The organism is Nostoc sp. ChiQUE01b (genome assembly GCF_034531255.1).
GTDB lineage: Bacteria > Cyanobacteriota > Cyanobacteriia > Cyanobacteriales > Nostocaceae > Nostoc.
In genome coordinates, this window is record NZ_JAVRBM010000054.1 from 1 (window position 1) to 57,671 (window position 57,671).

Sequence of the window (57,671 nt, forward strand, 5' to 3'; positions counted from 1 at the left end):
ACATTGGTACTACCAATTTGCGATCGCCCTGTGCCAGTTGCGTAAGTCCTGTTTAGGAGGAATTTGTTGGGTCAATACGCCAATTAGCATGATTTGTAAAATTTTAGCAGGATTTAATATAGAAAAAATACGGTGCGATTGCTAAGTTATAGCTACTGAGGTATCAGAAAAAGAAATACAAGTGCCCTCAGTTAGCTGCGTTCCTAATTACAAAAGTGGAGATTAAATTTGCTACTAAATTTGGTCACGCTATGGTTCAAATCACAGCTACGGTTAAAAGCATTTGTGGGGTTATGCCAAGTGATGAAAACAAGGCATAACCATGAAAAAAGCCTCCTAAATTAGAGGCTTAGAGGTGTATCTGTGGGGTAGGCTTAAGGTTGATATAAGTAAAGTGCTGATTGAATTTTGAGACAGTCGTTATTAGTATAAATACTGCTATAGGATTAAAAGTTTTATTATGTTCCTTTTGTTATTGCTTCCCTTGATTCCCTTGATTCCCCTAGTTGTCTTGAGTTATAAATTTTACCAAATCCGCCAAAAAACAAAAGAGAATATTCAAGAAATAGAAGAACTAAAAGAAAAGCAAAAACAAACACAAAAAGCACAAGAAGCACAAGAAGCACAAAAAAAATTAGATGAACTGAAACAAAAAGATGAAAAAAATAAAAAGGAAAGTGACTCCACTTCATTTGCAGTGAAAACTGCAGCGATAACAGCTGGATTGGGTGCAATTAGTAGTATAATATCTGGTACAATAGTGAATGTTGTTGGATATAACATATCTCATCCTGTAGCTGAAAAGGAAAATGCAATTTCATGTCCTAACGAACCATTGAAAGGCGTTGTAGCAGGTAGCGAAAATCGTAAACATAAACATGTAATTGCTGATACAAAATGGGGATATTGGAAACCTGAAAAAGGATACACATGGAAGACCAACAATAATCAATGTGATCTTGAAGTAGAAAAAGAGTAATAATAACTGTAACCTTCAAGTAGTAAAATAGTATCCTTATAGTCTTCATTTGGCTATGCATTAGTCACATCTTTGTTAGGGACTTCCAACAAATAAATAAAGTATAAAGCCCCTGAACCGGCTGTAAATACAGATATTCATCAAATGATCAGCTACGCCAACACAACAAAATGCAAGCAAGCCTTTTTGATATACCCCAAAGACTTGATACAGCCACTAGATATTAAAAGCGATCAAATCCGAGTCCGCAGCCTTACTTTTTCCCTAGATGATAATCTTGATCGCGCGGGTTAAACCTTCTTAAAAAACCTTTTTCTTTTCTCCTAATCCCCTCAGAATTCACACTGATAATTAGTAAAGGGGATAGATGACATTCGCTTGCTGCGAAGCACCCATCCCCGAATAGCTGCCCAGATCATGAACCTGGAATCTATAGTCCGGTATCTAATAATCCCAGTATCGGCCGCGATATATTGATTGTCACTGGGATAGATACTGATTTACGAAATACCTACGAAAAGATTGTTACACAATTACTCTTATTCACCCTTACTTCCGCCTCCCATCGCTAACAGCGCCGTTCCATAAGCTGCTTCTGTGTACACTGACGCTACTACAGGAACCTGCAAATGACGCGCCCTAATCGCAGTCCAAATATCATTGGCCGCGCCACCGCCAGCAGTATAAACACGACTCAATTTATCTGCGCCTATTTGCTGTAATAATTCATACCCTCGTGCTTCTATGCGGGCAATGCTTTCTAACAACCCATGCAAAAATTCCACTGGGTTATCTGGGCGTGGTGACAATCGTGGCGGTAGATTGGGATTATTAATCGGAAAGCGATCGCCTACTTTCAACAATGGATAATAATCTAATTCGCTAGCTTTTGATGCATCAATTTCCCGGCTAAGGCTTTCTAACTCAGCGTTCGTAAAAAATTGCTGTAGTACTGCACCCCCAGTATTAGAAGCACCCCCAGTCAGCCACAAATTACCCAAGCGATGGCTGTAAATCCCGTATTGTGCATCTTCTTGACGGGTATGACTTAATAACTTTAGTACCAATGTTGAACCAAGGGAAGTCACGGCATCACCAGGTAATTTTGCCCCACTGGCAATAAAAGCGGCAATACTATCAGTTGTACCAGCACATACCAAACAATCACGCCGGAAATGAAACTTATCCGCAATTTCAGGGCGCAATTCGGCAATTGGAGTACCAGGAGTTAAAACTTTGGGTAACTGAATCGGTATTTGCAAATTTTCTAACCATTCTGGGTATTTCAACTCTTCTACGTCATAACCCAGCTTTAAAGCATTATGGTAATCGCTAATACCCAACTGTCCATGTAGGAGAAACGCCAGCCAATCTGCTTGATGCAGGAAATATCTAGCTTCACTAAAAGAGGGTAATTGCCTCATCCACAAAAGTTTGGCCAGGCTGGAGGTGGCACTCAACACGGTATGATTGGGGGGTGCGATACTCTTCAAATGCTCTAGCACCAATGATCCCCGCGCATCGTTATACAGCAATGGTGCATCTGTTGGATTGCCAACAGCATCGACCAGCAAGACGGTGGAAGAAGTACCATTAATTGCGATCGCTTTAATTTCTCGCCGTAAGTGGTCAGGTATTTGTTCCACCAACGCAAACAAAGCCTCCTGCCAAATTTTTGGTGTAACGGCATCTGATGAGTCATGGAAAGGATATCGCACCTCTGCCTGAATACAAGAGGCTTCCTCGTCAATCACCACACCGCGTCCGCCAGATGTGCCGAAGTCGATGCCCAGATATAAATTCATAATTTTTATAAATTTTTTTAATGGAGAATAAATAAGAACTACTGACTAATAACTGCTTTTGTTGCATCTTGTAACAAGATATTCCACAATTCTGGCAAAACAAGGAAAAGTAGTAAACGAACTGTTCAAAATCTATTCAGGTTAGGAGGTTTTCAGCCATGCCTATCTTAGATACTCTGTACATTGCTCAGGTGTCTACTCTCTCAGATGCTCAAGTCTACATCGCTCTAGTTGTAGCCTTGATCCCAGGAGTTCTAGCTTGGCGATTAGCCACAGAACTTTACAAATAACGTTCCGATGTGACACAGTTAAAAAGCTAATAATCCTGGCAGTACGGGGTGCAATTTCCAAAAACTTGTGGTTTTATGCCATAAGTAGCTAGAAATCTTGCACTTACGTAAGCCAGGTTATTTTTTAACTGGTACAACACTTGTAGCTATTTCAAAAAAATGAAGTAATATGACAGCTAAATCAAACATTCAGGAGTGCTTCCCTTCACTAAGCGAGGTTATCTTTTAGCATCATGAACGCGATTCAACCCTCCAGACCACCGTTACAACCTATACAAAAACGTCGAGCCATTTCTCGACCAAAACGGCATCTTCGTCAACGTTCTTACCAGATGATGGCACTGGAAAGCACAGCCAAAATAGCGGTGAATCTTGTGATTACAGCCGTTGCAGCATCTGCTTTAACACAACTCTTGCCTTATCATTGGTTACAGCAAGAAAAATTGCGAGAAATGAGTACTGAAGTCAAGCTGATGGAAGGACATGTCAATGGTTTACAGGCAGAATTTAGCCGTAACTTTGATCCGCAAGAAGCTAAAATTATTAGACAACGACAAGGATACCGATTCGATCCCAGCCAGCGTCAGATCGTGTTGATGAATCGAGATCGCCGAGAAGATGAGCAAACAGACTCATCACCCTAAGAAAAATGGCGAATTTGGGATTATTGAGGTTTATTGTGATTCAGTTACGTATAAACTGGGTGTTAATTTATATTATTGTTAACAAGTAATGAGCTAATTTTTGAATAGCTATGTAGTTATCATCTATTAGTCATTAGCGATACAGGGTCGCTTCTCTACGAGACGCTGCACGAACGCTCCAATTAAAAATTCAAAATGAAGAATTTACTAAGAATTACCAATTAGGACGCTGATTGAGATAGTAGCTCGTCTAGCCGATTTTCGAGTTGTAAACGCAAGCGACAACTAGTAATATCCTTATTGTTGTCAAGAGAGGGCAGTTTAGTAAGGGCACGACGATAATCAGCGATCGCACAATTCCAATCACCCCAAAGATGGTAAGTCCTGCCGCGTTCAGCCCAGATATGACCTTCTAGTTGACCGAAAAGTAGTGCTACCTCAAAATTATCAATTGCCTCCTCATATTGCCCCAAATCACGCCAGGTAATGCCTCGGTTAATCCACGCCCGGATATGGCGAGGATTGAAATCAATCGCTCGATCGTAATCAGCAAGTGCTGTTGTTAATTCTCCACAAGCAGCGTAGTAATTTGCTCGGTTATTATAAGCACTAGCTAAATAGGGATTAAGCTTGAGGGCGGTGTTATAGTCAGAAAGCGCTTTTTGCCTTTCACCACTTTGGAAATAAATTAACCCTCGGTTGTTGTAATCAACGGCATTATGGGGATGGCGGCAGATTAATTGGGTTAAAAGTGCGATCGCCTCAGTATAATCTCCTAATTGAGCCAACTTTAAAGCACAAGAGCGTAAATAGCGATCGCCTAAAACAGATTCGCCACCGTCATTTTTTCTCTGTGCTTGAGCTTTATGTGTAATATTTGAAACAATTTTATCTTTGTTACTTTGCTGATCACCGTCAGCTAAGAATGAGTGAATATTCATTTTATATACATTAAATCTCTGCTTTGTGGAATCAAATTCTAGTTTTTGTCCGCTAGTGGTTTTACCACTATGTTTATTTTTAAAGTATTTAGGGTTACATAAAAGCAATCTCAAGAGAGAACTTAACCTAGCCGCATAAGAGAAATCTACGCCCTAAATAAACAATTGATCCTCAAACCTAATCATGAATACTTCATCCCCAGGGTGAATTCCAGAAATAGCAGATGTCAATCTCAAAGACTAGCACCGCAAGGTGGAAGTCAAAAATCAAAAATCAAAAATCAAAAGTATTATGTAATAAGCTCTTTAGGGATTTTAAATGGTTGCTCTATTTCCACCGTGGCGTACTAGTCAAGTAGTAAGAGCGACAAATTGGTAGAATGCCAACAAGCCGTTCATTCAAGAGGGGAGCAGGGGAGGCAGGGGGAGATGAGGGGTGACAAAGAAGAATTATTAAACAAGTTTCTTTCTTCCTTGTCTCTTTCCAATGCCCAATGCCCAATGCCCAATGCCCCATGCCCATTTTAAATTTTGAGAAATTTTCCGATGACAACCGCAATTTTCTATCCCAATGCCCCTGATTTAGCAACCGATGATTACATTGTGATCGGCTTGGCAACCTGCTTCGTCAAAGAAGATGGAGAAGTTTATCAAATCGAAGTTATAGAACCGATTCCCTCAGCGGCTTTGGAAGCGCTTTTAAAGGGCATTCCTACCTCCTATAAGCTGGCTCAAGCCACAACTTTAGGATCTGTGCTGGATGGCGATTCACAACTGCTGCCAGATGGCTTTCCAGAGTCTGCTCAGTTTGGAGAGGAATTTGTGCCACGGGTATTTGCAGCAGCTCGTACCTACAAGCGTCGTGAATCTGCAAAATCTCTGATTCCATTAGGTACAAACTACACTGAATTTAAATATTCCATTGAGCGCAAGCGAGTGTTAAACGCCGCTAGAGTTGTCACCAAAGAAGACAACGTTAAACAGCATTCTCACACTCACAAAGTTCTTTAAGTAATTATGCTAAAACTTTACGGTGGCGCTCGTAGTCGAGCGTCAATTGTCCACTGGTATTTAGAGGAATTAGGAATTCCCTACGAATTCGTCAAGCTTGATATGCAATCGGGTGAACATCTCCAGCCTGCATATTTGGCAATTAACCCATTTGGTAAAGTGCCAGCAATTGTTGATGGGGATTTTCAGCTTTGGGAATCTGGGGCAATTTTGCTGTATCTTGCCGATAAGTACAGTAAAACTCCACTTTCACTCCAAGAACGTGCTGTATTTTCCCAGTGGGTGGTGTTTGCCAATGCTACCCTTGGCCCAGGGATTTTTGGAGAAGAAAATCGGGAGCGGGAAATGCCCCGCTTGTTGACTCCGTTAAATGAAATTTTCAGTAGGCAACCTTTTTTACATGGTAATGAGTTCACTGTTGCTGATGTGGCAGTGGGGTCTATTCTGAATTATGTTCCCATGATACTGAAGCTAGACCTCAGCCCCTATCCAGCGGTGTTGAACTATATGAAGCAGTTATCTGAGCGTCCGGCATTTCAAAGAAGTATTGGCGGACGGGCTTAAGATAATTCGTAATGACGCTCGATGACTCGCTACCGCTTCGCTAACGTAATTCGTAATTGAATTTTTAACTACGAATTACGAATCTTTTAACGATAATTTATAAATTGCAAAGCAACTGGGTAGTCTTCTTGTTTTAGCCGCTGCATGACAACTTGCAAGTCATCTTTAGATTTGGCAGAAACCCGCACAGCATCCCCTTGAATTGAGGCTTGTACCTTTTTGAATTCGTCGCGAATCAATTTGGAAATTTGTTTGGCGATTTCCTGACTGATGCCTTTTTTGAGTTTGATTTCTTGACGCACACGATTACCACTGGCTGATTCAACTTTGCCAAAATCAAAGATTTTCTGGGAGAGGTTACGCTTGGCGGCTTTTTCTCGCAGAATGGTGTGTACAGAGTCTAAGGTAAACTCGCTGTCAGTATTAACGTTAATGCTTTCTTCGACTAACTCGACAGTAGTTTCAGTGTCTTTGAGGTCATAACGACCTTTGATGTCTCGTACAACTTGATCGACAGCGTTAACCAACTCTTGTCGGTCAAAGTCGCTCACAACGTCAAAGGAAAAAGTAGAAGCCATAAAACATTTTAGATTTTAGATTTTGGATTTTGGATTGGGTGTTGGATATCTGGATATTGGGAAAACTTTCCCCAGTCCCCAGCGATACACTGAAGCTCTGTCGTTGGGACAGCCTAAGAAGAGAAGTGTCCCCAGTCCCCATTACCCCTTATCCCCAGAGGGGGCCCCACCATCGCCAATTAACTAGTCGCTTGGATGATGCTCAAGAAAAAGAGAGTAGCAGAGCCAAGGATGCCAATGGCAAACATGAGCGAGCCTCTTTCAGAGGAGCTACGCTAACGCAAAAGGAGTATATTCAAAATTTGACGCTCCCCGCATTCCGCTACGCTTCATACGAGGATTCTTGCTTCACTGAGCAACCTTGCCTAGACTTGTTACCAAATCTGGGTAGAGGGTCATCTCTCCACAAGCGTTAAAAGTTTCCGTCCGCCCGACGGTACTTAAATCGTAATTAGTTTGTTTCAAGGCTTTTTTTAACACATTCAAAGCGGCATTATGATCTCTATCCAAAATACACCCACACTTACAAATATGAGTACAGACAGAGAGAGATTTTTTCACAAGTTCACCGCAAGACGAGCAATTTTGACTAGTGAATTTTGGTTCTACTGGTACAACAACTCTCGAATATATCTTGCCAAAATACTCTAACCATTGTGTGAACAATGACCATGAAACATCACTAATTGATTTCGCAAGCTTACTATTTTTAACCAGATTCCTCACTTGTAGTTTTTCGTAAGCCACAAGGTCGTTAGACCTTACTACGCATAACGCTTGTTTAATCGCATTATCTTTACGCTGACGTGACACTTTCAAGTGCTTTCTACCAAGACGGTTTATAGCTTTCTTGCGATTATTAGATCCCTTCTTTTTACGACTAACTGTTTTTTGAAGGCGTTTTAAAGCCTTCTCAGATTTTCGTAAATATCTAGAATTTTCTACTGTGTTTCCTTGTGAATCAGTATAAAAATGATTTAGTCCTACATCTAAACCTATAGTTTTACCTGTAGGCTGAGTATCTACATTACGTCCGGCATCTACACAAAATTGGACGTAATAGCCATCTGAACGCTTAACTATTCTGACTCGCTTGATTTGCTTGATTTGGTAAAAATGTAAATCCCAAGTTCCGATTAACTTCAGTTGACCAATATTACATTTATCTGTGAATTTAATGCGTTTCCGGTCATCTGAAAGTTTCCAACCGCTTAGTTTATATTCCACTGAGCGATTACTCTTCTGAAACTTTGGATACCCTTTTAACCCTTGAATTTTAGCTTTGCCCTTTGGGTTCGCCAGTCCAACGCCAGTCGCTCCTGGGGGATACCCCGATGACCGCGCTGGCTCCTCTTTGTTGAAACAACAAGACCGGGCTGGCTCACAGTCATCAAAAAATTTTTTGATAGCGAAAGCAGTTCTTTCTGCTGCTGCTTGTCTTGCTGAAGAATTTAATTTATTAGCAAAGTCAAACTCTTTAGCTACGTGTGCAGTATGTTTATTCAAATCGTAAGGTTTAACATTTTTATTGTCCATCCAAAACCGCAAACACTTGTTACGAATGAATTTAGTAATTCGTAACGCTTCATCTATCTGTTGATATTGTCGAAGAGTGCCTTTAGCTTTGAACTCAAAAACAATCATTGTTTTTACCTTATCGACCTGGAAGTATCATACAGTATTTTAGGGAGTAACACAATCCCTAAAATTATTAAATACTCAACTACCCCTCTTACTGTTCTTGTAACGCACATCCGACTTTCAAGGGATGTCCTCTCCATTACTGCCGACAGGGTTCCCATGAAAAATTTTTAGAAGAAAAATTTTTCATGGATTCCTGAATCCCTAAGTTCCACTAAGTTTCACTTGGGGTCTTCCCGGCAAAAAAGAGATAAAAAATCGAGTACAAAAAAATTATCATTACTTATTAGTTATTGTTTATTAGTCATCAGTCATCGGTCATTAGTCAAATACAAAGGACAAATGACAAATGACAAATGACTAATCAAAGTAGAAAAGCGTCACCACTTTTCTTTGTTCTTCTGCATCCTGACAAGTTTGTAATAGGGTGCGACTATCGTGAAACGCAAAGCAGATTAGTTGCTGGCAACGAGAGACAATCTCCTTGTTGCACAAGTAACTAGCTTCTGCCAGAGACAGATTATCATTACTGGGATTTTCGACTAGATGCATTACCTGTTCTAGTTGCTGGCGCGATTCTAAAGGCTGGCGTTCCAGGCTTTGGGGTAGAATCACTGTCAACAAATTTGCATCAGCTCGGGTTGCTCCCTTGATAGCAGCTGAATTTGTACCTGTAGCACCAGAAGTGATGATGCGATTACCCGATAAAACTAGGGCATAAGTCATCATTTCAATAAGATTCTGATGCGTAATCGGGACGTGACGAGAACCCAGCAAGGCAATTCTTTTAGAACCCGTCTGCTGGATTGTCGCCAGTTCTTGGGCTAATGTATCGAGGTTAATAAGGTCTGTTGATTGGCTCAAAGATGGAGATAATCAGACTAAACGACCCAGATATTTTACCAAACAGCGTGTAGATACGAGGAAAACTTAAGTTAGACATTGCGACTAATTTTCAATTCTTTGGTTCAGTAACTCCATTATTTGGGAACACCAGGCTAGCCAATGTGTTTCATAACTAATGCCATTTAGAAGAGTTAAGTACTGAAATTTGCCTGATTCTGGTAGTTCTTGCAGATTCTGAAAGTAACGCTGTTCTAAGTTATGGTACGTAGACAATTTTTTTTGATGGGCTTTTTGGTGATGTTCTAGCTCTGCCAAAATAATTTGCTTAGGAATAACATGACCAGCAAAAATTTTAACTAGTAAATCATCTTTAATCGGTGTGGGTTCACAAGGTTGAGTAATCCACTCTTTGAGATGCTGTTCTCCCAAATCTGTAACGCTGTAGAGCCTTTTATCTGGCCGTCCGGTTTGAAGAATCGACTCGGAACTGATCCATCCTTGATCTTCGAGCTTTGACAACTCCCGATAAATCTGCTGGTGACTTGCTGACCAGAAAAAGCCTACAGAGCTATCGAATCGTTTTGCTAAATCATACCCACTACAGGATGCGTCAACCAGAGCCGCTAATATTGCGTGCGCTAATGCCATAATTTTTAATTCACTACTTGACTTATGCAATTAATTGCATAAAATATTAATATGCAATTAGTTGCATATTAACTTAACCAACAAGGAGTGATAAATGCCTCAAGTAATACCGGGACGATTTACAGCCGAGATTAATGAACCCTTTGTTGTGTTTCTGATTGGGATGCGAATTAATAAATTATTCGCTTTTTCCAAATGGATTCCTATAGCTATGGCAATGTCGCCCATGCTACGAAGCCTGAATCAGAATCCCGAAAAAGGATTTTTAGGAGGAGAAAGATTTATCTACCCGCGAGGGGTAGGACTGATTCAGTATTGGCGATCGTTCGAGGATTTGGAGCGTTTTGCTAGAAATCCAGCCGATGCACATTTAAAAGCTTGGCAAAGGTTTAATCAAGCCATTGGTGCTGATGGCAGTGTCGGCATTTGGCACGAAACCTATTTAATTGAACCGGGAAGATATGAGGCGATTTATGGAAATATGCCTGTCTTTGGATTAGCTGCTGCAACTAAGCATGTCCCAGCTATGGGGCGGAAGGAAACAGCACGCCGTCGCCTGGGAGGTGACGGCGAACCAGCTGTACCATCACCAGCAATACAGCCTCCTAACTGATAACTGAGCATAGATGCTCTTAATTGTCAAGGTTGATGAATCTAAGATAATGCCGCAGCCGGAGTTAAACCTAGTTTAGATAACAGGCGGTCAATGTCAAAATGCTTAGACATCAGCTGGCGAATGAACTGAACCTTAATCGGCTCATGGAGGCGGACTTGCCCGAAAGTGCGATCAACAATTTCTACAGTGGTGAGGGTGTCTAAGTCAACAGATAAAATGGGGATTTCTAGTTCTTCAGCGCGACTGAGAATGAACGGTGGGGGTGGTAGTTGCCCAGTGAGAATTAAACATTGGGTAGAAGTTTCCAAAGCCGCTTGCTGAATTTCCACCCGATCGCCTCCTGTCACCACTGCCATATTCCGGCGTTTGCGGAAGTATTTTACAGCTGAATTGACATTCATCGCTCCAATTGCCAGACTTTCTACTAACAAATCCATCCGATCGTTGCGGCAGAGAACATCAGCCTTTAACTGCTTGACTAGTTCGCCAACACTGACGCTGCGGAGCAAATCGCTATTCGGCAGCATTGCTAGCACTGGAATCCCCTGCTGTTCCAAAAATGGGCGCAAAAGAGTATCAACTGTTTCTAGTTGAGTGACAGGAATATCATTGATGACAACTCCAATCAAGCGATCGCCCACACGCCCTTTAACAGCCAATAGCGCCTCAACCGAAAGCAACGATTTATAGCGGGCTACTAACAGCACACCAGCATCCAATACTTCAGCCATTTGCAGTAAAGACAAGTCAAACAAACTGCCTTCAGACAAATTACCAGGCCCCTCCAGTAACACCAAATCTCCTTGAGACTTATGTAAATATTGCTGTATTAGGGACTGCTGATAATTGGTTTTGTCTTCCCCCTGCAAGCGCTTTTGCACATTTGGTTCATCCAAAGCCAGCATTGTAGGTGCAACGCGGTTTTCCGGCAAATTGAGGCTAAGAGCGATAAACTGGACATCTTCCTCAATTACGGTTCCACTAGACGAATTGAAAGACGTACCGAGTGGTTTACCGTAGGTAATATCCAGACCTTTTTGCTGTAGCTGATCAGACAAACCCAGAACAGTTGCAGATTTACCGCTGTAATTCTCGGTCGATCCAATCAGCAAATATTTAGGGAATTTTGGCACACATGCACTCCTAATTTCAAAAGTCAGAAGAACCCAGCTAGGTGTTTCCTAATTCTAGTTCCTTCTGGCAAAAGCCTCTCGCTCTCACAAATTAAGCTTTCCCAGAATTACCTTCTGATTGAACAAGCAGGCCAGAGATGAGAGTGTATTGCATACAAACGAGCGTAGGCGTAGCCCGTCGTAGACATCGCTATATGGAGACTAAGACTTAAGTTTCAGGCTCATAGCCTAAGTCTGTTCAAACTGATAGATATCTTGTAGCATTCTCGATTAGCACGATCGCCCACCCAAAAATCAATTTCTCTTTCTTGTAGCTCAATTTTACTAAGCATGGAATCATATCATGTCCGGTTAAAGACTTATCATTAAGAAGGCAGGGGGTAGGGGGAGAAAAAATTTTCAGATTTTTGCACAGATGCAAGAATCATAACTAATCAGCCGGACATGATATCAAACCCTTGTTCAATCTTTTTTAGAAGACTTGAGCTATTAGCCTCAGAATTCATTCTAAGGCGGTTGTTGGGACTGGTGCAAGAATCAGTTCAAACGGACTCAATTGAGTGAGTTTGAGCGTTTTTATTGACTTATCTTACACTGCGATCTATGTTGTCTGTATTTTTATCGTAAAATTGCGTTTCTAGATATAAATTTTAAGTAAATATAAACTTGTCAATATAATCTTGAGTAATTTTTTAATTTATGACTAATCTTGTTGACTTATATTATTTTAATATGGCACTATAAGCACACAACTATCCCAACTTAAACATTTATAAACTTGACAGGTTATAAATAAAATTTAGCGAGTTTAAAGGATTGTATTATTCGCACAGTTGAAATCTGCTGATGGTACTTCATTACTAAGACGTGCTGGAGTAGAAGTATTTTTGAAATCCGATATTTCCGTTTGAAGCAATGCTCTGAAATCTTTTTGTTTGAGATGGCAAGATTGTTTTGATTTATGGGTTTTATAAAGATTGAAATTAAGCAGATTTTTTGTAAATGAATTTTAATTAAAAAAAAGGTAAAAATGAAAAAAAGTATTATGGAAATTAATTCTGTAAAAAATCAATTTATAATTAATCTTTACCAAGAACTTCAAGATAGTTTAGTTCAAGGTTGGGAAAATTTTAATACAAGTGAAAACATCAAGATATTTAGCAGTTTTTTTGAATTTATTTTCAGAGCTGGATTTGACGAAAGCCAGTATAGGAAAATAATACCTAACCCTGCCTATGACAATGCTGCTAGATTGATTGGCAAGCCTTTTTTGGAAGCTGCCAGAAAATTTGAAATTCATTTCGATGAAATTTTTCCTGGAAGCTTTTCTGAATCACAAGAAGCAGAAAAGGAAGGTTTTGAAGTTCGTATATTTAAGCTAAAAGCTTTTTATCGAAATAAACCTTTATGCCTATTTTTACTCAAGTTTCCTCATTATCATGAAAAGTTTGGCTTTCCAATCTCACCAGAATTAGAAATTTTAGAGTTGTATTGATTGCAGGGCAGACCTAGCGTCAAGGAAGATAAGTAGGTAGGTGGGAAAATTTATCGTTGAGATAAGGCAGGAGGCAGGAGGCAGGAGGGAAGAGAGTTTTAGCCTAGTTAATTTTTCTTCACATATTTTGGTTTTATTATGCCGACTTACTTAACAAAGGGATAGGAAGATGATTTACCTTGTCTTCTCTTCCTCTTGTCCTATAATTCTGAATTTGAGGCAGCTAAAAAGCTGCGATCGCAGATGAAAAGCCTTCATAACTTACCTCAAAAGCCCAACACCTGTATTGATTTTTCAAGTACTTCTTTGGGGCGAAATGGTTTAGTTAGATATAAGTCAGCACCAACTTCAATTCCTTTTTGTTTATCAAATTCCTGTCCCTTCGCTGTCAATATCACAATGTAGATATCAGTCATTTGTAGGTCGTGTTTAACAATGTGGCAGACTTGCAGACCATTCATTTTCGGCATCATCACATCAAGAAAAACTAGATTTGGTTTTTCAGTTTTAATAGTTTCGAGAGCTTCTTCTCCATTTCTCGCAGTTAGAAGTTCAACACCCTCATCTTCTAATACTTCTAAGGCTTGTTCCATCAAAATCAAGATATTGGGTTCATCGTCAACAATTAGAATTTTCTGGGTCATAGGGATTGGGGATTGGGGATTGGAAATTGGGGACTGGGGATTAGGGATTGGGGACTTGTACTGAGCGAACGCGAGTGCGTCTCCAAGAGTTGCCGTTGACACAGCCTCTCCAAGAGTTGTATTGGGGATTGGAAATTAGATTATATAGTAAGGTTCCACTAATTTTTTCCAGTCCCCAGTCCCCAATCCCTAGCAATTACTGTTCAGACAGCATAATAAAAAATACATTTTCCAACTCCTTCTCAAAGCGTAGAGTTTTCACTAAATCGGCTTCTTGAGAGAAGATAGAATCGATGATGATCATGTCAGGTTTGGCTGACAGGGCTTTATAAATGCATTCTTGCGGATCGGAAGCTTCAATCACACTGTATCCCTGAGTTTGCAGTACATCTGATAGGGTTTTTAAGGCTGATGCATTTTTATCTACAACCAATACCTTTTTACTAGAAGTACCTTGGTAAAGCAGTGAGCCAATTTCATTGAGGAGTTTTTCTGTGTCAATGGGCTTGGTGAGATAGCGATCAATACCAATGTGGTAGCCCCGTTCTTTGTTTTCAATAATCGACAGAATGATAATTGGAATGTCTGCGGTCTGAGGATCGTTTTTGAGAACGGCTGCCACATCGAAGCCGTTGATTTGGGGCATCATCACGTCCAAGAGAATCAAATCGGGACGGGCTGTTTTGATTTGATGAATCGCATCCATGCCATCCTTTCCTTCCCGAACGTTGTAGCCTTCGTTTTCCAGTTGTTGGCGGAGCAGTTCCCGAATGTTAGCGTCATCATCTACAACCAAAATGGTTTTACGGTTTTGGTTCAATACAGCGTTTTTGGTGATGACGTGTTCTTTGAGTTGTTTGACTAGCGTATCCAAATTCAGATTAGCAGTGGTTTTCTGATCGCTGGCGTAGGTAGGAATAATGAACGAGAACACGCTGCCTTTACCTGGTTCACTCTCAACCCAGATTCTACCGCCGTGATGCTCAACGATTTGTTTACAGATGGGCAGTCCTAACCCAGTGCCTTTGGGTTTGTCGGTGAGGGTGTCGCCAACTTGGCGGAATTTCTCGAATACTTTCGGCTGGTCTTCAGGTGCAATCCCAATGCCTGTGTCGATAACGCTGATGCAAACACCGTCGTTTCCTGGTTTGACGCGGCAGGTGACACAACCAGATTCAGTAAACTTAACAGCATTGGAAATCAGGTTGATTAAAACTTGCAGCAAACGGTTGCGATCGCCTACTATTTGAGGCAATTCAGGTTCAATCTCGCTGACTAATTGCAAACCATTGCTTTCAAATAACCCGGCGGTAGAATTGGTTGCCCAATCCAGTAATTCGCTGGGATCAATCGGCTGCATCTGCCATTCCACCTTACCTGCTTCCATCTTGGCGATGTCTAGGACATCGTTAATCAAAGACGTAAGCCGTTCTGCTTCCGACACAATAATGTTGAGATTGTCAGCCACCCGCTTAATCGTTTTCTGAAGCTTGCGGTCTTCGGTAGAAATCATTGGGAACACATCGGTTTCCAGCTTTTCTTGAATGATGGACGCAAAACCGAGAACAGAAGTTAATGGCGTCCGCAGCTCATGAGAAACTGTTGAGATGAAATCAGTCTTCATTTGGTCGATTTCCTTTTCTGCCGTCACATCCCGAATCAGCAGTGCCGAACCGAAGCAGGTAGAGGGTTCTGAGTCTGCCGTCTTTTTGAAAATGGCGGTTGCTACTGCTTGACCAATGCGTTCTTTGGTCAGTGCAACTTCGGCAGAGAACACCTCACCAGGATGGGACTGAGTTCGTGCAACCAGGTCTGCTAAACCAGATATCGGCAATTCTCGGTAGTGACCGTTGAGGGCGCTAGCTGTCAATCCATACATGGCTAAAAAGGCAGGATTGAAGTGGGTGATTTGTCCGGCGGTGTCTGCCACTAACAAACCATCTGCTAAGTTATCTAAAATGGCATTTAATCCCTGTGCTTCTGCTAGGGTATTTTGCAGGGCAGCCGTCCGCTCTTCAACTCTGGCTTCCAGTTCTTGATTCAGTTGCCTAAGAGCAATTTCTGCTTGTTTGCGGGCAGTGATATCAGTATTGATTTCCAGCACAGCGCAAGGTTGACCAGAGATGTCCCGTTGCAACGTCCATCGACTTTGGACGGTAATCAGTTTGCCTTCATGGGTGAGATGTTCCACTTCTCCTTCCCAATTGCCTTGCTCTAATAACTCTGCGACAATTTCTTGTTTTGGTTTTGGAAAGATTTTTTTGATAAATGCGTGAATGTATTGGCCTTTTACTTCTTCACGCGTCCAACCGTAGAGCCTTTCGGCACCCTGATTCCAGTGAGAGATTTTGTCGCTCATATCGCGGACGATGATGGCATCGCTGGAATGATTCAACATATCCATCAGACGCTGATTTTCGGCTTCTGCCAGCTTGCGATCGTGAATATCAGTGCAGGTGCCAATCCATTCTCGAACGCTACCGTCTGCTTCTAGGATGGGGATGCCACAGACAAAAAAGTGGCGGTATGTGCCATCTTTGCCACGCAGCTGATATTCGGTTTGAAAGAGACTCTGATTCGCCACAGCAGCACTCCAGGCTTGGGCGGCGCGGGTACGGTCATCGGGGTAAATCGGATCGAGCCAGCCCAAACCCTCGATTTCATCTGCACTCTGACCTGTGTACGCTAACCAAGTAAGCATTTCACGGCTCACCCCCACTCCTTCAGGCGTAGTCACCCAGACAATTTGTGAAGTGGCAGTTACTAAAGAGCGATACCGTTGTTCTAGATACTGCTTTTCGGCTTCTGCCAGCTTGCGATCGTGAATATCAGTGCAGGTGCCAATCCACTCCCGAACGCTGCCGTCTTCTTCGATAACGGGGGTACCACAGACCCAAAAGTAGCGATAGTTGCCATCCTGAGCACGAATTCGGTATTCAATTTGGTAGAGGCTGCGGTTAGTCACGGCTGTACCCCAGACTTGGGCTGTGCGATCGCGATCTTCGGGATGAACGGCATCAATCCAGCCCCCATTCTCAGCTTCAGCTAGACTTTGACCGGTATAAGCTATCCAGCTTGCCAGTTCAAAGTAAATTCCATCTGGTGTGCTTACCCAGACAATTTGTGTAGTAGCTGTCACCAGAGAGCGGTATCGGGCTTCACTCTGTTTCAGGATTTGTTCAGTATGTTGGCGTTCCTCCTGAATGCGTCGAAGGTCGCTGATATCCTCGACACTAGACCAGATCAGCCGCTCCCCATCCTTCTCAATCATCACTCCAGATAACCTGACTGGAACCAAGTACCCGTCTTTGTGGATGTACTCCTTCTCATAAGGCCCATAGCGACCAGTTTGTTCCAAGTCTTCTAGGCTAGATTGCTCCGTGGCAGCATATTTTTCTGGGGTAATCTGCCAGTAGGTGAGATTTAGAGTTTCTGAAACAGTTCGCCCCAAAATGGCAGCATAGGCAAGGTTAATATGAATTAGCGTCCCATCTGTTCGGCATAGTGCCAGCCCAACGGGGCATTGCTCAAATAGCTGACTGTTGTATTCATCAAGTTGGTTAAACATGATTGAGGTTTCTTTAGTGGCGTATTTGGGTAGGGTTAGAACAACAGAACCAAGACAACAAAGTGGCGTAAAGCCTTAACGAAATTGGGTGGCGTTGGAACATCTGATAAATTTGATCGGGTGATGCACCTTCCACCTCTGGACTGTGCTGTGAAAGTCGCTGGATCAGTTGAGTATGGCGGATCAGCAGATCCGTCGGTTTGAGCTTTGGAGCGGTTGATGGAATGAAGCCGTCGGTATCGGGAGTCGAGAATGATTCCGTTGTGGGAGTTGGCAAGGCAGAGGTGCTATTTTGTTCTTCAGCAGCGTCCACCAATCCACAATTTATTGGAATCTGAATCCAGAATTCTGTCCCTTCACCTGGTTGAGAACGACACTTAAGCATTCCCCCATGTTTGTCTACAACGATTTGGTAGCTGATTGCCATGCCTAACCCCGTTCCCTTGCCAACATCTTTCGTGGTGAAAAAGGGATCGTAAATGCGGCGAATTACTTCTTCCTTCATGCCTGGGCCGTTGTCAGCAATGCGAATTACAACCCACTGGTGGTCAATAGCTCTGGTACGAATAGTGATGGTCGGGAGTATTTTTTGTCCTTTGTCATTTGTTATTTGTGATTCGTTTGATGCCAATGACCGATGACTAATGACTAATGACTCTTCGAGCGCATCAATGGCATTTGCCAGGATGTTCATAAACACCTGATTCAACTGTCCGGGATAGCATTCAATCAGGGGAAGTTTTGCATAGTCTTTAACGATTTCAATTGCTGGACGATGAACATCTGCTTTCAGGCGATGATGAAGAATCATTAAGGTTCCGTCGATGCCATCGTGGATGTTGACGGCTTTCATTTCAGCTTCATCATGGCGGGAGAAGTTTTTCAGGGATTGGACAATTTCGACGATGCGACCTGTGCCCAGTTTCATCGAATCTAGCAGTTTAGGAAAATCCTGCATGATAAATTCCAGGTCTATATTGTCTAACTCTGATTCCAGTTCTGGAGGAGCAATAGGTAGAAATTTTTGATACTTTTCCAACAGGTGTAACAAGTCTTGAGCGTATTCGGCAACATACTTTAAATTGCCGCAAATAAAGTTAACCGGATTGTTGATTTCGTGGGCAACTCCGGCAATAAGTTGTCCGAGACTGGACATTTTTTCGCTTTGGATTAACTGAGTTTGGGCTAATTGCAACTCATGGAGAGCTTGCTGAAGCTTCTGTGTCTGGGCTTTTGCCTGGACGGCTGCTTGAGTGCTTTGCTCGTAAAGCACAGCTTTGTCAATGGCGATCGCTGTTTGAGAGGCAAAGATACTCACCAGTTTCAGGTGTTCAGCCTTGTATGAGTCAGTTTTGGTCGTTCCAATAGCGATCGCTCCTAGTACCCGCTCTTTGGCTCGCAACGGCACACAAATCATGGCATTAACGTTTTTTTGTCCCTCTAATCGCGGATCGGCTTGCACATCATTGATAAGTTCTGCTCGGTTGGATTGTACAATGTTGCCGATAATTCCCTTACCCGGTTCCGGCTGATTGTGCTCAAAAAACACTCCAAATTCAGCAACGATTTCAAACGCAGTTGCATCTGGACTCAAAAGCAAAATCATCCCCGCAGATGATTCAATTAATTGACTCAATTCTTGAAGCACAAGTTGGGCAATCTGTCGCGTATCTAAACTTGTTGTCAGTTGAGTCGAGATATCGTCAAACAAATCAATTTCCTGATATCGCTCCAGCAATTCTTTGGCGAGTACTTTCTTCTCAGCTTCTTGCTTTGCCAGAAATGAGAGCAAATTTGCAAGTATAGTTGCCTGTTCTTCTCCAACAACCCAACCGATGATTTCTCCTGAAACCTCAATTGGATAACGGTTTTCTCCAGTTTGCTCCCCAATGCTAATCAGTTTCGTACCGTCTACCAGTTCAACATCAATCGCGATATTGAACTGGTAGACTAAGTTCTGAAGGAGAGATGGCAACTCTTTTTTGTTGAGAATCTTTCTGAGGCTAACTGCGGGCATGAAACACCTCATCTAGAGCAGGTTGCAAATTTTTCATAATCAGTGTTGGTCTGTTGGCGTAGTGTCTCAAAGAGAAACCTACACTGTATTGCAACCTCTTGCCACCTTCACCGTAGCTATCCGTACTCCTTTGTATAAGCAAGCTAGGTCTAGCATCTCTTGAAAAGAGAGGAATTGTCATAAAAATCTAGGGATATAATAGTTTACTAATTAAGACTAGTTTTCCCAAAAACCTTGGCGATATAACAGCGAAGTCGAGCGGTAGCAAATACCTTGAAACTCTTTACCAGAGGCATTCTTGCGTTTTTATAACTCGCTTACTGTTTGATAAGTTCTAAAACAACTATAAGTAAAAAATTATTAATTAGATAAAAACATAGATTGAAATCTATGGTAATTTCATGTCTCTTGTTGCTACTCCTCATAAATTGGGAATTAGCTTTTGAGTATATAAGTGAACGCATTTCTAAGAGTAGAATAATCGCCTTGAATGTACCAAAAGAAGCTGCGATCGCAGCTTCTTTTGGTAATTTTAAAAAGTATTTAGGTAAGTGCTAGTTTAGTTAGATCCGAGAGTCGCGAAAACGAAGTCTAAGTAATCGCAGCCAGCGCAACCACATTTGTGCAGGTTGTTCAAAAAAGGTGAAAATATCGCCGAAACCTAAATTAGTTTTGTGATGATGTAACCAATGTCTTTCAGGAGTGGTAATAAATAGAATTTGACATAAGATATTTACAGGCTTTGGAGTTTGCCAACCCAGTACACTTATGTGTCTCCACCATACATGAAACTGACCAAGCAGTAATCCACAGATAACGCCAATGGGAGAGAAAGACCACAAGGCTACTGCTATAAGTACATAAGGTAAAGCTCCTAAGATACCATCTAAAAGAACCTGGGGATTAAAAGTCAAAATAGCATAGTGGCGGAAGTCCTTTTTCCAGGAGTGGTGCGTTTTTAAATGAAGGCTACCAAAAACGTGCTCGGGTACGTGGTAAAAGAATGTAGATAGAAAATCGCCAAAAAACAGTAATAACCAAGCAACAGCGATAGCCTCAAGCATTTGTACTCCTCAAGAATAGTTAAGAAAACTCCACAGAAAATATGCAAATGTCATGCTGTGGGCGTAGACACCTAGTTTTGGGCTATTCAAGCAGCATCTGTGCGTCTCATGTGTCTACGCTCCAGCTAATTTGGCTCAGAGTATATGTAATTGGGTCAGTTGCAGTTTGATGAATCTCCGATTTTTAATGGAGTAAATGGCAACTTGTAAAAACCTCCAATTTGACTTTTAGCTCTGGATTAATGGTAGCAATACATCTAAAATCCGATTGGGATACAGTATTTTACCATAGTTACTACACAATCTTCTTACTAAGGCATACAGCGTAAGCAAAGGTTGAGTTAAAGTTAGTACAAATTTAGGTTAAGGCTTTCTGCAATATTGTTAATTATAAAATTATTGCAATTAAGCTTCAATTATGAATCCAACTAGAATGATATAAATAGATATTTTGCCAATATTCATTGAGTGATTGAGGTGAATAAAGCAGGCTTATAGTTTAATTGAAAGGCTGTAAAATTTGGAGTATCTAGAATTAACTAGATGCCATAGATATTTCTATCAATTGAGTAATAATATACCTCTCAACCTGCACCTTCAATCATGAATGAACATTGAAAAGACAGGGATACTTCTATAATTTCTCTTTATTTGCCAAGTACGTTTGAATTCGCTTACTCTAGACTATTGGTTCGCTCTTGTTGTAGACACTGGCGACTTTATCTGTCATATTATGTTCGATTTAATACTTATGTCATTGCGATCGTTCGCGCAGCGTCTTTGCTAGGAGAAGCGCGGCAATCCCAAAGCGCGAGCGAATTGCTACGCTTCTCCTGATGGAGACGCACTCGCGTTCGGGAACGCCAAAGGCGAACATTCCACTTCTTTACATACCCTGCGGGAAGGCTAACGCCAACGCAATGACATATCGTAAGTGATTTGCCGAACTTGATATCACCCTTGTCCTGTAGTTGCTGCTGCACATAGCAAGCTATGCGCAGGAAACGGTAGGTATGAGACTACAGCCTAAGCTAAAAGGGGTAAAAAATTAAATGATAGAGTACCAGATATTGATTCTCCCTTTATCATTTATAGACAAGTTAGTAAATCAGTAAAGCACACCTGCAATATTTATTTACAACGTGTCCTATTGAAAGGGTATTTTTGTATATCCAAAATTTAGGTTACTTTCCAGTTGGAAGGTAAAATCAGGATTTGAAGTTATGATTACACGATTTATCTGTTTCAGTATGAATAAAAAATGGGCGGTCAAGCGAATCACTATAAACCTGGCATTAAATGAAGCCAAAAACCTTGAAAAATATTGTGAACAGACAGGCAGACCAGCAACGGATGTAATTAGAGAACTCATTCGAGCCTTGCCACTGACGAAATAAAAGTAGATTTGCGAACTATTTCACCTTGGTTCATTTTTATTAACATAGTTTGGTTTTATTCTACGACCTACTTATTCACGTCAGAGTAAAATTAAAAACCTTTGTCCAAATCTGCAACACCTCCTACTTCAGCGATGACTCTTCTAGACTGGGGCTTTTCAGGCTTGGCGTCAAGGTAATTCGTAATTGATAATGACGCTCTCTACGAGACGCTCTTGCTAGCTTGCAACTCTTACAGAGTACGCGGACTCGCTACCGCTACGCTCGCGGAGCGTCTCAAAGAGAAGACAGTAATTCGTAGTTGCAATTAGTGGGGGTAAGAAAGTGCCACTACGAAAGTTGACCACGCTCATCAAGAATGAGCGTGCTTGCTCTGACACCAAGCAATTACGAATTAGAATTACGAATTAGTAATTATTTGGTCAAAGTTCAACAGGTCAAGGCAAAGCTTGAATGAATTCTCGAATCACGTCTATTGCTAGTTTGCCTGTCTGTTCACAATACTTTTCAAGGTTTTGGGCTTCATCTGATGTCAAGTTTACAGTGATTCGCTTAAGCGCTCTTTTTTTACTGGAGGTTGTCAAACGGGGAAATTTAAGTGCAGCAGTTTTATTCATTGATTGATAAGCTAGAGATATACAAACTTTCCTTATCAAGATTGCCAATTTTGAGCTGTCTTTACCAGTGAAAATCGAGCTTTTGAGATTGAACTTAAGCTTTACACCCGAAAAATATTACGGAGAATGCCAGGTATTAAATAACTAGTACCATACGCAAAAAATCTGCCATCACCAAATGTAAGAAGCTCTCGGCTGAAGAGATGATGTTAGGACTTACGCAAAACATAACGAAAGTAGCGGTAATTCATGAATTACCGCTACGTAATAACCAGGTTTTCAGGCACATCTTGCGTAAGTCCTGGATGTCGGCAATGCCCTACAGTCCAATAGTCTGTTGAGCAAGCGGTGTTGAATTACCGAGATAAATGGATGCCAAAGGTGGTTTTTATCAGTGAATATTTTGGTAATATACCTGTTTTAAATCTTCTGCAATATGAGATTATTCGTTTGTTATAGCTATTACCCCATATCTATAGCAACCTAGTAGATAATTCCTTTTAATAAAAAGTGATTAAACGAACAGTGAGTTAATACATGACTTTACAGAATTGGAGACGTAAGCGTGGCGTTGCACTTACTACCAAAGGTTTACAAAAAATTAAGGAAGCAAAGCATCAGTCAGAAGCAAAAGAAAATTTTGGAAATCGGTATACTCTTGAAGAAATGAGTGTACGTTCTGGTTTATATTCCGCTACCATCTCGAAAGTATTGAATCGAGAAGGAGGAGTTGACAAACAGACTATTGAGAAGCTTTTTTCAGTTTTTAACTTAAAAATAGATAAAAGTGACTATTCAAGCTCAAATACTCGTCTAGATTGGGGAGAAGCTATCTTTAACTCAGCTTTTTATGGGCGTATAGAAGAACTTATTAGACTAGAGCAATGGATTCTCAATGAGCACTGCCAATTGGTTGCGCTATTAGGAATAGGAGGTATTGGAAAAACAACACTGTCTGTAAAGTTTGCTCAAAAAATTCAGGATAACTTTGAGTATGTGATCTGGCGATCGTTACGAGAAGCACCGCCTGTTAAAATTATTCTAGGTCACTTAATCCAATTTTTATCTGAGGAACAGGAAACAGAAAGTAATTTACCAGAAAGCTTTAGCGATCGCGTATCGCGACTACTCTATTATTTACAAAATTATCGCTGTTTAGTGATCCTCGATAATGCAGAATCAATTCTTTGCAGTGGTAGCCGCGCCGGACTTTACCCTGAAGGATATGAGGAATATGGTGAGCTTTTAAGACGGGTGGGAGAAGCAACTCACCAAAGCTGCTTAGTAGTGACAAGTCGGGAAAAACCTAGAGAAGTGGCATTGCTAGAAGGACAAGCACTAGCTGTTCGCTCATTACCACTGAGTGGATTGAAGGTGGCAGAAGGGCAAGAAATTTTAAAACTCAAGGGACTATCGGCAGCAGAGGATGAATGGAAAGTAATGATTGAACGCTATGCAGGGAATCCATTAGCCTTAAAGATAGTTGCCACGACCATTCAAGATGTTTTTGATGGTAATGTGACTGGATTTTTGCAACAAGACACATTTGTTTTTGGCGACATTCGTGATATTTTAGAGCAGCAGTTTGAGCGCTTGTCAAATTTAGAAAAGGATATCATGTACTGGCTAGCGATCAATCGTGAGTCGGTTACACTCTCAGAATTGCGAGAAGATATTGTATCACCAGTACCATCAGCAAAATTACTAGAGGCTGTAGAATCTTTAGGAAGGCGATCGCTAATCGAGAAGGCTACGTCTACGCTCATTGAAAAAACTGGATCATTCTTTACGCTCCAGCCTGTAGTTATGGAGTATGTGACTAATAGCTTGATAGAAAATGTCTGTGAAGAGATTTTCACTCAGGATATTGATTTATTCAGATGTCATGCTCTGATGAAGGCGACGGCTAAAGATTATGTTAAAGATACTCAAATTCGTCTCATCATTAAAGCAGTTATAGATGGGCTGTTTACTGCCTTTAAAAGTAAAAAAACCCTAGAAAATCACTTAGTTCAAATTTTAGCAACCCTACGAGAGAGATCCCCTCTAGAACAAAGTTATACCGCAGGAAATGTCTTTAACCTGCTTTGTCATTTAGAAACCGATCTGGGCGGTTATGATTTTTCTTATCTAACTATTTGGCAAGCCGACTTGCAGAATGTAAAGTTGCATAATGCAAATTTTGCTCATGCCAATCTAGCTAAGTCTGTTTTTGCTGACACCCTTGGTGGTATGTTTTCGGTAGCCTTTAGCCCCGATGGCAAACTGATAGCTACGGGTGATACTAATGGAGAGATTCATTTATACCAAGTTGCCAACGGTGAACAACTTCTCACTTGTAAAGGGCATAGTGGTTGGATTTGGTCAGTCACCTTCAGTCCTGACGGTCAGATTATTGCCAGTAGCTGTAATGACCAAACAATTAAATTGTGGGATGCTAGCACAGGTGAATGTCTTCAGACCCTCAACGGTTATAGTAATGGATTTGGGTTAGTAGCTTTTAGTTCAGATGGTCGTATCATAGCGAGTGGGAGTGAAGACCAAACAGTTAAGTTGTGGGACATAAGTACAGGTCAATACCTCAGAATTTTAGAGGGACATGGTAGTAGAGTATCGTCAGTCGCGTTTAGTCCAAAAGATCATCACATTCTTGCTAGTAGCAGTGATGACCAGACCGTCAGGCTGTGGGATATCAGCACAGGTCGATGCACTATGATCTTGCAAGGTCACACAGGTTGGGTTTGGTCAGTCGCTTTCAGCCCTGATGGTCAGACACTAGCAAGTAGTTCTCATGACAAAACTTTGAAACTGTGGGATGTCAGTACAGGCGTATGTCTTAAGACTTTGGGGGGTCATATCAACTGGGTACATTCCGTAGCCTTTAGTCCAGACGGTCAGACAGTAGCGAGTGGTAGTGAAGACCAAACAGTGAGGTTGTGGGATGTAAGTACAGGGCAGTGCTTTAAAAAACTAGAGGGACATGGTTGTCGGGTGTGGTCAGTAGCCTTTAGTCCAGATAATTGCACAGTTGCTAGTGTAAATGATGACCAAATGGTAAAGCTATGGGATATCAGTACTGGTCGTTGCCTGAAGACCTTGCAGGGCTATAGCAATCGGGTATGGTCAGTTGCTTTTAACTCAAACGGTCATATTCTTGCTAGTGGTAGTAATGACCAAATAGTAAAATTGTGGGATGCTATTACTGGTCAGTGTTTCAAAAGTTTGCTAGGGCATAAAAGTCGAGTTACATCAGTCGCCTTCAGTCCCAATAGTTATATTCTTGCCAGTGGCAGTGAGGATCAAACAGTAAAATTATGGGATGCTAGTACTGGTAAATGTCTCAAGACTTTGCGCGAACACAGAAATCGGATTACATCAGTCAGTTTCAACCCCCAAGGTACAATTTTAGCTAGTAGCGGTGATGACCAAACTGTAAAGCTGTGGGATGTCAATACAGGTCAATGCATTAGGACATTTCAAGGACATACAGGTTGGGTTTGGTCAGTTGCTTTTAGTCCTGATGGTAATTACTTAGCTAGTGCTTGTCATGACCAAATTGTGAGACTGTGGGATGTCAGCACAGGCAAATGCGTTCAAACTTTGCATGGGCATACTGACTGGGTATGGTCAGTCACCTTTAGTCCTGAAGGTAGTATACTAGCTAGCAGCAGTGGCGATCAAACTGTGAAGCTTTGGGATATCAAAAATGGTCAGTGTTTGAGAACTTTACAAGGGCATAGTAATTCTGTATACTCAGCCACCTTCTCCCTAGAAGGTAGCATACTTGCTACTGGCAGCGGGGATCAAACACTGAAGTTCTGGGATGTCAGAAATGGCCAATGCCTCAAAACTTTGTCAGGACATACTAGGTGGGTTTGGTTAGTCGCTTCTTGTCCTGATGGTTCCACCATAGCCAGTTGCAGTGAAGATGAGACAATTAAGCTTTGGGATATTTCGACAGGGGAGTGTATAAAAACCTTGAGAAGTTCTAGACCCTATGAAGGCATGAATATCACTAGCGTTACGGGGATAACTGAAGCAACCATAGGGACTCTAAAAGCTTTAGGGGCAGTTGAGCATCGAGAAAATTTAGTAAACACAAGGGATAAATAAACGCAAATATATTGAAAAACATTCAAAAATTTCAAGCTTTGCTTTTCCTACCCGATCTCAAAGACAAATATTCCTTCTTGTTGAGCTACTTATCACACTTACAGCACTTTCGAGGTAAATGAGGTACACATAGTATTGGTGCATCAAGACTTAAAATGAAAGCATACTCAATCGATTTACGAGAAAAAATAGTAAATACTTACGAAAAGGGTGGTACTTCAATAAGAAAGGTTGCTGTGCAATTTGGTGTAGCAAAAAGCTATGTGCAAAAGCTAATCCAACTTCATAAAGTGCAAGGACATCTAGAACCCAAAAAGCAAGGTGGAGCCATGAAGGGTAGGCTAGATGATTTAGTTAGCGAATTAGCCGAAATGGTTCAAATTTACCCAGACGCAACTTTATTGGAATATTGCGAATATTTTGGAGAAAAATACAACGTTTGGGTGTGTGCAAGTGTGATGTGTTGTGCATTACAAAAACAAAAATTAACGCGAAAAAAAAGACTTTGCGTAGCAGCCCAGGAAAAACAGAAAGAGTCCAAAAACTGAGAATAGAGTATTGGGAGAAAGTGAAGCAAGTAGACCCAGAAGACCTTGTATTTATAGATGAAATGGGTGTTTTACTTGGCTTAACTAGGACTCATCAAAGAAGCGAACGCGGCACTAGAGCGTATAATTTTAAACCATATTACAGAGGGGCAAAAATAAGTGTAATCGGAGGAATTAGCTTAAAGAAAGTTTTAGCCGTGATGACTTTAAACGGCTCAATGGATGGAGATGCATATAAAGTTTTTGTAGAACATTTTTTACTTCCGCAATTATGGATTGGTGCAGTCGTTGTCATGGATAATCTACCTGCTCATAAAGTCGAAGAGATTAAGCCTTTGATTGAAGGAGTGGGAGCAAGTGTTGTTTATCTATCTCCTTATTCTCCTGAATTCAATCCAATTGAACATTGGTGGTCACAATTAAAAGCTTTTCTGAAACAATTTTCTCCCAAGAGTGCATCTGTCGTTGATGGTTTAATTAAAATTGCGCTGAAACTAGTTGATCCAAAGCATCTAAAAAATTGGTTTACTAATTGCTGCTACTGTACCTCATGAACCTCAAATCTGCTGTAATATAAGCTGTAATCAGCTGAATTTAATTATCATAAAAGCCATAATTTAGGTAGCTATCTATGTTTCACGAACCCAACTGTACCTAAAGAAGCAACTGCTATTACCCCTAATACTGTAGAAGGCTCAGGGACAGATGCTGGTTTCAGTACCGAGAATGCTAATTCTGCAATGAACTTATGAGTAGTGGTCGTGGGATGGATTTGATCCCAGAATAAAAACTCATCTGGAGTACAAGCAACTGGTTGCTCAGGAATATTTATCGGCACCACTGATAACTCGCCTATGCAAGAGTCGGTAACATTCGTAAACCCGAATTCTTCTGGAGCGGCAATGATTCTATTGTATAAGGAATCAACATCAAGAAAAATAATGTTGATATCAGAACTTAGCTGCTGGCTCAAAAATTTAAGATTTGCCTTCAACTGGGAATTATGTACACTGCTATAAGTGTTAAGTATGCTGGAAGTTTGATCGCTGCTGCCTGTAACTGGAAAATTACCCAAATTTGGTTGGTTAACCACCATGATATCTTTAGCACCCACAGCAGCAAGCGCTTTCACTGCATCAATTAAATTTGTGACTGTTTGGGTAGGGTTGGGAGAGCCACCAAAAAAGTAATCTAAATAATCATTAGTACCAGCCCACACGATATAGAGAGAGTTTGGATCGGCAAACTGGTTTGTTGATGTAAAGCTGTTGATTTGTTGTTGTAAACCTGGTAGACTTTCTACCCCGATGTTCTCAAATCCCGTAGTTGCACCAGCATAAGCAAAGTTAGTTTTGGGATTAAAATTTATCCTTAGATCGGATGCAAGATATTCGACCCAGATTGAACCATTGGAAAAACGGCCATTAAAGTAAGATGAACTTGGGGGAATAGCTTCTCCTGTAGCATTAAATACGTTACCTGTATCAGAGAAGCTATCACCAAACATAACAATTTCATCATAATTCTTTGCCCAGACTTTCAACGGAAATGCGAAAGATAACAGGAAAAGTCCTGTTGCGAAAATTTTTTTTTGCACTGTTAACTTATAAATAAACTTTCAAACTTGATAGATTATTTTAATCAGAAATTACGCTCATGTTTTCAATATTTTTTACTGCTGAGTCCGATTCTTGGAGGGGTGAAGGGCCTAATGCTACTTTGCCCCAACGGATTACACTTGCAGAGGCAACCCCTGCTGCCCCATAGCCATAGATGAGAACTAAGTCGTTCTCGGAAATCTTGCCCAGTTGTGCAGCATGGTAAAGATTGGTAATAGTGAGAACAGGTCCAATATTTGCATATTGGGGGAATAAATTGAGCGTGCGCTTTGGGTCGATTCCTAGAATGCGCGTGCAGAAGCTAGCAAACCATGCAAAGGGTGTATTAAAAAGAAAAAAGTCGATTTCCTTGTAAGTTACACCAGCAGTAACAGCAGCGCCCATGCAACAAGTATGCACAAGTCCCTCAGCTGTCTGGCTTAATACATTTTTCGCATCTTTGGGAAGCTCTATGCGAATCTTTGGATTGCCTAGCTTTTCCCCCATAACATTTAGGTAAACAAGATCGCCTATGTTACCCGTATGAACCGTCTTAGTGGCGAGTATTCCTTGGTTAGGTTCGAGTAAACCGATAACAAAAGCTCCAGCACCATCGCCAAGAAACCATGAGATGGTATTGTCTTCATCAATAAACCGAGAGTAAGTGCATGAGATCACTACCAATACATTGCGGTACTCTCCTGCACGCACTAGAGCACAGGCTGTTTGCAGCGCCACCGGAGTACTCCCACACGAACCATCAAGATTCCATGCTGCGCCTTGCAGATTCAGTTTCTGAGCAAGGAAAGCAGCATTGCCAAAGCCGATTTGTTCAGGCCAAACTGAGGCAACAATCATGAGATCAACGTCATTAGGAGAAAGCTTTGCTGCGTCGAGAGCATCGTTGGCCGCGCGATACTCTAGGGTTAATGAAGACTCGTTTGGACCGAGTACCCATCGCTCAACAGTTCCACGGAAGGGATCTGAGAGATAGGGCAGCATTTGTTGATCGAACTGGTTACTGGGAGTCGATTCAGAAAGTGAAAACAGCCTTGCCAAGCTTTTTTGCTCAGCCTGAGCCACCAATTCAGGGTATTTTTCTCGGTAGTAATCGTTGGTACGTTTAACGCTTGGGCAGCTAACTGCGATCGCCCGAATACCTACTGGTTGCTCTACCATAACTAATCACCTCTCAGTAATTTGTAGCGCCTTGCGAAATTAGACTGTCGAGACGGCTTCGTATTGGTGCAGGGCAGGTAGGTTCGATGACTACATCAACAACAAACGGATCAGGCGATGCCATAGCTTTCTCTAGCGCCGCTTGAATATCGTACTCGCTTTGAACACGGATACCATCAGCTCCCATCCCCTGAGCAATCTTGACGAAATCAGCTTGGGGAATTGTTGCATCCACGCCGTTGAAGCCCAGATACGTCATTCCCTGTTTGCACATATTGTAGCGACCGTCGTTGAGTACAATCCAGACGGCGGGAATTTGGTATCCTACCGCAGTGTTTACTTCACTGTTCATGAGCATAGCACCATCCCCGACAATAGCAACCGCCTTGCAATTCCGTGCCAAGGCGGCACCCACGACACCAGTCACAAAATGTCCCATAGACCCGAAGCCAGTGCTGATTCGGAAACGACATGGTTTAGCAAATCGCAGCAGGTGAATTGCCCAAACCAACGAGTTACCCACCTCGGCCATGACAACTGCATTGCTCTGTTCGACAATCACCCGTTGAATCATACTCATAAGCACATCTGGTCGCACTTTACCGTCAGCACGCGGATGGATTATATCACGCTTAGATATCGGCAGTGACGGAATTTTTGACGTACCAGGACGCTCAGGAAAGTACTTCAGTACTGCCTTGACAAATACTCTCACATCGGATTGGATGGCGAATGTTTTGACCGATGGATATGCGGTTCCTGGCACTTTTGGGTCAATGTCAACATGCAAAAAGCCCCATCTGGGGATCATCTCCGGGTTCCAAAACGATGTCAGTTCACCAAGACGTGTTCCTAGTACCAGTATGTGCCAAGGACGCTCCTCCTGCATGTACCTCAAAACCGACTCATGCCCACCAAAGCCAGTGACACCTACAAACTGAGGATGGTCTTCCGGAAAGATGCCCTTGCCTCGTGGTGAACACATTACAGCAGCTCCTGTCCTTTCGGCAAGCTGGCGAATCTCTTTTGCAGCAGCCCGTGCCCCGAAGCCTACCCAGATGGCAAACCGTCTCTCAAACAGTAACTGGCCACATTCGGCGATTGTTTCCTCCGTTGCTGTTGCCACACCGTGAGACAGAGTTACTCGTGGCAATGATGTCTTTAGTGAACTTGTCTGGATATTTGTAGGAATACTTATATGAGCTACGAATCCTGCTGGTTGTCCTAGTCCAAGAGTAAGCCTTCGAGAAACCTCTGTGAGTTCATCGCTGGATTCGAGAGTGGTTGCATAATGGAATATTTGCCCGGAAGTAAAAATACCTGCGCTATGCATAGTGTAAGTGCTAGTTTCTTGGCAAGCCCAACGTCCCCGCTGTAGTGTCGAGGTTGAAGCTGACACGAGAATCACTTTAGCCCCCTCCCAACGGGCAGCTAATAGCCCTGTCAAAGCGTTGGTGATTCCCGGCCCTGTAGTAGTGAATACTACAACAGGGCGATCGCTAGCAAAATACGCCTCAATCGCTGCAAAAGCTGCTCCGGCTTCGTGGCGAAAGTGCAGCACCTGAATGGAACTTTGATGTAGTGCAGCCCACACTGGCGCGATCGCGCCTCCCGAAACACCAAAGGCATACTGCACTCCCATCTCTTCCAGGATTGTTACCACTGCCTCTGCCACCGAAAAAATTACAGCTGACTTGCTATCAAATAGCTGTTTATTTGAGTTTAATTGTTCAGTGGTATTCGCTTGTGTATCCTGAAATTTAGCATCCATACAAATTATACTTAGGAAGAATTCCTTATATATAATGAGATAATATTATCCCACACCCGAAGTAAGTCGGCGTAAATATTTGTCGTCTTAATAAGGCAGCAGACAAGATGCAAGAGGGTTTTAGCCTACTTGATCTTTCTTAAGATAGTTTAGTTTTTTTGTGCCTATTTACATTGCTTATCTTTACACAGCGCGATCTTTTATTGTCTACCTACTTAAACTCTGCTTTGATATAAAAGGAATGTTCAGAGACTTTAAAAGCGGCAAATGTGGCGATGCCTGCGGCGGGCTGCGCCAACGCAGATGGGTTCACCTGTCTTTTGGTTTGTGAAAACTGAACACTATTAATCAAGCTCTGGAGTATAAAAAGTGATTAATTTAAATCAGTATAAGGCTTTAACTTTCGATTGTTACGGAACCCTAATTGATTGGGAGAATGGCATCTTAGGGTTGCTAAAGCCACTTCTGCTGGCACACAACACTAATTTGGATGACAAGCAACTTCTCGATATTTTTGCTGAATTTGAAGCAGAACTGGAAAAAGGAGAATATATCAAATATCGAGAAGTTTTGAAAAGAGTAGTCCAGAAATTTGGTGAACGATTTGGCTTTGAGCCAACTGTTGACGAACTAAATTCACTTGCCGATTCGATTCAGCATTGGCTGCCTTTCCCTGATACAATTGAGGCACTCAAAACCCTCAAGCAAAAGTTTAAGCTGGTAATTATCTCAAATGTAGATGACGATCTCTTTGCTTTCTCAGCAAAGCACTTGCAGGTGGAATTTGACCAGATAATCACAGCAGAACAGGCAAAAAGCTACAAACCCTCTTTCAACAACTTCAGACTGGCTATTGAGAGAATTGATTTGCCGCTAGAGCAGATATTACACGTTGCTGCTAGTGTATATCATGATATTGTGACAGCCAAATCTCTGGGATTATCAACAGTCTGGGTAAATCGTCGAGCAGAGCAAGGGATTAGTGCGAACTTACCAGCAGTCAGTCAACCTGATTTAGAAGTGCCTGATTTGAAGACTATCGCTACTTTAAGTTCACAGTAATTTGCTGATTTGAATTTAACCATTTAACTGTTTTGGTACAACTTAAACTTTAATGTCTTCATCTAAACATGATACCATTTAATATGTAGATAATCAATACTCATCTACATGAAAACCGTATACAATCATTACAACCATGCAATAGGACTGGCTACTGTTCATCTGGTATGGCTACCCTGTCGGCGTAGAAGAGTGTTTGCAAATAATCAACCACTAAAACTTAGATGCATTGAAATATTTCAGTCGGTCGCTAATGATAATAAATGGGTTATCAAGGCTTTGGAAATTGCTCCAGATCATATTCACTTGCTGGTGGAATATGACCCGTATCACTCAATATCTCAAATAGTCAAGGCATTCAAAGGTCGTTCCAGTAGATACCTGAGACAGGAATTTCCAGAACTAATGAAGCTTCCCAGTCTGTGGACACACTCATATATGTTTGATACTACTGGAAAAGTTAGTACTCAGAAAGTATTGGAGTACATCAATGACCCGCATCACGGATAAATAAATTTATCCTGTTCGCTTATATCCCCCCACTAAAGTACGAGGGCTTTACCCATCACTCTCGTAAAAATAGAGTTCAATACTCACAAGCCTTGGAAGAATCGCAGCAGTTAGATTTAGATTATCCTTGTATAGTAGACAAACTAAATTTATTGAAGATTAATGATGTGAGCAGACAAATAGTTTGGAGCCAAGAATATATATTAATATGCCTAGATTAAGACTTGATCCTCCCTAACTCTCCTTAAAAAGGAGGGAATTTAGAGCAAGCCTTTTTGAAGGGAAGTTAGCACAGTGACTTTTTAATGGGGAAAAACACGCACGGCACTGGCTCCTATTGGCGGTAGACTGGGACAAACTACTAGGTGTCTACGATAAATTAAGCTTTTTGCTAATTTTTGCCTAACGTCCTGATTGAGTGATTTTATCAGATTTTTGCCCGAAAATAGCAGAAAATTGTAGAGAGATTGAGAGATGCCAAAGTAAAAATCTGTTGTTAAAAAACGAAACAGGGATTGCAACATAGATTGATTCTGTCTTACTCTGGAAAAACTACTACGCTAGTTTAAGTCCCTAAACTTTGGGAACCACAGCACATAACTAGCTCTCCTTTCCTCAGCGTGTCGATAAAATTGTTCAAGAAAACACTTTGATAGCCTAAAACGATGAAAGCATCTGCTAATTTCGACTTTGAAGACGAGAAATTCAATGCACCGCCTTCTCAAGTCATCCCCTGGTGTCAGATGATTAATCCTCGGTATGGCACAGATGGTATACAATCTCACGGTTTGGCGATTAAGCTGGATAATGCCAATGCTGTAGGCTTTGTGCCAGATGATAATTGGCAGCAAGTTGAGCATGAATTTAGCTCTGGAGTCGAAACGGTCTTCATTACTACTACTCCACGCTTGGTTATAGTGCGTCGGGGGCCATTGTCTGTAAAAGACCGCGAAAGTGGTCTAAAACTGGGTACGCTTAAAGAGAATTATGATGCTTTTTTAGCCGACAAACTTAAATTTAAAACCTTTACTCGCTATCTAATTTTTATACTGGGTGAGAATAAAAAGTTTTTACATGAATCACCACTACAACTAACTCTCAATGGTGCAGCCGGAGCGAGTTTCAGCAAAACCTACTGCGAATATCAACAAGGCAAAGTAGTTAGTGGATTCGTTGCTGAACTAGAAAAGGCTTATGCTGTTTACCGCAAGCAACCTTTGACACCAAAAGGGCCTTTGTTCCACGCTCACGGGATTTTTTGTCCAATCATTGAGTGTGAAGAAAGAGGTATTGAACCAAATACAGTTTTGGTAGCTTCAACTGTGGACTATAAACATCCCACTGTAGGGACTTTAACGCAATATTTAATTGCTTCCGATGCTCTTGAGTCTGCAATGATTTGTAAGACTTTTGAAGAATACAAAGATTTTGGCAAGGAACCTGTAAAATCAGAAACCCCTAAATTGGCAATGGCAGGAGTTTCCGACTCTTACGTTTATGCTGATGAAGATGATTTTGCTTATCCGCCGTATTAAGGAAAGTGATGAGTGATGAGTTAGGAGTGATGAGTTTTGAATTAATAACTCCTAACTCCTAACTCCTAACTTCTAACTTCTAACTTTATTCTTTGAGCAGCAAATAATATAATGAGCCATTACCGCCTGTGATACCGGCGCGATCGCCTGCTAGTTTACCAGACCCCATGAAATAATCCACCCGACCCGGCCCTTTGATGGCGCTTCCTGTATCCTGGTCAAGCACAAAGCGGCTGACAGTACGCCTCTGGAGTTTGCCACCATTGGCAGGATAGGGAAATGAGTTGTAAATCAGTGCTAGCGCTCCCGGTGGCATGAGAGACTTATCTGTAGCAATGGAACGTTCTGCTGTTACTGGCACATGAATACTACCAGTAGCTGGTCTACCGCTTGTTTCTTGGAAGAAAATAAATCGTTCCCAGCGGGGCAGATAATTGTTCAACTCCTGGGGCTTTTGTCGGAAATAACTAATCAGACGTGGCATTGTCAATCCCGCTAGTGGAAGTTTGCCATCTTTGGCTAGTTCTTTGCCGATACTAGTCCAGGGGTAATCAGTTCCACCTGCATAGCCAACTGATGTTGTCTTGCCATTAGTTAATTTAATTTGGGCAGAACCTTGGATATGTACCATGTATGCGTCTAGACGATCGCGAAACCAAAGCAGTTCTAAACCGCGTAACTTGCTCTTATTCCCTTGTAAACCATCCTTCCCTTCCAAATCAATTCGTTTTGGATGAGGTTTCGGCCATTGGCTGAAATCAGGTGGTAGCCGATAAAGAGGATACTTATAGATTGCAGTTCTGACACGGCTAGCGGTGTAAACAGGTTCGTAGTAAGCAGTGAACTTAACAGTACCCTTGCCATCGTTGCCCACAGATTGGTAGAAGACAAACTCACGGCGGACAGCAGCTTGTAATTGCGCTGCTGACTTAGAACTGACAACCAGTTGGCGGAAACGTAGCAAACTTCGGCGGACGCGATCGAGAGTAATTTCCTTCATCGGATAATTTTGATATGCTGCGATCGCATCACCCTTTGTTAGGTAAAGCAGACTGTTATCAATGGAAGCCAACAGCGCTTTGCGATCGCCTATTTTACCTCTTTGACCCCAAATTTGCTCATCCCAACCCAAGCAAGTCGGTCGGAGTGTACAATCGCTTCCGATAGTGATTGGTTTTAGCGGCGGCGTTAATTCAGGAGTGATTGGTATTGGTATAGGTGGAAGATCGGGAGTAGTCGGTATTGGTAAGGGCAGTAAGTTAGGAACCTGAGCAACAGCCGACCAGAGAGGATTTACAAGGGCAATTCCTAGACTCAAGGAAAGCAAAGCAAGGGTTTTTCTCATCATTTAGTTGAATCTTTCAACACTGGAACTAAAAATGGGTTCTACCCGGATTGCTACAATCCGAGAAGGTCGTACTACCATATATTCCCCTTGAATATTTTTGATCGGCACGCTAATAAAGTCATTAGAAGCAGATTTTGGCACAAGTTCGCCGCTATACCATTTCTGAAACTCTTGAATAGTAGGAAAACGTACTTCTTCTCGGTGGCCGCTTTCCAGTAAGAGGTATACGGCATATTCATTTGCAGTTCTAGCCATAAAGTTGAATCATTTAAAAAACATTCAACCCATTGTTAACCACGTAACCCCCGAATGAAAAGGGTAAGCATACGGGAGGTTGCCAGCAGGGGAGCAGGGGAGCAGGGGAGCAGAGGAGAAGTTGTAGTAAGTCTTTCCCCTCTGCCCCTCTGCCCCTTTGCACCTCTGCCTCTTGTACCCAATGCCCAATGCCCAATGCCCAATGCCCAATGACTCTTCACTCTAGACGCCTAATCCTTTAAGCAGTTCCTTAAAAAGTGTAAATTTACTTAGCGCTTGCATAACTATCTAATCAATCTCTGATAAATCATTGGCATTGTTGAAAAATAGTTATTCAGGAAGCAAAATTATGAAACTTTACTATCGTGGTCTGAGCTACGAATACGGCTCAAGCAAAGTTGGCAGTAAAAAAACAGAACAGCCGTTTCAACCAGTTCCTCAAGTTGGGCCAGCTTATAATTTGATGTACCGTGGCGTTAACTATCATATTGATCCAAATTTCAAATCGGCGGAAGCTCCTCTAGCACCAGTAGCCTATAAATTGAGCTTTCGGGGAATCACCTATTTTGTAAATAAAACTCAATTAGGAGAAGTTAGCGTAGTCTCTCAACCAACAACTTCAAAACTTGAGGCAGTGGCGAATTCTGAGGAATTATTAAAGCTTCAACAATAATATGCCTGCAAGCCGATCTGGAGTCTAGTTAGTCATAAACTTGTAATACAATCCTCAAAAAACCTTGCTTGAAGTTTTGGCATTACCTACTTTCTTTCTCAATAAACCTTACCAAAGCTGGTAGTTGTGCCAAGATTAATTTGAGGACTTAAGGCTTGTGACACAATGTTAGGACAATTATTAGACGGACGTTACCAAGTCCTTCAGACATTAGGTGGAGGTGGATTTGGTCAAACTTATATAGCCCAAGATACACATCGGCCAGGTTTCCCGAAATGCGTTGTCAAACACCTTAAGCCCGTCACTCGTAGCCCTGAATTTCTTGAAACTGCTAGACGGCTATTTACTAGTGAGGCAGAAACACTAGAACAACTGGGCTACCATGACCAGATTCCTCGGCTTTTAGCCTATTTTGAAGACAACCAAGAGTTTTTCTTGGTGCAAGAATTCATTGAAGGGCATACTCTAAAAGCGGAACTGTTTCCCAATCAACCTTGGACACAAGATCAAGTAATTCAACTTCTCCAACAGGTGTTAGGTATTCTGCAATTTATTCATAGCCACAACGTTATCCATCGAGATATCAAACCGGACAATATAATCAGGCGGCAACAAGACGGTAAGTTTGTGCTGATTGACTTTGGCGCAGTCAAACAAGTCCAAACTCAACTGCTTACAATTTCAGGACACACGGGAGCTACTATTATCATTGGTACTCCCGGATATATGTCTACAGAACAGGGGCAAGGTAAGCCCCGCCCCAACAGTGATATTTATTCCTTGGGCATTATTGGTATACAATCGCTGACAGGGTTACATCCGATAAACTTTCAGGAAGACCCAGATACAGGAGAAATTTCTTGGCAGCATCAAGCTAACGTCAGTTCTGAGTTGGCATCTGTGCTATCTAAGATGGTGCTACATCACTTTAAACAGCGCTATCAGTCTGCGGCTGAAGTTTTACAGGTGCTTAAGGATCTCGATACTAAAGTAGAACCGCAATCACTTCAACTACCATATTTTACACAACCGCCTCAAGCTTCGCTTTCTCAACAAAACTCAATTGGGTATCCACCTGCTTTTATTCTGTCTGGGGAAAATTACAACCGCTTAGAAACAATTCTTTTAGAATTTGTCGGCCCCATCGCCTCAAGATTACTACGACAAGTTGCGGCATCAGCATCCAATTTTGAAGAATTAATTAGTCAATTAGCCCTTCATCTTCGAGAAAATCAACAAATTGATTTCAAGAAGAAAACAATCTTTCTACTAGAGAAACCTACTCTACTACAAGAACTTCCTGTTAAATCCGACCAATCTGGTATTAACTCAAATAATTTACTAAACCAAGAGTCTAAAGTCATCAGTGACAAATTTCTGGAAGAGTGCGAACGTGAGTTGGCTCATTTAATTGGCCCAATAGCTAAGTTTCTAGTTCAAAAAGCTATGAAATCTTCTGGACAAATCTCTCGCGCAGAATTTGTGAAAATTTTAGCATTACAAATTCCCGAACCTCAAAAAGCTTTGCAATTTGAGCAACGCTTACTTTCTTGATTTTTTCAAAATTGCGTTTTTATCTCTGTGAATTACGGATTGTTAGCCTTAATTATTCAGCATTTCCAAAGCTATTTTCAAGCTAGCTTTCATTCGATTAAATGCTTCTGCTAACCCACCAATTTCATCATGAGAACTTTCTTCAAAATCAGCGCTCATATCACCAATACTAACTTGTTGAGCTATTTTCTCTATTCTTCTGATGCGCTGAATCACATATTTTGTAATTAAGAAGTTAATTACAAAAACTATGAGCGCAAAAATTGCAATTAAAAGTCCCATTATCAATATCCAAGTCCGTTTGGCATTGGCAAAAATATCTTGAGAAGGAACAGAGATTATTTGAGCAGAAACAATCTGATTGAGTTGCCAGCCAAAACCATTTTCCGAGCCATAATTTAGCAACTGACTTTTAGGAGCCTGATCTGGTGTAGAATGGCATCGCAAACATTTCGCTTGTGTAATTTTTAGTGGTTGTGCAATGTAAAATACTTCGCCTTCTGACAATTGACGAAAGCCTGTAATTTCTAGAGTATTAGGTTCGTTGCGAAAACGCTCCACAAGTTGAGTTTCAAAATTATCAGCTTTATCCGCTAAATTGGTTGGATTAAGTGTTGCATCCTTATGAAAAAAGTTTTGGAATTCAGGCTTTTTACGAAAATTTTCAAAAACCTCTTTAGAGGAAAAAGTTGGTACTACTTCAGGCATGAATGTTGGGTTAGTATCTAATCTAGGTTCTAATAGGGGATCTATACGATTTTGTGTATAATCTCTAACTGCATTCACCATTTGGATGAGAATCTGTGCTTGAGAACTTACTTCATTTTGCGCTCTCCCTTGAAGTACACTGGATAAGGCAAAGCCACTTCCCAAAATACTGATGATAAAAACTAATATTAAAAGCAAGTTAAATTTAGCACCTATTTTTAAGTTTTTTAACGTAATGTTGTTTAACATAACCTAAGTAACAAAGGTGGCCTGTGAGTTTGTCTAATATTTATTTATACCTGTTAGAAAGCATCTCAACAATATTTAAATAAATATTAATTTTTTACTGCAATATAACCTCTTTAGGCAGCAGTCAAATTTATCTAAATTAGTCCTGAAAGCCAAATTATTTCCTTAACCATAATTAGTGATGTTTGTGCGATTTCCCCGTCGTTTATTTCTGTTTCATCTGCTAGGTTTTACATTTGCTGCCTGCAAACCACAAGATGGGGTTGAGGGCACGTTAACTATTGGTGCGATCAATTATGGTGGAGGCGAACAGATAATTAATCAATATGCTAAATTTAATAGTTACTTAGGTGAAAAAACAAACTCATATATTCAGCTAGAGCCTGTTTTTAATGAAAATAGAGCGGTTGAGCGCCTTAATGCTCGTGCTTGGTCATTGGTATTTGCTCCACCGGGTTTAGCGGCTATTGCGATCGCACGCTACCAATATGTTCCTCTATTTCCTTTAATAGGTATTAGTAATTTACGTTCAATCTTCGTTGTTCGCAAAGATAATCCGATAACTGACTTGAAACAGCTACAAGGCAAAACTGTGGCTTTAGGACAGTTGGGTTCAGCAACAGGATATTATTTTCCTCTTTACAATCTTTATGGTACAACACTGGCACAGATACTGTTTGCACCCACACCCAAAGCAGCACTGGAATTAGTCGCTCAAGGAAAAGCGATCGCCTGTGCCGTCTCTGAGGCGGAATTAAGTCTCTACAGCTCACAGTTGGCGCCAACCGAATTCCGCATACTATTTAAAGACCCTCATTATGTACCATTAGGTGTGGTCTTGATTGGCCCGAATGTAGAACGTAACCGTCAAGAGTTTATCCGCAAAGTGATGAGTGATTCGCCTTCAGGTTTAGCTCAAGAAGTGGGGTATGTACCCAATGGACAAGTACCAGATTACAAATACATGATTTCTGTGGTCGATCGGGTAAGCTCAATTAGTTCCAAGTTACAAAGTAAACCTGTTCGTTTATTCTAATTAAAGCAATAACAATACTTTCAGTCTTTGTTCTCTGTGACATCTCCTACACTCGTCCTTCGGGCTGAGTGTAGGCTTCCAAGACAATCCGGCTGGAATTCGAGGAGTTTAAAAATATTTCTCTTAAAGGTTCCCAGAGCGCTAGTAAGAGAGAAGCTTTGACATCTCATAAACTAGAATATTTAATTGATGGATTAAAAGCTACCTTTAGTATAGAAAACTACTTAGGAGGAGTCTATTATTTAACTCCAGATGAAATATTCCATGAAAATGATATTTACATAATACAAGAGTCAAAAAACACTTCCAAAGAATCTTTGCCAAAGCTGCCTGATATCCAAGATGGTTTATTCAAGTTAATATTATTTTCTAATCTAGATTCGTTAAATATTAATGGACAACCAGTATCCTTTATAACAAAGTTAAAGTTGACTGGTAAAAACGTGATAGGCTCTATTGTGTTTCCAGAGGCATCAGCAACGGAGCTAGAATCTTTTTTGACTACTAATGTGAAAATTTTTAACAATAACCAAAAGGAAATAATTAGACAACTTGCTGTAGAGGCTGAAGATAATCAAAAGCTTAAAATAGAAGTAACAAGTAACTAATACAAATATGATTTAAAGTAGATAATTGTTTGATTATTTAAACTTATAAACCTACCTGATTGGGTACAACAATTATGATAAAAAGTCCATTACGCTACCCAGGTGGGAAGTCAAAAGCCATTAACCAAATAGCTGAATATTTACCAGATAGTTTTTCTGAGTTTCGAGAACCTTTCGTAGGTGGTGGTTCTGTATTTATTTACTTAAAGCAAAAATTTCCTCACCTAAAAATTTGGATTAACGATTTAAACCGCGAACTATTTCTGTTTTGGAAATCTACTCAATCTCATCTACCTCAGCTAGTGGAAGAAATACGTCGTGTTAAAGATAAATACACAGATGGGAAGTTACTATTTGAGGAATTAACTACTGTAGATCCCAACAATTTATCAGATTTTGATAGAGCAGTACGCTTTTTTATTCTGAATAGAATTACTTTCTCTGGCACTGTAGAATCTGGGGGATTTTCTGAGCAAGCTTTTCATAAACGCTTTACTTACTCGTCGATAGACCGCCTGGAGAAATTAGAAAAAATTTTAACAGCAGATGTAAAGATTACTAATTTAGATTATGGTGAACTATTACACGCAGATGGTAAAGATGTATTTATATTTTTAGATCCACCTTATTTTGCTGCTACTAAATCCAAGTTGTATGGTAAAGATGGTGATTTACACACGTCTTTTGAGCATCAGAGGTTTGCTGAGTTAGTGATAGAATGTCGTCACCGTTGGCTAATAACTTACGATGACTCATCTAAAATTAGAGAAAATTTTCAAGACTCTAATGTTTTTGAGTGGGAATTACAGTATGGAATGAATAATTACAAACAAAGTAGTGCTGCCAAAGGTAAAGAGTTATTCATCACCAATTATGAAATTAGAAGTAATTTTAATATAGATGAAAACAATAATAAAGATTTTCAAGCTCATCAACAGTTGAGTCTTGAGCTTTTATTATAATCGAATGGCACTAAGATAAGCCAAAAAGTTTATTCCGGAACGCGTAAACATAAAATAGAGTTACCTCTTGTAAAAGTGGTATCGGTGAGCTACAAGTTTTCCAGACAATATGCTCACCGATTTAAAACTCTAATCGATTGCTAGCAATCGATTCAATTTATATTTACATCCCTCAACAATATTTAACCCTAGAGGAACTCCTGAAAATTTAGAACCTGGAAAAAGAAAAGGTGATGAACCATTGACTGAGCAAGTGAATTTGCGTGTCACTAAGACAATGAAAGAAGAATTGTCCACTAAGGATGATCCACCAGAATTTTGCCGCCAAGCTATCCAAGAAAAACTAGATAAGGATAAAAATAAATAACTCCAAAAAACTCACGAATGTTTTAGGAGTGCTATATAGGACTCATATTTGATTTTTGCAAAGCTAGGTACACCTTTATTCCTTCTTCCCAATCCCCATTACCCCTTATCCCCAGAGGGGGCCCCACCTTCCCCAGTCCCCAGTGCCCAGGCTCAAAAAAATAATTTGAATCGTGCTAGCTGGTTTTTAATCGTCTCTGTGAGAATTTTGTCCAGTTCTATAGTGTCTTGGAATTGCAAAATTTGCTGTGTTGGTAAATCAAAGGGAAATTCACCTTCAAAATCTGGGCGTTGCATCTGCGCTAATAGAATCTGTTCAGACCGCTTACTTTGGATGGCATAGCCAATTTCAATACAGACATTCGGACTGGGAATTAATTGGGGCGTTTCTTTACCATCAATACTAGCAATGGGCGTGGTGTCAGCTATAAATAACAAACTCTTACGGATTTTCCGCATGATTGTGCGGTTAATTCGGAAAGTAGCACCGCTAGGACGAGAGGATTCTATTAATGTTAGGGGAAGGCGCGATCGCAAGTTTAAATTGTCCAAACTTTTTCGCAGCTCCTCTTTAAGAATATTCGTCGCTGCGGCATACTCTGTTTGATAAGATAAAAAAATCGTTGGTTCTAACTGAGCCAACACCGCCTGCTTAGTGAAATAAATTTCATGACTAATTAAGTCAATGTTAGAGACGCAATAGCCACCACTACCTTCAATATAAAATTCAATATTTTCCCCTTCTAAATAGCGCCCAAACCAAGTGGATTTTTTAACTTCGTCACTGTCTTCCAAAAAGTCTGCTCGCAATGCTGATTTCAGCAGACTTTTTTTGCTTAAACGAATGTCTGGCGGACGTTTTTCCAGTTCTGGAATCGGCTCATAATCCTGTAGATACCACGCTCTGAGCGCAATTATTGACATAAGGCGCTATTTCAACTGTTTCTTACTATTCAACTTCGTATAATCTTACACCCAGAGGAGTCCCTGTTTCAGACTTCTCTTTAAACACAACAACACCCAAGCCTCTACTCGCTGAACTATCTCCTCTGTTTGTTGATCGCAGCTAGGGATGTACTAACTTCCATTACTTTTGTAAACAAGTAATGAAAATCAGTTACATTGCCCCCTAATCTTCTACATTTGAGGAAACAGCAGTTTTCGCGTTGGGTGTTGATGTATTTTGATGAGACAGATGTAAGTTAAACAGCGTCTTATACCTCTTACTAACATTTCAAATGCAGCTGTTATATCTGCCCAGGAAGCTTGTTTCTTAGCTTCTATTATTTAGATTATCACTTGTAGCTAGAAGGGATTTATTTTGCAACTAAACTTTACTTTTAAATGATTTTTAATCAAATTCAACAAGAAGGCAATAGGGAACAGGGAACAGGGAACCGCCTTTCCTTCCCTACGGAACGCACTCGCGTTCGCGCAGCGTCTCATAGAGAAGAATTCGTAGAGTGTGCGTAAGTTTTATAATCAATACTAATTCTCACCTGCATCCTCATCCCCCACTCCTTATTACTAGTTGACTATTTTGGCTGGAGGCTTGATGGGAATCTCAATCCAGAACTCTGTGCCTTTGCCCGGTTCTGAAATACACTCCATTATTCCCCCATGTTTTTCGACAATAATCTGATAGCTGATTGCTAGTCCCAATCCTGTCCCCTTGCCTACAGGCTTGGTAGTATAAAACGGGTCAAAAATTCGCTTTTTCACTTCTTCATTCATTCCGGGCCCGTTGTCAGTAATCCGAATTAACAGACGAGAGTTGTCTGCTGAGACTTTAGTGGAAATCTGGATAGTTGGAATTGGGCATGAGTTATTCTTTTTGTCACCCTGATTTTGCCGCTCCTTATTCCCTACTTCCAGAGCATCTATGGCATTGCTGAAAATATTCATAAATACCTGATTCATTTGGCCAGCATAGCATTCCACCAGTGGGATGTTGCCATAATCTTTAATGATCTCAATGCGTGGAAATTCAGCATTTCCTTTCAGCCGATGTTGTAAAATTAATAAGGTGTTGTCAATGCCTTCATGCAGGTCAACACGCTTGTTTTCAGCCTCATCCAAGCGAGAAAAATTGCGTAACGATAGCACTATTGAGCGGATGCGATCGCTTCCTACTTGCATTGAGGTCATGATTTTTGGGAGGTCTTCTACCAAAAATTCAAAATCGATCGCTTCGATCGCGGCTTTAATTTCACTATGGGGATGGGGATAGTGCAGCTGGTAGAGACGTAAAATTTCTAGCAGCTGTTCGGTGTAGTCACTGGCGTGGCACAGATTACCGTAAATAAAGTTAACGGGGTTGTTAATTTCGTGGGCGACACCCGCCACCAACTGTCCTAAGCCAGACATTTTTTCGGTCTGAATCAATCTTGTCTGTGCTTCTTGGAGTTCATGTAGGGTATGCTCTAACTGAGCAGCTTGATTTCTGGCTTCTGTTTCGGCCTCAGAGGTTTGTTCGTAGAGTTGTGCTTGTTGAATAGCGATCGCAGCCTGATCTGCTACCTGCTGCAATAAATCAATTTCTATATCCTGCCAATTTCTAGGAGCCTCACACTCATGGGCAATTAGTAAGCCCCATAGTTCCATACCCATATTAATCGGAACTATTAAGTTTGCTTGCACTTGCAGACTCTGCAAAAACTCTCGATGACAATCACTTAAAGAATCCGTTGAAAGGTTGTTAATTGCCCGTACCCTACCCTGACAGTATAGACGAGTATACTCATCAGGAAAGCATTCCGGTGGTGCATTCACTCCCAAAACAGACTGCCAATTGCCATTAATTTCTTCTACAATTACCGATTGAGTCTTGAGGTGGAAAATCAGCACTCGGTCTGAATTTAGCAGAGGACGGACTTCCCGAACGATGGATTGCAGGGTTGCTTGCAAGTCCAATGTGCGACGAATATGCTCTGTGACTTGCTTGATTACTTTGGTAAACATTAATGATTTTTCGAGTTCAGCAGTTTGCTCTTGCACCCGCAATTCTAGATTGGCATTCAGTGATTGTACCTTTTTATACATTTGTTGTTGCTGAATTGCCATTGAGAAATGATCGTATAAGGCTTGTGCCAAAAAGATGTCTTCTAACTTCCACTCAGGTGCTTGCCCCTTTTTCTGCTCTCGCCAAACCTCAAAGGAAAGCTGGGGTAACAGTTGTCGCCGATTTTGCTCGCATCGTCCCGCCCACAAGATTTCCGTTTCAAATTCAGAGCGGAAAATACTTAATACACCGATAAATTTTTCGCGGTAATGTAGGGGAATCACCATGAGTCCGCGAATCTGAGTAGAACGGAATGCTAAAGCCAAAACTCGCAAACATGGTTCTTTATAAAGGTCAGTAGTTGCCCAAATATTGCTTTGTTGAAACTCAGCCATCCAGTTTTGCCAGATGGGATGCTGTTCGATAATACTGTTATCTAACTCGTAAAAGAGTGTCGGTTGGTCGCCCCAGGTGTATAGTTCTTGAGTCTCTGCAATGTAAAGCCTGCCACCGACTCCACAGAAGGCAGTAATAACTTCTTCTAGTGCTGCTTGTAATTGGATTGTCGGCAGTTTATGCAATAGTGTGGTGACTCGATTAATAGTAGCTTCTCGCTTTTGCTTGGCGTGGGCTTCAGTCAGTAGATTACTTTGAGCGATCGCGATCGCTACCTGGTCAGCAACTTGCTGTAATACTTTTAGCTCTGGCTTCAAAATCTTTTGCGGTTCACTGTGGTGAGCTACCAACAATCCCCACAATTTAGGCTTTGCAGATGGTTCTTGTGGGTCACAATCTAAAATTGGTATTACCAACGAAGACTGCACACCCATTGCTTTTAGGTATTGAATATGGCACTGCTCTACCTGCCGATAGTAGATATTAGTTTCTAGACGTTTGCCAGTTTCTTTTGACTGTAGAGGCGATAGCCCGATTTTCTCATTTGCCACATCGACAATCGAACGTTGCCCCACTAACAAAAACATCTCTCTGGCGGCTTCTGGAATATCATCAGCTGGGAAGCGTTGACCCAATAAGGATGGCAGACGTTGTTGATGAATAGATTCTGCAATGACTTCACCACTACCATCAGCGTCAAAGCGATATATTTTCACCCGATCTGCACTCAAAAATAAACGCACTTCGCTAACAGTTGTTGTTAATATCTCTTGAAGGTCGAGCGATCGCCTGATCTGTTTTGTCATCCGGTGCAGTAAACTTTCTTGATTAAAGGTTTGCTGCAACTCGTTTGGTTTATCCCTACGTGTCATTGCTTGTATACACCATGACGAAGTATAATTTTTTATATATTTGTCCCTGAGAAAAATTTTCAACTTACAATGCTTTGATTTTCATCCTATTTCCCAAAATTCTTGCTATTAATGCACTGCTAAGGGCATACATGTATTACAAATATTTTTGGAAATGGATTAGAGAATGTTTGAAAAGTAACAGATATTTTGCTTGTTCCCTGTAACCCTTATTTATAAAGTGGATTTAGGGAGATATAAAACAGCTGTATCATTAAATACTTATCAAATCTCATCTCAAGTCTAAAGTTAAGAAATTTTTAATCATTGACATTTACAATTTTATATTCTCAATCATTAAACTATTCCAGTAATTTTACTTAATTTATAACTGGAATAATTTCTTGAAATTAAAAATATTTTTTTAACATTTTTACCCATTAATTCAATTAATTAAAATTTCTTCAAGACAATAACTAAATTATTAGTAATTTTTTAAAATATTTTTGGCTGGGGAATTTGACTATTCCCCGTTTAATTGCTGACTTGATGTTGAATGTAACTATTTTGATTAAATTATTCGTAAATTACTGTTAAAGATAGTAAATTACGAATTTCTTCACGCACACTCATAAGAGTTTTACCGAGATGGTTTTGACCACTTTTATTAGCACCACAGCCCCAAAAAGAATCAGTTGGGGAGTTTTCAACCAAAATCTCATCACCTGTCTTCAAGAGAACTTCTCTGATATCGGTATGAGTGAGAAACTTTTTGAGTACAGCTTCTCGCATAATTTGAGTTTTGACCAAATCCCAGTCTCGTCGGAGTTGGCGAGTGCTACATCTTCCCAAAGTCGCAGCTTCTTCTGGGGTAGCGGCAGTATGGATGAGAGGTATAATTGCCGCATCTGTGCTGCCGACAAACTTTTGCGCTTGATAATAATGCTCAACCGTTGGCCAGTAAGCACCCTCGATGTGGATTTCGTGGAGAGAAAAGTTAGAAAAACAGCCATAAGGCTGCCAAACCTTATAAAAGTAAATGGTCATTTGAAAATTGCTCTTTTATATATATCAATTTCACTCTAGCTGAGTAGGTAAAGCCTTAACAAACTCTCTAGACATAAACTGTAAAACTTTAGATATTTGGTGAAATTAAATATATATGTGTTATCCAGAACCCTTGTAGAGACGTAGCACTACTACGTCTCTACATTTTTTCTACCAAATATCTCTTGAGTAGAGTAAGTGAAAGGGGTAAGTTCTTTTAGAATGGGATGAGATGGGTTAGTTTTATGTTCGTCGATTAACTAGGGTAGCGCTAGCTTGGTCAACAGGCATTAGCACAACTTCATTAATATTGACATGGGGCGATCGCGTCACACAGAAAAATATCACATCAGCCACATCATCTGCTGTTAGGGGTGTAACTCCCTGATAAACTTTGTTAGCGCGTTCAGAATTTCCGTGAAAGCGTACCTCGCTAAATTCCGTTTCTACCATACCAGGATCAACGGAAGTTACACGGATTCGAGTACCCAACAGGTCTTGTTTTAAACCTTCAGAAATTGCTCTGACAGCAGCTTTGGTAGCACAGTAGACATTGCCACCGGGATAGGTTTGATGTCCGGCGATCGAACCTAAATTTACCACATGACCGCGATCGCGACTTACCATTCCCGGAACGACATAGCGGGAGACATAAAGTAAACCCTTAACGTTAGTATCAATCATGTCTTCCCAGTCTTGAAAGCTGCCTTCGTGCAACTTGTCTAAACCACGACTTAGACCAGCATTATTAATGAGAATGTCAATGTCAGACCAGGCAGAGGGTAGATTTGCAATGGCAGATTCAACAGCATTGCGATCGCGCACATCTAGTTGTAGTAAATGAATTTCAGTACTAAAATCCTTACTAAGAGTATCTGCTAGCTGCTGCAAACGTTCTAACCTTCGTGCTGCTAAAATCAGTTTTGCACCTGCATCAGCAAATATTTTTGCACAAGCAGTACCAATACCACTACTTGCACCAGTGATCAAAATGATTTGATTTTCTAGGGAAGTCATTGTTAGTTAAAAGTCAAGAGTCCAGTGTCAATTGTCCAATAATTTGGAACTCAAGCGAATTTCACTTATATCATGTCTAAGGTGACACCAGCAAAAGTTGCCCAGTTGCAAAACTATAAACATTGACGCTTGTACCTGTATCTGAGAGGATGTTTGAAAAATCGTTTTGAATACTTGAATTATCACTAATGGGGAAGTAGTGGCAGAAAAATAAGTACAAAGAACGGACGATAGAACACAGTAGCACAGCGATAGCGTTTATCATATTCATAATGTGTTGAAATCGCAAATCAAAAGTTAATCCAACAAAGAAACCGTGATAATTCGCTAGATAATGACTTGGAGAACAACATTCATCTTTATGGTACTGGCAACTCTAGTAGTAATACTTATGGGTTGGCTGACCTCAATCGGAATATTACCAATTAGTCAAGTGATTAACTATAGCGATGCTGGACTGAGATTTATTCGAGTCTGGATATTGTTAGCGATCGCAATTGGCCTTGTTATTCCTACGATTACATTTATTATTTGGTTTAAATATTCTGAAGTTCGCAAAATCTTTGGCTTCTATTTGCTAGTTATTGTTATCCAAATTGTCACTGAACATATAGCCAGTAGAGTTTTGTTTCCAAGTATAGTGGTGATTATTGGTACACTTTACACTGCATTTCGAGTTTGGCAACTTTGGTATGAGCAGCAATTCATCAAAAGTATTGATTTCTATCAAGTGAACTTTAGGATAATTAGTGGTATCTTGTGGCTGCTGCTTTTGTTTTGGTCAAGTAATTTAATTATGCTGCTGACTCTTTCGTGGCCAAGTATTTTGTAGTTTTGCAGCAATTTGGAGATTTTTGACCCACAAGCGATGTCTACAGTTTTTGCTAGCCTACGCTAATTTCAAAGGTTGTATTGCAAAAATATTTATGTACATTGCGTTGGCGTTTGGCTTCCCGTAGGGTACGAACGGGTTAATATCCAAAAACTTAGCCACTGCCTAAATATAAGCGATATTTATTAATTCTCACCCTACTGCTTAAACAGGTCATTGGAAAAAAGTATCACAGACTACAAAATAGGCTAGCGATCGCACTTTTGGAAAAACTTTGTGATCTACTGACACTCTATATAATCAGCACCGCCTAAAAATCAAGTAACTTGCTGACATCTAAACTTATATATTCCTCACGTAAATATGAAAAAATAGATTGCACATCTTTTAACTCTTCGTCATTCATTTTGTATATATGAATCTCTTTACCCCAATGTGATAACTCAAGAATGATTGACTTTTTAGTGTTTTCTTTTAAAGTCAAATCAAAAGCTTTTCCCAGAGATAAACCAAACCACTTTACTCGTCCATACTCGTCAAAAGGCTTGATTAGTAACTCGTCAACTATCGTTGGTGAAAGTTCACTAACTAAGCGAACAGGAGTATCAAGAGTTAAATGAGTAGGAGGATGGTCTATTTTCTGTAATATTCCCTTTCCCTTTGAACATATTTTTTGTTCAGCATCCTGTAATGCTTCCGCTTCTTCTCGCCAGCAGCTTAACTCAAAAAAATTACATATTGGCGCAAAAAGATGAATTAGCTGTTGATAGTGAGCTGTATGTATCGGAACCATTACACCAGATATCGGCTCGTGATCCACTCGTATCTCTATATGAGCTTCATACATATAGCAGTCCTATTTCATTTTTGAAAAAACAAAGTACATTTGTAATCTTTTAAACAATAGTGCCTGTTGCTTGTCTCAACGAGTAATTTCACAACTTATACCAATTCCAAAAATGTATATTTAATTTTGTACTAGTACTTATAACTCCAGCTGATCTTAGAGAAATATCATAGATTAAAAGTAATGCACCATCCAGCTTTTTAGTACTTGCCACTTGAAGTTATGAACTCGGAACTTCAAGTTCAGAACTCGGAACTTGAGCTTCTGAACTTGGAATTTTCAGAATTATTAAAGAACAAGTGAAGTTTAGAGTTGAACAAATATGAAACTAAAGCTACATCTCACCTTGACAGACCTATTATTAACTCCTAACTACTTCTTCACCACTTGCAGGCGCTGAGTTACCATCGTCATCCCATTACCTCGCAGGATGACGGCAGAAACCCATTGGCTACCAGGGGTAGATGGTGCTTGTGCTATTTTAAACAATCCGCCAGATGTCAGTAATTCCAAATCCACGAATGTGGGGTTAAGAAGTTTATCTGGTTGGATAGATTCTTCTAGCGCCGTTCCTAGTAGAAAATCATCACCAAGTGGCTCTTGAACGATCGCATCAAAATTATACTTCTGACCAACTTGCACCTGCTGTGGTAATTTAATATCAATTTGGGGCGGCTTGCTGCCAGAAGTAAGTAGAGTGCGTTCTGACAAAATATCTTGGCGGACTATTTTTCCGCCTTCAATGCGCTGACGCGATTTAATCGTCGCATTGAGAGCCAACTTATTACTGTTACCGGAGGGTAAGCCAGTTATCTTCGTTTCTGTTTCAGCAATAATCCCATTGGCTTCAGGTTTTGAAGATAGCAGTTTCGTGCTGTATTGCAATTTCGGATATCGTTGCCAAAGTGAAGTCAAAGACTTTTCTAGGGTTTGGAGGTTTAATCCATCGCCATGAGTGAAATTGGGGCTGTAAAATTGCAACACCCCTTTGACATCGCCCCGGCTGGCCGCTGCATCAACTTGTGTCAACAGGTTTCTCAGTTCGGCTGGTGCATTTTGGGGTGTAGTGGCTTGGGCTAATTGCTGTGGTGTCGTCGCTTGAGTGCGTTGCCAACCACTTGTTAAACCAAGAGTTAACAGGAAGGAAATCAACCAGATATTTGCTGGAAATCTGAGTTGGCGTCTTACTAAGGCGGTAATAATGTTAGTCATGGGTAAGAATTTACTGATTTGATTAGAGAAAGTAAGCAAATTGTTTTATCTTAGTTAAGCTAGACGCTAAACGGTAGAGGTTTGATGGCAAACGCACCGATACGATTATTAATAGCTGCCAGTGGGACTGGTGGACATTTGTTTCCAGCGATCGCACTGGCACAAAAACTTCCAGATTATCAAATAGAATGGCTGGGAGTACCCAATCGGTTAGAAACTCAACTTGTCCCCAAACAGTATCCTTTGAATACTATTGCAGTTGAAGGGTTTCAGCAAGGGTTTGGACTTTCCTCGGTTCGCATTTTGGGTAAACTCGCCCTTTCGATTCTAGAAGTCAGACGAATTCTCAAACAGGGAAATTTTCAAGGGGTGTTTACCACAGGGGGTTACATTGCCGGGCCAGCCGTCATTGCGGCGCGTTCTCTCGGTTTACCCGTGATTTTCCATGAATCTAATGCCTTACCTGGTAAAGTAACTCGCTTTTTTGGCCCTTGGTGTAGTGCAGTAGCCTTGGGATTTGAAGTAGCTGCTAAGTATTTACCGCGTGCCAAAAATGTCTATGTTGGTACTCCTGTAAGAGCGCAATTTCTTGATGGGGGAATTAATCCGCCATTGGATTTAGGTATTCCTGATGGTGTTCCTTTAATTGTTGTTTTTGGAGGTAGCCAGGGTGCAATTGCAATCAATAAGTTAGTGCGCGAATCTGCAAAAGCTTGGTTTGATGCTGGTGCTTATGTAGTACACTTAACTGGCGATCGCGATCCAGAAGCAGATAGTCTCAAACACCCACAATACATAGCCTTACCTTTTTACAACAATATGGCAGCCTTGTTGCAACGAGCAACTCTTGCCATTAGTCGTTCTGGCGCAGGTAGCTTAACAGAATTGGCAGTGTGTGGAACGCCAGCGATTTTGATTCCTTACCCCTTTGCCGCAGAAGACCATCAATCTTACAATGCAGACGTATTTACTTCATCGGGTGCAGCGTTAACCTTGAAGCAATCTGAGTTGACGACTGAAGTATTGCAAAGTCATGTGTTGAATTTATTGCAGTCACCGCAAGAGTTAGCAAAGATGGGGGAAAAAGCTCATGCGATCGCAGTTCCTGATAGTGCCGAAAAGTTGGCGCAGCTAGTGCGTGAGGTAATAGAAACTTAAACAATTCCAAATTCACGCATTGAACATAATAAGAGACAATAGGAATTTATTTTCCAAGTTATGAATATTTTATTTAACCAAAAATTACGCATTGCATTAGGTTGTGCTGGTTTATTACTTGTCAGTTTAGCTAGTAGCCATCTATATACTCAGTCAAAAACTAAACAGCTAGCCCATCAATATCAGTCTTTTAATAATCAGCAAGACAATTTTGTTCCACTTCAATCACAGATTTATTTTACTTCAAATAAAGTTGCTGGCCCAATTAATTTAAGGCTTCAAAATCCTTTTTTCACTCAACAAATGTCTGAAGAAATTATAGGTAAACAAAAGGCTGTTTTGTATCACTATAATCTATTAGCAGCCGCTGCACCATATTCAGTTGTTGATGAATTCAAAAAATATAAATTTAGCATTAATAGTAGCCAAATTGCTACTCCAGGAAAACTACCAAATAGTAAGGTTAAATTCAATCAAAGAGATTTATTAACCGTTCTTGTTAATACTAGAAAATATTTTCAATATTATGCTTCAAAAGACCCAGATATTATGCGTACAGGAGTGCTTGCTACTCAAGGAGTTACTGTAGCAGATGTGCTCAAAACTTTGGATTTCATGATTGCTGTTTTGAAGGAGGATATTACTAACAATCGGGCTACTCGTTTACAAGACTCTAAATTTATCAACACCAATTTTCGAGTTATCAAATGGTCTGCCTATAACCCAAAAAGTAAACAGCAAAAACAATTACGAATTACCAAATATGCTGTATTTACTCACCCTGGTTCCCGCAAGAAAACCTCTACTTTTAATATACCAATTTATAGCTTAAAAGAAAACTCTAATAACGATAAATTCTACACTCGGTACACAAAGCAAGATGTTTTGTCTGGTATTTATGAACCAGGTGGCCGAGAATTTGGAAAAGTTACAACTCTTGCTTATCTAACCAGAAATGGCTTAGAAGAAGCAATTATGGAAGGAACAATCCTGATTAATTTTACAGATGGTTATAAGGCATTTTTTAATGTAGATAGAAACAATGGAATGGCTTATATCCGCGGATTAAAGGCAACAGCACAAAAGCGTTATTGGTATTTTAGAGAAGTCAATGCTATTAAAGGCTATGGGTACAAAATAGATGCAAAAATTTCTATCAAACCCGGAGTCACTTTTGCTGGAGATGTTTTGAATATTGGTTTAGGTAAAGTTATTGTAATTGAGCATACTCAAGGTGGTCGTAAACAGCTGCAAATGGGAGTCATCGCCGATACAGGCGGAGCATTTTTACCCAATCTTTATCAACTCGATTTTTTGGCAGGTATTTTTCAGAATAAAAAAGAATTTGGGCAGAATATCAGCCAATTACCAGACTATGCTACAGCATATTTTTTAGTTAAGAAGTAAGGGACTTCCAGAGTATAAAATATACAGCGAATAGTAATGATAATCATTCTGAGGGGGGAGAGAGCCGTTATGGAATCACCTGACACATCAAGCAACGTACAGATGCCTGTTCAACAGGGTGGACAACACCCAGAATCATCAATGGGAGTTCTAGATAAGAACAAACCTGAAACCAAGCCTGATCAGTCTGAGCCGGAGCTTCAAGCATCAAACACTGTTGAAAAGAACCGGGAAATTCGGCTACGGTTACTTCCGATTGGAGTGCTGTTCATCGCCTTTGCCCTTTGGGGAGTGTTTGGGAAGATTCCCAATCGGGCTGAAGGACGTGCAGGGATTTTGATTCCTCGTTCCAGCGTTGCGATTCAGCCGCGTGAAGGGGGTCGGGTATTGACGCTGAATATTCGACCGGGTGATTCTGTAAAGATTGGGCAAGTATTAGCCACGATGGAGTTTCCTGAACTGGAGACAGAATTGCAAGACAAGCGCCATCGCCTTGCAGATCTCAAGGCACAAAACCACCAAATTGGTTCCGTTCAAACGAATCGTAGTCAACTCAATTCAAGCGCTGTAGCACAGAAGCTTCAGGCAAATTTGGGTCAGATTGAATCGCAGCGCGTGCAATTGGCGAGTAATCAGAGCCAGCGAAAAGCGTACCTCGATCACCTCAAGTACCTGCATAGCTTTAAAGCATCTACAGATGAGAGACTCTCTGCTTACAATGCTTTGGCAAAAGAGGGCGCTGTCCCTCGGATTGGATTCCAACCCTATTTCTTTCAATTCAGTCAACAAGAAGTTGCCAATTCTGTGAATCAGACGCAAGTAGCCCTTGATCGTCTTAAGGGAGAGGATGAGAGCTTGCGGGCACAGATACAAACCCTGATGGCAGCGAACGAGGCACTGACTACCGAGAAGCGCGGCATCGACCTGCAAGATACCGTCAGTGATGTGACTCGATATAATGCGATCGCTGACCAACAACGCGATATCAACACCTTACAAACTAGAATTCGTGCCAATAGCCAGGTCGTCAGTCTCTACAACGGTAAAGTTGAGGAAATTTCTGTTAATTCAGGCGAAGTCGTGCCTCCGAGTGGTCGCATCGGCAGGCTCGCAGTCGATAACCCCAATGCCAAAGTCAATGTGGTGGCACTGTTCAAAGTGGGTGATGCGAAACGGTTAGCACCAGGAATGGAAGTCGAAGTCATTCCTGATTTATACGAGCGCGAACGCTATGGTGGCATCGTTGCAAAAGTCATTCAGGTGGCTCAACAACCAGTTACCGCATCCGAATTATCCAATCTGGTCGGCAGTCAGGATCTGGCAGAGAAGCTGTTATTGGGACGCGATAAGGACGATCGCGATAAGCCTCAACCGATAAACGCCAGCGTGACGAAGGTGATCCTGGAACTGCAAACGGACTCTCATACGCCCAGCGGCTTTAAGTGGACTGAAGGTAAAGGAGCACCCAGAGCGATTACCGACGGGACAACCGCCGATGTCAAAGCTGTGATTGAGGAGCGATCGTTATTCAGTTACCTAACCCCCGCTTTTCGTTGGATTACGGGAGTGTATGGACACTAATTTGTAATTGGAGCCTCATGGTATGCAACATTCTAAAAGACGGGCAAAATGGTGGGTTTGGTGGCTGAAGTGGTGGGTAATTGCAGCCGCGATCGTGTTTATCTTGATGGTCTTTAGTGAGCCACCCCAGCTTTGGTTCTGGTTGGTCGCATTTTTTGCGCTACTTCTCTATTCTGTTGAACGCGCAATCAACGAGTGAATAAAAGATCGTCCTACAACCTCGAAAACGATGGGATGGGTCACATTTCCGGCTGAAATTTAGAGGAGAAGCAAATTCCTTGGATACTCAGTACTCAACGATCATCAAACAGGGATTGAAATTTTCACTTGGTGCCGGATTATTGGGTAGCTTTTTCTGGCATCGGGCAGACTTATTGGATAACTATGTTTATCCTATTTTCGGCTATGTTTCTGTTCTGATTGAACCTGCCGCAGGCGGCGCAATTATTGCGGGTCTGGGACGGGTCGGCGGCAGTGCTCTAGGTGGATTTATTGCTGCTATTTTGGTGAATTCATTTGGTCTCTATGGCTCAGGCTTATTTATCATTCCGCCGATTACTTTCATTCTATCTGCGTTAATTTGTGAAACCTATCGCTGGCAGGCAGCCTATTCTCAAGCAACATTGCTGGGAACGCTGATTGCAATGAGAGCAGTTGGGACATCAAATCAGCAAGATATATGGCTGTATCTAAAATCGCGTCTGATAGATAACTGGATTGGCGTTTTGGTGGGAATTGCCGTAGCACTGCTGTTTTGGCGACAGGATACTCGCACTGAGTTAAGCAGAAACTTGAAGCAGTTTTTGCAGGGTGTACCTCGTTTGTTTCACTTAATCGTGAATCAGTATGCCATGTCTCCCCAGTTAGAGAATACCGAAAATAATCATACTCCCGTTCTTTCCGCCTTCGTGCCGCCATCTTTGCTACTCGATCGGCTGACAAAAACCACACAAGCCAGCCTGACAACTTTGACAAAAGCCGCTTCTGAATTTCAGAGTCAGACGCTAACGGAGGAGAATTGGAGTGCAATTTTAACCAGTCAAAGCCAGCTTTGCCGGCAATTGGCAGATATGTTAGCTCTGGCTGATCAAAATGAGCAAACGTTAGCCCGTCAGTTTAGGGTTGAATTAAATCAGTTTGCTCAACATCTGGAAAAAAGCTGTGATCAGTTAAGCACGATCGCCCATACATTCCATCCTTTTAATCATGATCTTTCTGAACTAGAGCAAGACTTAGCCGTTATCAAAGATAAACTTAATCACCTGCGCTCCACTGGCGAAATTGGTGAATACAACATCTCAGAAACGTTGCGATTCTTTCAATTGCTCCAGCTTTTGATCCAATTTACCCAGGAGTTGCGATCGCTGCAAAATCGACTGCTCTATAAAGTGAATGTTGCTGCAACCCATCAGCGAAGGAAACTCTTGACCTTTCCGAAGCACAGGTCTATACCTATGAAGCGGGCGATCGAAATTGTTGGTATGGGCATTGCGATCGGAATGGTAATCGCCATTGTTCACCATATCGATTTCCCCTATCCTTCTGCCTATGAGACAGGGGCTGAAGTTATTATTGTTGCCCTAATTACAATACTCGTTCAACCGACACGCGGAAGGGCGATCGCGCTCAGTCTGGCTGCTGTCATTTGTTTCTGGATCAGCCTCTTCTTTATATATCTCCTGGCTATTTCCTTTGGCTATAATCCCATCACGTGCTGTGTGGTTTTCTTTTTCATTTATGTCTGCTGTG

Annotated in this window: 53 protein-coding genes (1 of these 53 running past the window's edge); 27 read left to right on the forward strand and 26 right to left on the reverse strand. The window is 41.1% G+C overall.

The annotated features are described in order from the left end of the window. The first annotated feature begins 460 nt into the window (after positions 1-460). Positions 461-979, forward strand: a complete 519-nt coding sequence (locus RMY63_RS27890) for a hypothetical protein (RefSeq protein WP_322731809.1) — start codon at positions 461-463, stop codon at positions 977-979. A 539-nt stretch (positions 980-1,518) separates the two neighbouring features. Here the strand turns inward: RMY63_RS27890 and RMY63_RS27895 are convergent. Beyond that, complete coding sequence (locus tag RMY63_RS27895) at positions 1,519-2,784, reverse strand: FGGY-family carbohydrate kinase (protein ID WP_322731810.1); 1,266 nt, start codon at positions 2,782-2,784, stop codon at positions 1,519-1,521. 191 nt (positions 2,785-2,975) lie between these two features. Here RMY63_RS27895 and psaM point away from each other — a divergent pair, with 191 nt between their 5' ends. Next, positions 2,976-3,074: a photosystem I reaction center subunit XII gene (gene psaM / locus RMY63_RS27900; RefSeq protein ID WP_322731858.1), complete on the forward strand. Its 99-nt coding sequence runs from the start codon at positions 2,976-2,978 to the stop codon at positions 3,072-3,074. A gap of 233 nt (positions 3,075-3,307) precedes the next feature. After that, a complete protein-coding gene (locus tag RMY63_RS27905) occupies positions 3,308-3,718 on the forward strand; it encodes a hypothetical protein (RefSeq protein ID WP_322731811.1) in 411 nt (136 codons plus the stop codon). A 221-nt stretch (positions 3,719-3,939) separates the two neighbouring features. Here the strand turns inward: RMY63_RS27905 and RMY63_RS27910 are convergent, their stop codons facing one another. After that, entirely contained in the window at positions 3,940-4,659 is a 720-nt protein-coding gene (locus tag RMY63_RS27910; RefSeq protein ID WP_322731812.1) for a tetratricopeptide repeat protein, read from the reverse strand. A gap of 546 nt (positions 4,660-5,205) precedes the next feature. Here RMY63_RS27910 and RMY63_RS27915 point away from each other — a divergent pair. Both RMY63_RS27915 and RMY63_RS27920 read left to right on the forward strand, forming a co-directional pair. Then, complete coding sequence (locus RMY63_RS27915; protein ID WP_322731813.1) at positions 5,206-5,670, forward strand: hypothetical protein; 465 nt, start codon at positions 5,206-5,208, stop codon at positions 5,668-5,670. Between the two features lie 6 nt (positions 5,671-5,676). Further along, positions 5,677-6,234 carry a glutathione S-transferase family protein gene (locus RMY63_RS27920; RefSeq protein WP_322731814.1) on the forward strand — a complete coding sequence of 186 codons (558 nt, stop codon included), beginning with the start codon at positions 5,677-5,679 and terminating at the stop codon, positions 6,232-6,234. 86 nt (positions 6,235-6,320) lie between these two features. Here the strand turns inward: RMY63_RS27920 and RMY63_RS27925 are convergent, their stop codons facing one another. From RMY63_RS27925 to RMY63_RS27940, 4 genes are all read right to left on the reverse strand, one after another. Beyond that, the gene (locus RMY63_RS27925) at positions 6,321-6,812 is read right to left on the reverse strand and encodes a YajQ family cyclic di-GMP-binding protein (RefSeq protein WP_322731815.1); all 492 of its coding nucleotides are present in this window, start codon (positions 6,810-6,812) and stop codon (positions 6,321-6,323) included. 348 nt (positions 6,813-7,160) lie between these two features. Further along, entirely contained in the window at positions 7,161-8,456 is a 1,296-nt protein-coding gene (locus RMY63_RS27930) for a transposase (protein WP_322731816.1), read from the reverse strand. 357 nt (positions 8,457-8,813) lie between these two features. Further along, the gene (locus tag RMY63_RS27935) at positions 8,814-9,317 is read right to left on the reverse strand and encodes a hypothetical protein (RefSeq protein WP_041565591.1); all 504 of its coding nucleotides are present in this window, start codon (positions 9,315-9,317) and stop codon (positions 8,814-8,816) included. 84 nt (positions 9,318-9,401) lie between these two features. Next, positions 9,402-9,947: a PadR family transcriptional regulator gene (locus tag RMY63_RS27940; protein ID WP_322731817.1), complete on the reverse strand. Its 546-nt coding sequence runs from the start codon at positions 9,945-9,947 to the stop codon at positions 9,402-9,404. Between the two features lie 94 nt (positions 9,948-10,041). Between RMY63_RS27940 and RMY63_RS27945 the strand changes: the two genes are divergently transcribed. Further along, a complete protein-coding gene (locus RMY63_RS27945; protein ID WP_322731818.1) occupies positions 10,042-10,560 on the forward strand; it encodes a DUF4188 domain-containing protein in 519 nt (172 codons plus the stop codon). Positions 10,561-10,601: 41 nt separating this feature from the next. On the opposite strand, the gene RMY63_RS27950 is transcribed toward RMY63_RS27945, so the two are convergent. Next, a complete protein-coding gene (locus tag RMY63_RS27950; protein WP_322731819.1) occupies positions 10,602-11,696 on the reverse strand; it encodes a phosphotransacetylase family protein in 1,095 nt (364 codons plus the stop codon). A 1,030-nt stretch (positions 11,697-12,726) separates the two neighbouring features. On the opposite strand from RMY63_RS27950, the gene RMY63_RS27955 reads away from it, so the two are divergent. Then, positions 12,727-13,191 (forward strand): hypothetical protein, encoded by a 465-nt coding sequence (locus RMY63_RS27955; protein WP_322731820.1) that lies wholly within the window; start codon positions 12,727-12,729, stop codon positions 13,189-13,191. A 266-nt stretch (positions 13,192-13,457) separates the two neighbouring features. Here RMY63_RS27955 and RMY63_RS27960 read toward each other — a convergent pair whose 3' ends face one another. The 4 genes from RMY63_RS27960 to RMY63_RS27975 all read right to left on the reverse strand — a co-directional run bounded on the left by RMY63_RS27960 (position 13,458) and on the right by RMY63_RS27975 (position 19,601). Further along, positions 13,458-13,835 carry a response regulator gene (locus tag RMY63_RS27960; protein WP_322731821.1) on the reverse strand — a complete coding sequence of 126 codons (378 nt, stop codon included), beginning with the start codon at positions 13,833-13,835 and terminating at the stop codon, positions 13,458-13,460. Positions 13,836-14,031: 196 nt separating this feature from the next. Next, entirely contained in the window at positions 14,032-17,403 is a 3,372-nt protein-coding gene (locus RMY63_RS27965) for a PAS domain S-box protein (RefSeq protein WP_322731822.1), read from the reverse strand. Positions 17,404-17,416: 13 nt separating this feature from the next. Then, positions 17,417-19,420: an ATP-binding protein gene (locus RMY63_RS27970; protein WP_322731823.1), complete on the reverse strand. Its 2,004-nt coding sequence runs from the start codon at positions 19,418-19,420 to the stop codon at positions 17,417-17,419. Next, complete coding sequence (locus RMY63_RS27975; protein ID WP_322731824.1) at positions 19,407-19,601, reverse strand: hypothetical protein; 195 nt, start codon at positions 19,599-19,601, stop codon at positions 19,407-19,409. Before RMY63_RS27975 ends, RMY63_RS27970 begins: the two co-directional genes overlap by 14 nt. Positions 19,602-19,810: 209 nt before the next feature. On the opposite strand from RMY63_RS27975, the gene RMY63_RS27980 reads away from it, so the two are divergent. After that, complete coding sequence (locus RMY63_RS27980; protein ID WP_322731825.1) at positions 19,811-19,978, forward strand: hypothetical protein; 168 nt, start codon at positions 19,811-19,813, stop codon at positions 19,976-19,978. A gap of 5 nt (positions 19,979-19,983) precedes the next feature. On the opposite strand, the gene RMY63_RS27985 is transcribed toward RMY63_RS27980, so the two are convergent. Next, complete coding sequence (locus tag RMY63_RS27985) at positions 19,984-20,484, reverse strand: fatty acid hydroxylase (RefSeq protein WP_322731826.1); 501 nt, start codon at positions 20,482-20,484, stop codon at positions 19,984-19,986. A 749-nt stretch (positions 20,485-21,233) separates the two neighbouring features. Next, the gene (locus tag RMY63_RS27990; RefSeq protein ID WP_322731827.1) at positions 21,234-21,467 is read right to left on the reverse strand and encodes a hypothetical protein; all 234 of its coding nucleotides are present in this window, start codon (positions 21,465-21,467) and stop codon (positions 21,234-21,236) included. Positions 21,468-21,734: 267 nt separating this feature from the next. Between RMY63_RS27990 and RMY63_RS27995 the strand changes: the two genes are divergently transcribed. Beyond that, complete coding sequence (locus tag RMY63_RS27995) at positions 21,735-21,881, forward strand: CopG family transcriptional regulator (protein ID WP_322695793.1); 147 nt, start codon at positions 21,735-21,737, stop codon at positions 21,879-21,881. Positions 21,882-22,318: 437 nt separating this feature from the next. Here the strand turns inward: RMY63_RS27995 and RMY63_RS28000 are convergent, their stop codons facing one another. Beyond that, complete coding sequence (locus RMY63_RS28000; RefSeq protein ID WP_322731828.1) at positions 22,319-22,498, reverse strand: CopG family transcriptional regulator; 180 nt, start codon at positions 22,496-22,498, stop codon at positions 22,319-22,321. A gap of 537 nt (positions 22,499-23,035) precedes the next feature. Here RMY63_RS28000 and RMY63_RS28005 point away from each other — a divergent pair. The 3 genes from RMY63_RS28005 to RMY63_RS28015 all read left to right on the forward strand — a co-directional run bounded on the left by RMY63_RS28005 (position 23,036) and on the right by RMY63_RS28015 (position 27,713). Then, positions 23,036-26,611, forward strand: a complete 3,576-nt coding sequence (locus RMY63_RS28005; RefSeq protein ID WP_322731829.1) for an NB-ARC domain-containing protein — start codon at positions 23,036-23,038, stop codon at positions 26,609-26,611. A 155-nt stretch (positions 26,612-26,766) separates the two neighbouring features. Beyond that, positions 26,767-27,159 (forward strand): transposase, encoded by a 393-nt coding sequence (locus tag RMY63_RS28010; protein ID WP_322731830.1) that lies wholly within the window; start codon positions 26,767-26,769, stop codon positions 27,157-27,159. Beyond that, a complete protein-coding gene (locus tag RMY63_RS28015; protein ID WP_322731831.1) occupies positions 27,072-27,713 on the forward strand; it encodes an IS630 family transposase in 642 nt (213 codons plus the stop codon). The genes RMY63_RS28010 and RMY63_RS28015 overlap by 88 nt, the downstream gene beginning before the upstream one ends. 71 nt (positions 27,714-27,784) lie before the next feature. Here the strand turns inward: RMY63_RS28015 and RMY63_RS28020 are convergent, their stop codons facing one another. The 3 genes from RMY63_RS28020 to RMY63_RS28030 all read right to left on the reverse strand — a co-directional run bounded on the left by RMY63_RS28020 (position 27,785) and on the right by RMY63_RS28030 (position 31,707). Continuing rightward, positions 27,785-28,666 carry an SGNH/GDSL hydrolase family protein gene (locus RMY63_RS28020; RefSeq protein ID WP_322731832.1) on the reverse strand — a complete coding sequence of 294 codons (882 nt, stop codon included), beginning with the start codon at positions 28,664-28,666 and terminating at the stop codon, positions 27,785-27,787. 130 nt (positions 28,667-28,796) lie between these two features. After that, on the reverse strand, positions 28,797-29,936 hold the full coding sequence (locus tag RMY63_RS28025) for a 3-oxoacyl-ACP synthase III family protein (RefSeq protein ID WP_322731833.1): 1,140 nt from the start codon (positions 29,934-29,936) through the stop codon (positions 28,797-28,799). Between the two features lie 13 nt (positions 29,937-29,949). Then, the gene (locus tag RMY63_RS28030; RefSeq protein WP_322731834.1) at positions 29,950-31,707 is read right to left on the reverse strand and encodes a ScyA-related TPP-binding enzyme; all 1,758 of its coding nucleotides are present in this window, start codon (positions 31,705-31,707) and stop codon (positions 29,950-29,952) included. 369 nt (positions 31,708-32,076) lie between these two features. Between RMY63_RS28030 and RMY63_RS28035 the strand changes: the two genes are divergently transcribed. The 3 genes from RMY63_RS28035 (at position 32,077) to RMY63_RS28045 (ending at position 34,814) form a co-directional block, all read left to right on the forward strand. Then, positions 32,077-32,769, forward strand: coding sequence for a haloacid dehalogenase type II (locus tag RMY63_RS28035; RefSeq protein ID WP_322731835.1), 693 nt, complete (start codon positions 32,077-32,079; stop codon positions 32,767-32,769). Positions 32,770-32,877: 108 nt separating this feature from the next. Beyond that, the gene (gene tnpA / locus RMY63_RS28040) at positions 32,878-33,279 is read left to right on the forward strand and encodes an IS200/IS605 family transposase (protein WP_322731836.1); all 402 of its coding nucleotides are present in this window, start codon (positions 32,878-32,880) and stop codon (positions 33,277-33,279) included. 665 nt (positions 33,280-33,944) lie between these two features. Then, positions 33,945-34,814 (forward strand): DUF5895 domain-containing protein, encoded by an 870-nt coding sequence (locus tag RMY63_RS28045; RefSeq protein WP_322731837.1) that lies wholly within the window; start codon positions 33,945-33,947, stop codon positions 34,812-34,814. An 85-nt stretch (positions 34,815-34,899) separates the two neighbouring features. On the opposite strand, the gene RMY63_RS28050 is transcribed toward RMY63_RS28045, so the two are convergent. After that, a complete protein-coding gene (locus RMY63_RS28050; RefSeq protein WP_322731859.1) occupies positions 34,900-36,159 on the reverse strand; it encodes a murein transglycosylase A in 1,260 nt (419 codons plus the stop codon). A gap of 3 nt (positions 36,160-36,162) precedes the next feature. Next, on the reverse strand, positions 36,163-36,417 hold the full coding sequence (locus tag RMY63_RS28055) for a hypothetical protein (protein ID WP_190728057.1): 255 nt from the start codon (positions 36,415-36,417) through the stop codon (positions 36,163-36,165). Between the two features lie 349 nt (positions 36,418-36,766). Here RMY63_RS28055 and RMY63_RS28060 point away from each other — a divergent pair, with 349 nt between their 5' ends. Both RMY63_RS28060 and RMY63_RS28065 read left to right on the forward strand, forming a co-directional pair. Continuing rightward, positions 36,767-37,090, forward strand: coding sequence for a DUF4278 domain-containing protein (locus tag RMY63_RS28060; protein ID WP_322731838.1), 324 nt, complete (start codon positions 36,767-36,769; stop codon positions 37,088-37,090). 165 nt (positions 37,091-37,255) lie between these two features. Further along, positions 37,256-38,644, forward strand: coding sequence for a serine/threonine-protein kinase (locus RMY63_RS28065; RefSeq protein WP_322731839.1), 1,389 nt, complete (start codon positions 37,256-37,258; stop codon positions 38,642-38,644). Between the two features lie 48 nt (positions 38,645-38,692). On the opposite strand, the gene RMY63_RS28070 is transcribed toward RMY63_RS28065, so the two are convergent. Beyond that, complete coding sequence (locus RMY63_RS28070) at positions 38,693-39,601, reverse strand: Tll0287-like domain-containing protein (protein WP_322731840.1); 909 nt, start codon at positions 39,599-39,601, stop codon at positions 38,693-38,695. 181 nt (positions 39,602-39,782) lie between these two features. Between RMY63_RS28070 and RMY63_RS28075 the strand changes: the two genes are divergently transcribed. The 4 genes from RMY63_RS28075 to RMY63_RS28090 all read left to right on the forward strand — a co-directional run bounded on the left by RMY63_RS28075 (position 39,783) and on the right by RMY63_RS28090 (position 42,574). Next, a complete protein-coding gene (locus tag RMY63_RS28075) occupies positions 39,783-40,637 on the forward strand; it encodes a phosphate/phosphite/phosphonate ABC transporter substrate-binding protein (RefSeq protein ID WP_322731841.1) in 855 nt (284 codons plus the stop codon). A gap of 158 nt (positions 40,638-40,795) precedes the next feature. Then, a complete protein-coding gene (locus tag RMY63_RS28080) occupies positions 40,796-41,245 on the forward strand; it encodes a hypothetical protein (protein WP_322731842.1) in 450 nt (149 codons plus the stop codon). 74 nt (positions 41,246-41,319) lie between these two features. Beyond that, on the forward strand, positions 41,320-42,207 hold the full coding sequence (locus RMY63_RS28085) for a DNA adenine methylase (RefSeq protein WP_322731843.1): 888 nt from the start codon (positions 41,320-41,322) through the stop codon (positions 42,205-42,207). Between the two features lie 241 nt (positions 42,208-42,448). Then, positions 42,449-42,574: a hypothetical protein gene (locus RMY63_RS28090; RefSeq protein ID WP_416212559.1), complete on the forward strand. Its 126-nt coding sequence runs from the start codon at positions 42,449-42,451 to the stop codon at positions 42,572-42,574. Between the two features lie 152 nt (positions 42,575-42,726). Here the strand turns inward: RMY63_RS28090 and RMY63_RS28095 are convergent, their stop codons facing one another. The 4 genes from RMY63_RS28095 to RMY63_RS28110 all read right to left on the reverse strand — a co-directional run bounded on the left by RMY63_RS28095 (position 42,727) and on the right by RMY63_RS28110 (position 48,885). Further along, positions 42,727-43,497 carry a hypothetical protein gene (locus RMY63_RS28095; RefSeq protein WP_322731844.1) on the reverse strand — a complete coding sequence of 257 codons (771 nt, stop codon included), beginning with the start codon at positions 43,495-43,497 and terminating at the stop codon, positions 42,727-42,729. A 603-nt stretch (positions 43,498-44,100) separates the two neighbouring features. After that, complete coding sequence (locus RMY63_RS28100; protein ID WP_322731845.1) at positions 44,101-46,842, reverse strand: GAF domain-containing protein; 2,742 nt, start codon at positions 46,840-46,842, stop codon at positions 44,101-44,103. Between the two features lie 555 nt (positions 46,843-47,397). Further along, on the reverse strand, positions 47,398-47,868 hold the full coding sequence (locus tag RMY63_RS28105; RefSeq protein ID WP_322731846.1) for an NADAR family protein: 471 nt from the start codon (positions 47,866-47,868) through the stop codon (positions 47,398-47,400). 243 nt (positions 47,869-48,111) lie between these two features. Continuing rightward, positions 48,112-48,885 carry an SDR family oxidoreductase gene (locus RMY63_RS28110; RefSeq protein WP_322731847.1) on the reverse strand — a complete coding sequence of 258 codons (774 nt, stop codon included), beginning with the start codon at positions 48,883-48,885 and terminating at the stop codon, positions 48,112-48,114. A gap of 334 nt (positions 48,886-49,219) precedes the next feature. On the opposite strand from RMY63_RS28110, the gene RMY63_RS28115 reads away from it, so the two are divergent. Beyond that, positions 49,220-49,717, forward strand: a complete 498-nt coding sequence (locus RMY63_RS28115; protein WP_322731848.1) for a hypothetical protein — start codon at positions 49,220-49,222, stop codon at positions 49,715-49,717. 310 nt (positions 49,718-50,027) lie between these two features. Here RMY63_RS28115 and RMY63_RS28120 read toward each other — a convergent pair whose 3' ends face one another. Then, positions 50,028-50,564, reverse strand: a complete 537-nt coding sequence (locus RMY63_RS28120; RefSeq protein WP_322731849.1) for a hypothetical protein — start codon at positions 50,562-50,564, stop codon at positions 50,028-50,030. 372 nt (positions 50,565-50,936) lie between these two features. Beyond that, a complete protein-coding gene (locus RMY63_RS28125) occupies positions 50,937-51,776 on the reverse strand; it encodes a nuclear transport factor 2 family protein (protein ID WP_322731850.1) in 840 nt (279 codons plus the stop codon). Positions 51,777-51,860: 84 nt separating this feature from the next. Here RMY63_RS28125 and murG point away from each other — a divergent pair, with 84 nt between their 5' ends. From murG to RMY63_RS28150, 5 genes are all read left to right on the forward strand, one after another. Further along, a complete protein-coding gene (murG, locus tag RMY63_RS28130) occupies positions 51,861-52,934 on the forward strand; it encodes an undecaprenyldiphospho-muramoylpentapeptide beta-N-acetylglucosaminyltransferase (RefSeq protein WP_322731851.1) in 1,074 nt (357 codons plus the stop codon). A gap of 60 nt (positions 52,935-52,994) precedes the next feature. After that, on the forward strand, positions 52,995-54,341 hold the full coding sequence (locus RMY63_RS28135) for a hypothetical protein (protein ID WP_322731852.1): 1,347 nt from the start codon (positions 52,995-52,997) through the stop codon (positions 54,339-54,341). Between the two features lie 69 nt (positions 54,342-54,410). Next, positions 54,411-55,922, forward strand: coding sequence for an NHLP bacteriocin system secretion protein (locus RMY63_RS28140; RefSeq protein WP_322731853.1), 1,512 nt, complete (start codon positions 54,411-54,413; stop codon positions 55,920-55,922). Positions 55,923-55,944: 22 nt separating this feature from the next. Then, complete coding sequence (locus RMY63_RS28145) at positions 55,945-56,121, forward strand: hypothetical protein (RefSeq protein WP_322731854.1); 177 nt, start codon at positions 55,945-55,947, stop codon at positions 56,119-56,121. A gap of 115 nt (positions 56,122-56,236) precedes the next feature. Then, positions 56,237-57,671, forward strand: partial view of a hypothetical protein gene (locus RMY63_RS28150; RefSeq protein WP_322731855.1) — the 5' portion only. The gene runs 770 nt beyond the window's last position; 1,435 of the gene's 2,205 nt are visible here — the first part of the coding sequence; the start codon lies at positions 56,237-56,239; its stop codon lies beyond the right edge, outside the window.

Bases quoted from the DNA above. Each gene is read 5' to 3' on its own strand.
- RMY63_RS27890 (WP_322731809.1), top strand. From the start codon at position 461: ATGTTCCTTTTGTTATTGCTTCCCTTGATTCCCTTGATTCCCCTAGTT.
- RMY63_RS27895 (WP_322731810.1), bottom strand. From the start codon at position 2,784: ATGAATTTATATCTGGGCATCGACTTCGGCACATCTGGCGGACGCGGT.
- RMY63_RS27905 (WP_322731811.1), top strand. From the start codon at position 3,308: ATGAACGCGATTCAACCCTCCAGACCACCGTTACAACCTATACAAAAA.
- RMY63_RS27910 (WP_322731812.1), bottom strand. From the start codon at position 4,659: ATGAATATTCACTCATTCTTAGCTGACGGTGATCAGCAAAGTAACAAA.
- RMY63_RS27915 (WP_322731813.1), top strand. From the start codon at position 5,206: ATGACAACCGCAATTTTCTATCCCAATGCCCCTGATTTAGCAACCGAT.
- RMY63_RS27920 (WP_322731814.1), top strand. From the start codon at position 5,677: ATGCTAAAACTTTACGGTGGCGCTCGTAGTCGAGCGTCAATTGTCCAC.
- RMY63_RS27925 (WP_322731815.1), bottom strand. From the start codon at position 6,812: ATGGCTTCTACTTTTTCCTTTGACGTTGTGAGCGACTTTGACCGACAA.
- RMY63_RS27930 (WP_322731816.1), bottom strand. From the start codon at position 8,456: ATGATTGTTTTTGAGTTCAAAGCTAAAGGCACTCTTCGACAATATCAA.
- RMY63_RS27940 (WP_322731817.1), bottom strand. From the start codon at position 9,947: ATGGCATTAGCGCACGCAATATTAGCGGCTCTGGTTGACGCATCCTGT.
- RMY63_RS27945 (WP_322731818.1), top strand. From the start codon at position 10,042: ATGCCTCAAGTAATACCGGGACGATTTACAGCCGAGATTAATGAACCC.
- RMY63_RS27955 (WP_322731820.1), top strand. From the start codon at position 12,727: ATGAAAAAAAGTATTATGGAAATTAATTCTGTAAAAAATCAATTTATA.
- RMY63_RS27960 (WP_322731821.1), bottom strand. From the start codon at position 13,835: ATGACCCAGAAAATTCTAATTGTTGACGATGAACCCAATATCTTGATT.
- RMY63_RS27965 (WP_322731822.1), bottom strand. From the start codon at position 17,403: ATGTTTAACCAACTTGATGAATACAACAGTCAGCTATTTGAGCAATGC.
- RMY63_RS27970 (WP_322731823.1), bottom strand. From the start codon at position 19,420: ATGCCCGCAGTTAGCCTCAGAAAGATTCTCAACAAAAAAGAGTTGCCA.
- RMY63_RS27975 (WP_322731824.1), bottom strand. From the start codon at position 19,601: ATGACAATTCCTCTCTTTTCAAGAGATGCTAGACCTAGCTTGCTTATA.
- RMY63_RS27980 (WP_322731825.1), top strand. From the start codon at position 19,811: ATGGTAATTTCATGTCTCTTGTTGCTACTCCTCATAAATTGGGAATTA.
- RMY63_RS27985 (WP_322731826.1), bottom strand. From the start codon at position 20,484: ATGCTTGAGGCTATCGCTGTTGCTTGGTTATTACTGTTTTTTGGCGAT.
- RMY63_RS27995 (WP_322695793.1), top strand. From the start codon at position 21,735: ATGAATAAAAAATGGGCGGTCAAGCGAATCACTATAAACCTGGCATTA.
- RMY63_RS28000 (WP_322731828.1), bottom strand. From the start codon at position 22,498: ATGAATAAAACTGCTGCACTTAAATTTCCCCGTTTGACAACCTCCAGT.
- RMY63_RS28005 (WP_322731829.1), top strand. From the start codon at position 23,036: ATGACTTTACAGAATTGGAGACGTAAGCGTGGCGTTGCACTTACTACC.
- RMY63_RS28010 (WP_322731830.1), top strand. From the start codon at position 26,767: ATGAAAGCATACTCAATCGATTTACGAGAAAAAATAGTAAATACTTAC.
- RMY63_RS28020 (WP_322731832.1), bottom strand. From the start codon at position 28,666: ATGTTTGGTGATAGCTTCTCTGATACAGGTAACGTATTTAATGCTACA.
- RMY63_RS28025 (WP_322731833.1), bottom strand. From the start codon at position 29,936: ATGGTAGAGCAACCAGTAGGTATTCGGGCGATCGCAGTTAGCTGCCCA.
- RMY63_RS28030 (WP_322731834.1), bottom strand. From the start codon at position 31,707: ATGGATGCTAAATTTCAGGATACACAAGCGAATACCACTGAACAATTA.
- tnpA (WP_322731836.1), top strand. From the start codon at position 32,878: ATGAAAACCGTATACAATCATTACAACCATGCAATAGGACTGGCTACT.
- RMY63_RS28045 (WP_322731837.1), top strand. From the start codon at position 33,945: ATGAAAGCATCTGCTAATTTCGACTTTGAAGACGAGAAATTCAATGCA.
- RMY63_RS28050 (WP_322731859.1), bottom strand. From the start codon at position 36,159: ATGAGAAAAACCCTTGCTTTGCTTTCCTTGAGTCTAGGAATTGCCCTT.
- RMY63_RS28055 (WP_190728057.1), bottom strand. From the start codon at position 36,417: ATGGCTAGAACTGCAAATGAATATGCCGTATACCTCTTACTGGAAAGC.
- RMY63_RS28060 (WP_322731838.1), top strand. From the start codon at position 36,767: ATGAAACTTTACTATCGTGGTCTGAGCTACGAATACGGCTCAAGCAAA.
- RMY63_RS28065 (WP_322731839.1), top strand. From the start codon at position 37,256: ATGTTAGGACAATTATTAGACGGACGTTACCAAGTCCTTCAGACATTA.
- RMY63_RS28070 (WP_322731840.1), bottom strand. From the start codon at position 39,601: ATGTTAAACAACATTACGTTAAAAAACTTAAAAATAGGTGCTAAATTT.
- RMY63_RS28075 (WP_322731841.1), top strand. From the start codon at position 39,783: ATGTTTGTGCGATTTCCCCGTCGTTTATTTCTGTTTCATCTGCTAGGT.
- RMY63_RS28085 (WP_322731843.1), top strand. From the start codon at position 41,320: ATGATAAAAAGTCCATTACGCTACCCAGGTGGGAAGTCAAAAGCCATT.
- RMY63_RS28095 (WP_322731844.1), bottom strand. From the start codon at position 43,497: ATGTCAATAATTGCGCTCAGAGCGTGGTATCTACAGGATTATGAGCCG.
- RMY63_RS28100 (WP_322731845.1), bottom strand. From the start codon at position 46,842: ATGACACGTAGGGATAAACCAAACGAGTTGCAGCAAACCTTTAATCAA.
- RMY63_RS28105 (WP_322731846.1), bottom strand. From the start codon at position 47,868: ATGACCATTTACTTTTATAAGGTTTGGCAGCCTTATGGCTGTTTTTCT.
- RMY63_RS28110 (WP_322731847.1), bottom strand. From the start codon at position 48,885: ATGACTTCCCTAGAAAATCAAATCATTTTGATCACTGGTGCAAGTAGT.
- RMY63_RS28115 (WP_322731848.1), top strand. From the start codon at position 49,220: ATGACTTGGAGAACAACATTCATCTTTATGGTACTGGCAACTCTAGTA.
- RMY63_RS28120 (WP_322731849.1), bottom strand. From the start codon at position 50,564: ATGTATGAAGCTCATATAGAGATACGAGTGGATCACGAGCCGATATCT.
- RMY63_RS28125 (WP_322731850.1), bottom strand. From the start codon at position 51,776: ATGACTAACATTATTACCGCCTTAGTAAGACGCCAACTCAGATTTCCA.
- murG (WP_322731851.1), top strand. From the start codon at position 51,861: ATGGCAAACGCACCGATACGATTATTAATAGCTGCCAGTGGGACTGGT.
- RMY63_RS28135 (WP_322731852.1), top strand. From the start codon at position 52,995: ATGAATATTTTATTTAACCAAAAATTACGCATTGCATTAGGTTGTGCT.
- RMY63_RS28140 (WP_322731853.1), top strand. From the start codon at position 54,411: ATGGAATCACCTGACACATCAAGCAACGTACAGATGCCTGTTCAACAG.
- RMY63_RS28145 (WP_322731854.1), top strand. From the start codon at position 55,945: ATGCAACATTCTAAAAGACGGGCAAAATGGTGGGTTTGGTGGCTGAAG.